This is a genomic window from Streptomyces sp. CB02414 (genome assembly GCF_001905385.1).
Classification (GTDB): domain Bacteria; phylum Actinomycetota; class Actinomycetes; order Streptomycetales; family Streptomycetaceae; genus Streptomyces.
The window spans coordinates 340,768-395,675 of record NZ_LIPF01000005.1; the positions used below are offsets into that span (position 1 = coordinate 340,768).

A 54,908-nucleotide genomic window follows, 5' to 3' on the forward strand; every position below is an offset into this window, starting at 1 on the left:
GTCGCGGTCGACGTGGTGCTGGGCGAGGTCGCCCACCGGCGGAGGCGCCGGACCGGCGAGGGGAGCGCGGCGGTGAAGGGCTGAGCGGACGGGCGAAGCGGTGAGTACGGCACCGTACTCACCGCTTCCCCTCCCCGTTCACCGCGGCGCGGTCGCTCAGAGTCCCGCGAAGTCGCCGGACAGGGCGGCGGCGATCCGCAGGTGCGTGTCGGCCTCCTCCTGCCGCCCCTGCCGTTCGAGCGTGCGTCCCAGCATCAGCCGGGCGTACTGCTCGACGGGGTCCCGCTCGACGAGGATCCTCAGCTCGGCCTCCGCGCGCCGCAGTTGGGCCGAGTGGTAGTAGGCGCGGGCCAGCAGCAGCCGCGGTCCGCTCTGCTCGGGCACCTCCTCGACCAGCCCGCCGAGGACCCGCGCCGCGGCGGCGTAGTCCTTGGCGTCGAAGAACATGCCCGCGCGCTCCCAGCGCTCCGCCGGCGTTCCGTGGTCGTAGTACGTCGTGTCCACTCGTGACCTCCTTCGGACTGCTGCAACCGAAACCAGTGGTTGAACATTCCACCACGCGCGGGGCGGGCTCGCCGGGCGGTCTGCTTCCGATTGCAGTATGCGAGGGCATGTCCCGGTGGATCACCGGGCAGGGGAGAGGTTGTTCAGCGCCGAACACCTCAGGAGGGAGCGTCCGTGGCCACAGGCGGAAAGGGTGCCACTGCCGTGCCGGAGGGCGCCGACGGCACTCCGTTGCACCGGGCCCTCGGTCCCAAGCTGCTGATCCTCTTCGTGGTCGGCGACATCCTCGGTACCGGCATCTACGCCACCACCGGCCAGGTCGCGGGCAAGGTCGGCGGGGCGCTGTGGCTGCCCTTCGTCATCGGTTTCGTCGTGGCGATCCTGACGGCGGCCTCGTACGTCGAGCTCGTCGGCAAGTACCCGAAAGCGGCCGGGGCCGCGCTGTACACCCAGAAGGCGTTCCAGGTTCCCTTCCTCACCTTCATCGTCGCCTTCATGGTCATGTGCTCCGGCCTCTCCTCGGCGAGCGCGGCGGCCCGCGCCTTCAGCGGCGACTACCTCGGCGAGTTCACGGACTTCTTCCCGCCCACCCTCGTCGCGATCCTGTTCATCCTCGCCCTGGCGGCCCTGAACCTGCGGGGCGTGTCCGAGTCGGTGAAGACCAACGTGGTCCTCACTCTGGTCGAGCTGACCGGCCTGTTCGTCATCCTCGCCGTCGGTGCCTGGGCGGTCCTCAGCGGGGAGGGCGAGCCGAGCCGGCTCGGCGAGTTCCAGGCGGGCGGCACCGGCTACGCACTGCTCACCAGCGTGCTGGGGGCCACGGCCCTGGGCTTCTTCGCCTTCGTCGGCTTCGAGGACTCCGTCAACATGGCCGAGGAGACCAAGGACCCCGCGCGCACCTTCCCGCGGGCCATCTTCACCGGCGTCGCCGTCACCGGGACCATCTACGTCCTGGTCGCCCTGGTGTCCTCGCTCCTCGTCGACTACCGCGTCCTGGAGGACTCCAGCGGCCCGCTGCTGGAGGTCGTCAAGGCCGGCGGCCTGGACTTCCCGCCGAAGCTCTTCGCGCTGATCGCCCTGTTCGCGGTCACCAACTCGGCGCTGATCAACATCATGATGGCCTCCCGGCTCTGCTACGGCATGGCGAACGAACGCATCCTGCCCCGTGCCCTGGGCCGAGTCCTCCCCAGGCGCCGCACCCCCGTCGTCGGCATCGTCTTCGTCTCCCTGCTCGCCATCGGCCTGGTCTCCACCGGGGAGATCGCGGGCCTCGGCGACACCACGGCCTTCCTGCTCCTGTGCGTCTTCGCCGTCGTCAACATCGCCGTCCTGGTGCTGCGCCGCGACCGCGTCGCGCACGAGCACTTCCGTACGCCGACCGTCCTGCCGGTGCTGGGCGCGATCACCTCCCTGATCCTGGCCAGCCCGCTGTCCGACCGCCCCACGCACGTCTACGTGCGGGCCGGCGTGCTGCTGGCGATCGGGATCGGACTGTGGGTGCTGAACAAGGCGGTGATGAAGGCACGCCGCGAGACCTGAGCAGGCGGCTCGCCCACGGCCGCGCCGCCGGCCGGCCGTACGGAGGCCTTGCTGATGCGCCGCAGCCCCTCGTACGGCCGGAACGGCGGGGCACGGTGCCGGACGTACGTGCCTCGCCGTGTCCTGCGCCCGCGTCGGTATACGCGGTTACTCCCGTCGCGGGACGCCCGGGCGGCCGTCGCCCGGCACCGTGGGCGGTGTGAAACTCAGCCGTCCCGCACGCCGGGTCTCTCTCGTCGTCCACGTCGTCGCCTCCGCCGGCTGGCTCGGGCTCTCGCTCGGACTGCTGGCGCTCGGACTCACCGCCGCCACCACCGCGTCCCCGGCGGCCGTGGAGGCCGGTGTCCGCGCCATGAAGCTCTTCGCCGACTGGCTCCTGCTGCCGCTCGCGTTCCTCACCCTCGTCAGCGGTGTGGTGCTGGCCCTGGGGACTCCCTGGGGGCTGGCCCGGCACCGGTGGGTGTTCACGAAGTTCTGGCTCACGCTGGCCACGACGACCGCCACCGTCTTCGCGCTGCGCCCCGGGGTGAACGCGGCCGTGACCGAGGTCGCCTCGGGCGGGACGCTCCCCGACGCGGGCGACGTGCTGTTCGGGCCGGTCGTTTCGCTGTCCGCCTACGTCTTCATGACGGTGATCTCGCTCCTCAAGCCCTGGGGCCTCACCCGGCGCGGCCGCAGGCTGCGCGCGGCGGCCACACCCGTCGGCCGGCAGGCTGCGACGCCGTCGGCCCGTTCGTAGCATGAGGCCATGACCGGCCAAGTCCCCGACGTCATGCGCGCGGCGTACATCGACTCCGTCGGCCCGGCAGGCCACATCCGTCACGGGGAGCTGCCCGTGCCGGCGGTCGGTCCCACGGACGTGCTCGTGCGGGTCGGGGCCGTCGCCGTCAACCCTGTAGACACCTTCGTACGCTCCGGCGCGTACGCTACGCCGCTGCCCTTCCCCTTCGTCGTGGGCCGGGACCTGGTGGGCGAGGTCGCCCTGGCGGGCCCCGGCGCCGCCGGCTTCACCCCCGGGCAGCGCGTCTGGTGCAACAGCCTCGGGCACGGGGGCCGGCAGGGCTCCTGCGCCCAGTACGCGACGGTCGCCGCCGAACGGCTCTACGCCGCCCCGCCGGACATCGCCGACGAGGATCTCGTGGCGGCGGCGCACCCGGTGGCGTCGGCCTGGCTGGCGCTGTTCCGGCACGCCCGGCTCGGGGCGGGGGAGACCGTGTACGTGGGCGGCGGCGCCGGGAACGTCGGTGGTGCCGCCGTGGCACTGGCGGCGCGGGCCGGGGCCCGCGTGGTCGCCACCGCGCGGGCCGAGGACGCCGAGGCGGTACGGGTCCTGGGCGCCGCCGAAGTCCTCGACCACCGCGCCCCCGACCTCGGCGAGCAGGTGCGCCGGGCCGCCCCCGACGGCTACGACGTGCACCTGGACACCTCCGGGCACGCCGTGCTCGCCGACTCCGTGGAGGCGCTGGCACACGGCGGGCGCCTGGTCGCGATGGTCGGACTGGGCGGCGGGGCCACCGAACTGCCGGTGGGGCGGCTCTACACCAGGGACGCGAGCATCGTGGGCTTCGCCATCAGCAACGCAACGACCTCCGACCTCGCCGACGCGGCGGACGGCGTGCTCCGCCTCCTGCGGGACACCCCCTGGCGCCCCCGCGTCGCCGACCGGCTGCCGCTGTCGATGACGGCGGAGGCCCACCGCCGGCTGGAGGCCGGCGAGGTGCGCGGCCGGCTGCTCCTCACGCCTTCGTGACGGAGCTCACGGCTGCGGCCGGACGGTGAGCATCTGCTGGGCGTGGCCCACGGGGCCGTCCAGATCGTGCAGCACCGTGCTGGTGACGCCCTGGCCGGTGGGGCCGAAGACCACGGTGGTGTCGAGGCCCGTCCAGCGACCGCGCGGCGCGCGGTGCAGGTGCAGGGTCAGGTCGACGTTCGGGAACATCCACTCCGCGGGCGACTGCCGCACCGCTATCCCGTTGGCCGTGTCGACCAGTGCCACGTAGGACGCCAGCGGGCTCGCCGTCTCGCCGGCGACCAGGTCGGTGCCGGTGGAGACCCAGGCGGTGGTGCGGCCCAGGCGGGGCGGGGCGAGCGGGCGTACGTCCAGGGAGGCGATGTAGCCGCCGGGCCACTGGGCGGCCATGGGCCAGGGCGCGAGGTCGTGCGGCGGGGTGAGCGGGTCCGCGGCACCCGCGGCGACCGCTTCCGTGTCCACGTCGGCGAGCAGCCAGGCCCTGGCCCGCGTCACCGAGCGGCCCGCGATGAACACGGTGGCCTCGACCAGCTCGATGGTGCGGCCGGGCCGGACGGTCTCCACCCGTATCTCGCACTCGTCCAGCGCCGGCCGGCCGAGGATGTCGAAGCTGATCCGGCTCAGCGACATGGCCGCACCGGCACGTCCGGCCAGATGGCGGTCGACGGCGTGGACGATCAGACCCCCGAGCGGGCTGAAGTGCTGCTCGTCCGCGCTCCACGCGCCGCCGGCGTGCGGGGTGGGCTTGTAGCGGTGCTCGTCGATGCGCTCGTAATAGCTGTCCGGGGTGGCTGTGCTGGTGTTCAACGGGCTGCTCCTGGAACGGCGGCGATGACGGGCGAGGCGGTGGACGGCGGCACCGGGGCCAGGATAGTTCGGCCGTGAACAACGGTTCCGCCGCCCCCGTGGCGCCCGCCCCGTCCGAGTGGTGCGACCCGCGCACGGGGCCCACGCTGTGGAGGAGCCGGAAGAAGCGCGCACGGCGAGCACCCGGCACCGCGAGCGAAGGAGCACCGAGATGGCGAAGAACCGCGACGACGGCGACGGCCTCGAGAAGGGCGACAAGGTCGCCTGGAGCACCCACGGCACGGAGACCGAGGGCAAGGTGGAGAAGAAGATCACCGAGCGGACCGAGGCCGCGGGCCGCACCGTCGACGCCTCCTCCGACGACCCGCAGTACCAGGTCCGCAGCGACAAGTCGGGCAAGCCGGCGGTGCACAAGCCGTCGGCGCTCAAGAAGAAGAAGTGAGGCGCCGTGGACGCCGATGAGCGGAAGAAGACCTGGGACGAGTTCCGCGAGCTGGTGAACATGACACCGGCCGACCTGGAGAAGTGGCTGGCCTCCGACCGGTCGCGGGAGGCCGGTCAGCACAAGGACGGCGGAGAGTCCACCGGGCACGCCTCCGGACGCCGCATCGTGGACATCCTGCGGACCAAGAAGGGCGACCTCTCGGACGACGACCACCAGCACATGCGCAAGGTCGTCGGCTACATCCGCCGCCACCTCGCCCAGCGCCCCTCGGGCGACGTCGAGGACACCCGCTGGCGGTACTCGCTCATGAACTGGGGCCACGACCCGCTGGCCTGACCGGAACACCTCCCGGGCGGTCCGCACGGTGACCTCTCGGCCCTTCTATACGCTGATCGCGTGGCGACAGCGAACCAGCGCGGACAGCACGCGAGCGAGCGGGGGACCGGCACCGGGCCCGAGGCCGGCGACCTCCAGGCCCTGGCCGTGCAGTTGCGGCGGATGAACGGCGAGATCAACCGCCTCGTGCAGAGCTTCGCCGGCACTCACGGTCTGCACGCCACCGACGTCCAGGCGCTCGCGGCGATCCTCGACGCGCGCGAGCCCATGACGCCGGGGCGGCTGCGCGAGCACCTGGGCCTCACCTCCGGCGCGGTGACGGCGTGCGTGGACCGCCTGGAGCGCGCGGGGCACGTCCGCCGGGTACGGGAGAGCGCCGACCGCAGGGTCGTCCACCTGCACTACGTGCCCGACGCACGCGCCGCGGCCCGCACCTACTTCCGTCCGCTGGCCGACGCGGCGGCCGCCACCCGCGCGCGCTTCGACGACGCCGAACTGGCGGTCGTGCTCCGCTTCCTGGCGGCGCTGAACGAGGAACTGGGTCTGGTGCGGTCGGAGGACCGCTGATTTCCCGGCGCGTGGCGCATCCGCCGGACGGGCCCGGGCAGTAGTAGGCATGTCACGACACGGACTGCGACCCTCAATTAGTTCAATCATTGAGATTGTTTATGATCGAGCTACTGTGACCGAGACCTGATACCAGGAGACCTGAACCCGATGGCCAACCCCTCCCGACGGGCCCGCTGGCTCGTCCCCCTCGTCCTGCTCCTGGTCTGGCTCGGCATCGGCGGCACGCTCGGCCCGTACGCCGGGAAGCTCGGCGAGGTCGCCACCAACGACCAGGCCGCCTTCCTGCCCCGCAGCGCCGAGTCGACGCAGGTCATCGATGCGCAGAAGGCCTTCCAGCAGGACGAGACCCTCCCGGTGATCGTCGTGTGGACGGCGGACGACGGGGGCTCCGCCGCGGGGCACCGGGACGAGGCCACGCGCGCGGTCGCGGGCCTGGAGGGCGAGCCCGGCGTCGTCGGCCCCGCCTCCCCGGCCGTGCCCTCGCGCGACGGCGAGGCCCTGCAGGCCGTCGTCCAGGTCGAACCCGGCCTCGGCGACCGCCTGCCCGACGTCCTGGAGCGCATCGACGAGGCCGCCGGTCAGGTGTCCGGCACCCGGGCACAGCTCGCCGGACCGGCCGCCTCCCAGGCCGACCTCTCCGACGCGTTCTCGGGCATCGACGGACTGCTGCTCGGCGTCGCCCTGGTCACGGTGCTGGTGATTCTGCTGCTCGTCTACCGCAGCGTCCTGCTGCCCCTGGTGATCATCATCAGTGCCGTGTTCGCGCTGGGCCTGGCCTGCGCCGTCGTCTACGCCCTCGCCGACCGCGACGTCGTCCGTGTCGACGGGCAGGTCCAGGGCATCCTCTCCATCCTGGTCATCGGCGCCGCGACCGACTACGCCCTCCTGCTCACCGCCCGCTTCCGCGAGGAACTGCCCCGCCACCCGGACCGCTTCGCCGCCGCCCTCGCCGCACTGCGCGCCTCCTGGGGAGCCGTCGTGGCCAGCGCGGCCACCGTCGCCCTCGGGCTGCTGGCCCTGCTGCTCAGCGACCTGACCAACAACCGCGCGCTCGGACCGGTCGGCGCCATCGGCATCGTCTGCGCGGTCCTGAGCACGCTCACCTTCCTGCCCGCCGTCCTGGTCCTGCTCGGCCGGGCCGCCTACTGGCCGGCCAAGCCCGTGCGGGCCGGCGACCCGGAGGCCGGCCACCGCCTGTGGCACCGCGTCGCCGAACGGGTCGACCGCACCCCGCGCCGCATCTGGGCGATCTCCCTGGCCGCGCTGGTCGCCTGCGCCGCCTTCGCGCCGACCCTGACCGCCAAGGGCGTGCCGCTGGACGAGATCTTCGTCAACGACGCCCCCTCGGTCGCCGCCCAGCAGACCCTGGCCCGGCACTTCCCGGGCGGCTCCGGCAACCCGGCGGTGATCATCGCGGACGCCGACCGGCTCGACCCCGTCCTCGACGCGGCCCGCGACACCGAGGGCGTGGCGTCCGCCGACGCGGTGACCACCTCCGGCCGTCCCTCGGGCGGCGAGCCGGAGGTGGTCGACGGGCGGGTGCGGATCGACGCGACGCTGCAGGCGCCGGCCGACAGCGACGCGGCCAAGGACACGGTGGCCCGGCTCAGGACGGCCGTCCACGACGTGCCCGGCGCGGACGCGCTGGTCGGCGGCTACACCGCCCAGCAGTACGACACCCAGCGCACCGCCGAGCACGACCGCACGCTGATCGTGCCCGTCGTCCTCGCCATCATCCTGGTCATCCTGATCGTCCTGCTGCGGTCCCTGCTGATGCCGCTGCTGCTGGTGGCGACGGTGGCCCTCAACTTCGTGGCCACCCTGGGCGTCTCCGCGCTCGTCTTCACCCACGTGTTCGGCTTCAGCGGCACGGACGCCTCCGTCCCGCTGTACGGGTTCGTGTTCCTGGTCGCCCTGGGAGTGGACTACAACATCTTCCTCATGTCCCGGGTCCGGCAGGAGTCGCTGGAGCACGGCGTGCGGGAGGGCATCCTGCGCGGGCTGACCGCCACCGGGGGCGTCATCACCTCGGCCGGTGTCGTGCTCGCCGCCACCTTCGCGGCCCTCGGGGTGATCCCGCTGGCGTTCCTGGTGCAGATCGCCTTCATCGTGGCCTTCGGCGTGCTCCTGGACACGCTCGTGGTGCGCTCGCTGCTGGTCCCGGCGCTCGCCCGTGACCTCGGCGCCGTCGCGTGGTGGCCCAGCCGCCTCGGCCGCCGCACACCGGCCCGGACCGAGTGACGGACTCCGCGTCGGGTCAGGCCTCCGCGGCCCGCGCGAGGGGGCGCACGGTGCCGAGGTAGCGCCGTACGGCGATCTCGACGACGACCCGCTCCGGGTTCGCCCGGGGCGGGCGGTAGCGGTCCGCGTACCGGGTCTCGGCGTCGCGGACCGCCTCGGCGTCGTACCGCACGGTCGCCACGCCCTCGAGGGTGGACCAGCGCCTGCCGTCCACCTGGCTCACGGCCACGACGGGGGACTCCGCCCGCTCGACGTTGCGCACCTTCGCGGTGCCCCGGCTCGTGATGATCCGTGCGGTGCGGGTGGCGTGGTCGTAGGTCACCCCGACCGGGACCAGGTGCGGGGTGCCGTCGGCGCGCCGCGTCGACAGGAAGCACACCCGGCGCTCCTGCCAGAAGGCCACGAACCCGGCGTCCTCGTCGGGCAGTTCCCCGGTGTCCATTCACTCTCCTCGCCCGAGTCGCGCGCCGCTGTCACGCGCTGCGTCCACCTCGGACACGTCCCCACCCTACGACGCACGCGGACGTCAGGCGGCGTGCCGGCCCGGTGGGCGGCCCTCCCCGGCCTCTTCCGGGCGCCGGGCCGAAGAGGCCTCGTCCCTGCCGCCCGGGAGGAGCCGCAGGTGGCGGCGCCGGGCGTGCCGGGGCGGCTCCGGATCGCCGAAGAGCCGGTCCTCCAGGCACGTCATGGCGAACAACAGCAGCCCCAGACCGGGCAGCAGCAGGACGGCAACGGTGACCACGCCGCAGGTCCCCCCTCCGCTGTGGACGATTCCGTTCCGGGTGCCCGGGCAGGCGCCCGTGATGGGCCGGTGGCGCGTGAGGATGGTGCAACGGTCGGACATAAAGGGCACGTGGGGAAAAGGTGATGAGTGCGCCGGGCGTCATGTTCGGGGTGTCCGTGGGTAGGGGGGCCCGACGGCGAACACAATCCCCGAGAACGGAGCACCTCAGCCGATGTCGCACACCGCACCACCCACCGGACCGGGTACGGACGCGCAGTTGGCGGCCTCGTGGTCGGACTGGATCGGCGACCACACCGAGGCACTGATCGGGATCCCGCTGCGCATCGCGCTCATCGTCGTGGTCCTGCTGGTGCTGCGCGCGGTGGCCAAGCGGGCCATCACCCGGGTCGTCCAGCGCGTGCTGGAACCGTCGCCCGGCGAGACCGAGAGCAGCCGGCCCCGGCGCACGAACCGTGGGGCCGCGGTACTGCACCGCGACCGCTCCCGGGCACGGCAGCGCCGCGAACAGCGCGCCCGCACCATCGGCTCCGTCCTCAGCAGCGCCGTGACCATCGTGCTCTTCATGGTCGGCGTGGCCATGGTGCTCGAACAGGTCGGCATCGCCCTGGGACCGTTGCTGGCCAGCGCCGGCGTGGTGGGTCTCGCGATCGGCTTCGGCGCGCAGAGTCTGGTCGCGGACTACCTGTCCGGCCTGCTCATCATGATCGAGGACCAGTACGGCGTCGGCGACTCGGTCGACCTCGGGGAGGCCGTCGGCGAGGTGGAGCACGTCGGTCTGCGGCTGACGCACGTCCGCGACCTCAACGGCGGCCTGTGGCACATCCGCAACGGCGAGATCCTGCGCGTCCGCAACGACAGCCAGGAATGGGCGCGTGCCGTCCTGGACGTCGCCGTGGCCTACGACGCCGACCTCGACACGGTCCACCGCGTCCTGGAGGACACCGGCCGAGCCCTGCGCCAGGACCCGGACTTCGCGGACGTGCTGCTCGAGGACCCGGCGGTGTGGGGCGTGCAGTCCCTGGACGCCGACGGTGTCCTCGTGCGGCTCGCGGTCAAGACCGTGCCGCTCCAGCAGTGGGGCGTCACCCGCGAGCTGCGCCGCCGGGTGAAGGACGCCCTGGACGAGGCGGGCATCGACATCCCCTTCCCGCAGCGGACGGTGTGGATGCGCACGGACGCCGGGAAGCCCGGGGTCGACGCGATGTCGCGCTGACGCCGGGCGCGGCTTGCCGGAACGGCAAAGATCGTTGTCGTTCCGGCTTCGGCGGGTGCAGCCTGCACGCAGGACGCGAGACCGTCTCGCGCCCGGCCGGGCAGCCGGCCCGTCCGCCCAGGAGGCATCATGACCGACACACCCGCGACGGCTCCCGCCGCGGAGTTCTGGGAAGCCCGCTACCGCGACACCGACCGCGTCTGGAGCGGCCGCCCCAACGACCTGCTGGTCCGCGAGGCGGGCGACCTCGCCCCCGGTACGGCGCTGGACCTGGGCTGCGGCGAGGGCGCGGACGCCGTGTGGCTGGCCTCGCGCGGCTGGCGGGTCACCGGCGTGGACATCTCCGGCACCGCACTCGAACGCGCCGCCGGACACGCCGCGGACGCCGGGGTCGGCGACCGCGTCGCCTGGGAACGCCACGAGCTGGGCAAGTCGTTCCCCGAGGGCTCCTTCGACCTGGTGAGCGCCCACTACCTGCAGTCCCCGGTCGAGCTCGACCAGCAGACGGTCCTGCGCGCCGCCGCGCGGACCGTGGCGCGCGGCGGCACCCTGCTGCTCGTCCTGCACGCCGGCTGGCCCTCCTGGCAGACCGAACCGCCGTTCGACGCCGTCTTCCCCACCCTGGACGGAGTCCTCGCCGAACTGGCCCTGCCGGACGACGAGTGGGCCGTCGAGACCAAGGAGACCGTCCGCCGGCCGAGCACGTCCCCCGAGGGCGTCGAGGGCTTCCGCGAGGACCACGTATGGCGCCTGCGCCGGGCATGACCCCCGGGCGCGCCTTGGCTTGCGTCCCCGTGACCTGCCCGGCGCCCGAGGGCGACCTCATGACGCTGCACGCCAGGGACGGGCGGGACCGCCCTGCGAGCGCGCGTGCGTGCGGGTCGGCCGGGCGTGAGACGTGCTCGCGCCCCGATGCCTCTTCGCGAGCCGGCCGGGTGTGAGTCCTGCTCGCGTCCCGACGCCGCTCTCCGCGGCCGCCCGCGCCCCACGGCAACCTCGTGGTGCTGGGCACCACGGCGTCGGGACACGCGTCGTCCGGTCGCCCGCCCAGGCTGCCCCCGAGGCCGTCGGACACGGCGTCGGGACGCCGGGTCAGCGCTCCCTGGCCGCCGCCGCGTGATGGGCCTCCCAGGCCTCGGCGCGCAGTCCGGGCCGGAGCAGGACGTCCGCCGCGGTGCAGGCCAGGGCGGCGGCCGCGGCGACGGTCACCTCCCGGGCCCGCTCCGAAGCGGCGGCCTCGGCGAACTCGGGGGTGTGGTCGGAGCCCTCCTCGCCCATGATCGCCACGAACGGGTGGACGGCCGGCACCCGCACACTCACGTTGCCGATGTCCGACGACCCCAGGTACACGCCCGGCACAGGCGGCGTCAGCGTGATGCCCGACCCGGACAGATGCGCCGCGAACCGGTCGGACAGCACCCCGCTGTCCCGGAAGTGGTCGTAGCGGACCGTGGCGCGCTCCACCTCGGCGCGCGTGCCCGTGGCCCGGGCCACGCCCTCGGCGCACTCGCCCAGCTGCCCGGTCAGCTCGTCCAGCGCCCGCGAGGTGGCCGCCCGCAGCCCGAACAGCCCCTGGGCGTACTCCGGCACGATGTTGGTGGCCGTTCCTCCGTGCGTGACGATGCCCTGCACGTGCGAGGCCTCCGGCAGCCGCCGGCCGACCGCGCCCAGCACGTTGAACAGCTCCACCAGGGCCGCCAGCGCGTCGACGCCCTCGGTCGGATTGCCCGTCGGGTGCGCGGCCCGCCCGTGGAAGGCCACCCGGTACTGCACCTGCGCGGTCAGCGGCGCCCGCCGCCAGTCGTACACCCCGGGGTGGAACATCAGCGCCGCGTCCACCTCGTCGAACACCCCGGCGTCCACTTCGAGGGCCTTCCCGCCCCCGCCCTCCTCCGCGGGCGTGCCCACGGCCATGACGCATCCGGCCGAGCCGCCCAGCACCGCGTGGAGAGCCAGCGCCGCCCCCAGACCCGCCGCCGCGATCAGATTGTGGCCGCAGGCGTGGCCGAGGCCCGGCAGAGCGTCGTACTCCAGCGGCAGCGCCACCGCGGGACGGCCCCGGCCCGAGCGCGCCGCGAACGCGGTCGGCATCCCCGCGACGCCCCGCTCCACCGCGAAACCGGCGCGTTCCAGCTCGCCGGAGAGCAGGGCCGCCGCCCGGTGCTCGGCGAAGGCGTACTCGGGGTCGGCGTGCAGCCGCAGCGCGACGTCCCACAGCGCCCCCGCCCGGCCGGCCACCTCCTGGCGGATGTCGTCGTGGACGTCGTCCGGCGTGCGGGTCACGCGGCCTCCTCGGGTCGGATGCTCCGAATGCGTGCCGTTCCCGGGTTCCACCGCCCGGGTGCGGCGACACCCGCCCGGTTTCGGCGCCGGGGCGGGTGCAATACGTTCCATGCGCCGCGCGGCCGTAGACCACGGAACCGGACGGCGCGTCCCGAACCGACGTGGGAGGAACGATGGATCACTCGCGGGTGCCCGTACTGGAAGCGCTGCAGGACTTCCGCCGCCGGGGGGACATCGCCTACGGCCCGCCGGGACACAAGCAGGGCCGCGGGGTCGACCCGCGGGTCGCGGAGATCGTCGGCATGGACGTCTTCCGCTCCGACGTGCTCTCCCTCAACGGGCTGGACGACCGCCGCCAGTCCCAGGGGGTGGTGAGCCGGGCGCAGGAACTCATGGCCGACGCCGTCGGCGCCGACCAGGCCTTCTTCTCCACCTGCGGCAGCTCCCTGTCGGTCAAGACCGCGATGCTGGCCGTGGCCGGCCCCGGCGAGAAGCTGCTGATCTCGCGCAACGCGCACAAGGCCGTGGTCGCGGCCGTCGTCGTCAACGGCGTCGAACCCATCTGGGTGCACCCGAAGTTCGACGCCGAACGGCACCTCGCCCACCCGCCCGAGCCGGACGACGTACGCCGCAAACTGGCGGAACACCCGGACGCCAAGGGCATGTTGCTCATCACGCCCACCGACTGGGGGACGTGCGCCGACATCGCGGGCGTGGCCCGGGTCTGCCACGAGTTCGACATCCCCCTCATCGTGGACGAGGCCTGGGGCGCCCACCTGCCGTTCCACCCCGGCCTGCCCGCCTGGGGGATGGACACCGAGGCCGACCTGGTGGTGACCAGCGTCCACAAGATGGGCGGCGCCATCGAGCAGAGCTCCGTCTTCCACCTCCAGTACGACCGGGTCTCGCCCGAGGTGCTCAAACAGCGCGAGGACCTGCTGGGCACCACCAGCGCCTCCACCCTGGTGTTCGCCACGCTCGACGGCTGGCGCCGGCAGATGGTCGAACAGGGCCGCGAACTGCTCGGAACCGCGCTCGGCCGGGCGGAACGCGTCCGCGCGGCGGTCGCCGCCATGCCGGGGCTGCGCCCCATGGGACAGGAGGTCGTCGACGCCGGGCTCGCCGCCGCCTACGACCCGCTCAAGATCGTGATCGACGTACGGGAACTGGGCGTCAGCGGCATGCAGGCGACCGAATGGGTGCGCGACCACTGCCACGTCGACCTCGGCGGCTCCGACACCTGCCGCATCAGCGCCTCGATCACCCACGCCGACGACGACCGGACGGAGGAGGTGCTGCTGGACGCCCTGCGCGCGCTCGTCGACGGGGCCGGGTCCATCGAACGCAGGCCGCCGGTGCGGCTGCCCGAGCCCTCCGCGCTGGAACTGGAACAGGCCATGCTGCCGCGCGCGGCGTTCTTCGCCCCGGTGGAGCACGTGCCCGCCGAACGGGCCGCCGGGCGCGTCTCCGCGGAGATGATCAGCCCCTATCCACCGGGTGTGCCCGTGGTCGCCCCCGGCGAGGTCATCACCGACGAGGTCCTGGACTACCTGCGCAGCGGCGCGGACCACGGCGTGCTCATCCCGGACGCGGCCGATCCGTCGGTGCGGACCCTGCGGGTGGTGCGCACCCCGCACTGAGCGGGAGAGAGACAGTACCGTCCGACAGCTGTCCGATTTGTTGAAGAAGTTATCTCCTGAGTTTTTTGAGAAGAGAGGCATGCTTTGTGACTTCCCGGACACCTGTGGTGTGAAGGCCTTTGGCTACCAGAGGGAGATGGTGAAATGCCTTCCAAGGACAAGGTGCTCGAGGAAGTCCGCACCGAGAACATCGACATCGAAGCAGCACTCGACCCCACCGAGCCCGACGGAGTCTTCCGCGACAGCCGCGAGTGCGCCGCGCTCGCCCTGCAGTCCGGAGGCACCACCCTGCTGCTTTCGCCGCCGACCCCGCGCCCCAAGAAGGGTTGACGGACCGACGGGAGCAGTGAGATGGAGCAGTCGAGCACGTCAGCCCTTCTCCAGGGAACGGTGCTGGACCTCGCTTCCGACGTGGTCTCCGCTCTTCGGAGCGGAGACCACGTACGAGCGGGGGGCACCCTCGTGGCAGGCGGACCGGGCGACGGCGTCGCACGCGCGGCGGTACGCGTCCTGGGCGCGGACCTGCTGCTGCCCACCACCCTGCTGAGACTTGAGCCCGGACCCGGCCAACTCGCCTTGTTCCAGGAGGCCGTGGCGGCCCATCAGCCGCGCCCCGACGCGGCCCCGGCCGTCGCGTGGAGCCACTGGGCGATGACCCGGGCCCTGCACCGGCTGGGACAGACCCCGAACGGCCCGCTCGCCGGCGAGGCGGGTGCCGAACCCGACGCCGGCTGGCTCGACGGCGCCGGCTGGCAGTACCTGACCCATCAACTCGCCGTCCTCGCCCCGCTCGCCCTGCCCGGCGAGGAAAACGCGGTCATGCGCGCCGCACGCCGCCGCCCGGTGGACGTCGCCCGCGGCTTCGTACGGGCGGTACGCCGCCGCGACTGGCAGCAGGCGGCCGGAGCCGGACGCTGGCTCACCCTTCTGGACGGGGTGCCCGTCACCCTCGGCCTCGACGCCGGCCTCGACTTCGTACGGCTCATGGGCGGCGGCGACCCACGGGTGGCCCTCCAGCTGGAGGCGGCGCGGCTGATGCCGGCCGGAGTGCTCCTGTGAACGCCCGGCGGGTGGAGGAGGCCGCCCTGGACTGGGTGCGGGCCCACCGCGACCGCTTCGCGCTCGGCGAGGACGCGCTCGCGGCGGACGGCCAGGTCAACCGCACCTGGAAGCCACTGGGCGAACTGGCCCAGGTGTGCGCGTCCGTGTCCGCCCGCACCCCGGCCTCGGACCCGCTGCACGCGCCGGTGGCCGAGCTGCTGGACTTCGCCTGGCAACAGACCCGCGAGGGCGAGATGTTCCCGCTGATGCAGTCGCTGGAACCCTTCGCCACCTACCCGCTGGAGGTCTACGCGGCCTTCGCCTCGGCCGGCTACCGCCACCCCGGCTACGAGGCGTCCGCCGCCGTGGTGGCCCGCACCCGGGGCTGGCGGCTGACCGAGCAGTACCCCACCCGGCGGCTCGGCGTCATCGAGGCCGAACGGCGCAGCGGCCTGCGCCCGCACGGCGGGGTGCCGCAGGCGCTGGACCGCACCTGGCTGGGCGGCCTGCCCGAGCCGTGGACCTTCGAACGCGCGGCCGGATATGCCCTGACCCACGTCGTCTTCCACCTCACCGAGTGGGGCCGCACCCCGCAGGGCGTGCCACCCGACCTGGCGGACTACCTGCGGCACTGGCTGCCGCCCTGGCTGGACACCTGCCTCGACGCCCGCATGTACGACCTGAGCTGCGAGCTGCTGGCGGTGGCGGCGAGCCTCCCGGACCCGCCGGAGCCGGCCGTCCTGGAGGACGCCTGGCACCGCGTCACCGCGGCCCAGCACGCCTGCGGCGCAGTCCCCGAGGAGGGCGCCCTCCAGGACGCCGCCCCACCGGGGCGGGACGATCCCTACGCCTTCACCGACTGCTACCACTCCACCCTGATGGCGCTGTTCGCCGCGGCCCTCACCACGGCACCGGTGCGCGACGCGGACCACGCCGGACAAGGAGTGCCCGGATGACGGACACCCGACTGATCCACCGTGTCGGAGCGGGCGCCCTGGAGTGGCTCTGGGCCCACCGCGACGGCTTCCGTCTGGAGCCGGACGTGGACCCCGAGATCGGCTTCCTGGAGCGCTTCAAGCCGATCGGGGAACTCGCCCTGATCTGCAAGGTGCTCTTCCGCGAGGGCGTCGCCGGCTCACGGCAGGCCCAGCTGGCCCGCCAACTGCTCGACCACGTCTGGCGGGACACGCTGGACGGCGGCCGCATGCTGGTGCGCGGGCAGCGCGTCGAACCGTTCTCACCCGTGCCCTTCGAGGTGTACCTGCCGTTCAAGGAGCTGGGCTACAGCCAGCCCGAGATCGAGCGGGCCACCGTGCTCAACCACCGCCTGGACAGCTGGACCCGGTTCCCGGTGACCCCGACCCGGCGCCTGGGCCTGTCCGCCTTCCAGCGCCGCTTCGGCCTGCCGGCCCGGCCGCCCGAGGCCGACCTGGTGGGCACCACCTGGCTGGCCGGCACCCCCGAACCGTGGACGGTCGAGGGCCACACCGCCTACGACATCACCCACACCGTCTTCCACCTCACCGACTGGGGCGAGCGGTCCGACGGCCTGCCGGAGACCGTCGCCGACTACCTCGCCACCTGGCTGCCGGTCTGGATCGACGACTGGCTGGACCTGGAGCGCTGGGACCTGCTCGGCGAACTCCTCGTCGTGGACGCCTGCCTGCCCCGGCCCACCCTGGACGAACCCGCCTGGCAGGCCTTCGCCGCCGCGCAGCAGCCCGACGGCGCGATGCCCGCCGTACGGACGATGCCCGAGGGCGACCCCGACACGGTGTTCGACATGGTCTACCACCCGACGCTGGTCGCCGCCTACGCCTCCGTACTGGCCACCTCCCGCGCCCTCAGCGAGCTGGCGCACAGCACCTCATGACGGCCCGCCGCGCGCCCTGGCCGGGCGACCCCCATGACGAGGCCGAGCCCGTCCCGCCCCCGGCCGTAACCCACGGGCCGCCCGACGAGACGGCCCTGCGCGACCGGCTGGCCGAGGCCGTCGACGCCTCCGACGCGCCCGACGCCGTCTTCGCCGTCTCCCGGCACGGCCGGCGCGCCCTCCACAGCGGCGGCACCGCCACACCGCCCGACGTCCCCCGCCAGGACCTGCGCTACGAGATCGGCTCGGCCTCCAAGACCCTCACCGGACTGCTGCTGACCCTGCTGATACGGCGTGGCGTGCTCACCGGAGCCGAACCGGCCGCCACTTGCCTGGACCCCGCCCACCCGGTGGGCCCGCACCCCGTCGCCCTCGCCCACCTCATCACCCACACCTCGGGACTCCCGGCCCTGCCCGCCGACTTCGTCCCCCGCGCCCTGCCCGCCTGGCGCACCAACCCCTACGCCCGCTACCCGGCCGAACGGCTGACCGGCGCCTTCCTGCGCCACGGCCCGCGCCACCGCCCCGGAACCCGCTGGCACTACTCCAACTACGGCGTCTCCGTCCTCGGCCACGCACTCGCCGCGACCACCGGCAGAACCTGGGAGGACCTGCTCACCGGTCAGGTCCTGCGCCCCCTCGGCATGAGCGGCACCGCCCTGCGCGCGGAGGACGGCAAGACCGACGCAACCGGCCACCGCAGGGACGGCCGGACCCCGGTCCCGGCCTTCGACGCGGGCGGCTTCCAGGCGGCGGGCGCCGTCCGGTCCACCCCGCACGACCTGCTCACCTTCCTCGAGGCCCACCTCGACCCGGCCCGCTCACCGGTGGCCGGCGCGCTGCGGGCGGTACGCGTGCCGGTGCTCCGCCGCGGGCTCGGACACCGGCACGTGCACACGGTGGCGTGGTTCCGCCACCCCACCGACGGCGGGCCGATGTACTTCCACAGCGGCGCCACCCTCGGCCAGCAGGCGTTCCTCGGCTTCCGGCCCGACACCGGCACGGCCCTGGCCGCGGTCTGCACCCGCCGCTTCCGCGCCCGGGACCCGTTCATCGCCACCGCCTACGCGCTCCTCGCCGGACCATGACGAGGGCGCGGGGCCGCCGCCTCGCACGGCGGCCCCGCGCCCGAGCCGCAGGACGGCTCACCCTCCGTCAGACCCGCTGCCACAGGGCCGGCGTCGCCTCGGGCGACCAGACGCCCTGCGCCTGGTGGTTCTGCAGGCACCGGTAGCGCAGCCCCGCGTGGGACACCGTGGCCCCGACCTCGTAGACCCGGCCCGCCGCCCACGCGTCCGCCGCCGCGTTGTCCTGCGGCGCGGGCGTGCCCGCCTCGGCGGAGGTGGTCTTCAGGGTGAGGCCGAAGTCGCTGAGCAGCGGATTGATCGGCTGGTAGAAGGTGGTCCCGCCGTTCGTGCAGTCCCCGGAGCCGCCGGACGTGGTGCCCTGTGCCTGGGTTCCCGCGACGAAGGGGCCGCCGGAGTCGCCGGGTTCGGCGCACACCGTGGTCTGGGTCAGCCCGTCGACGGTGCCCTGCGGGTAGGTGACGCTCGTGTCGTGCTGCTGGACCGTGCCGCAGTGCCATCCCGTGGTGGAACCGGACCGGCAGACGGACGCGCCCACGAGCGCCTCCACCGAGCCGTCGATCTGCACCTTCTGGCCGCCCTCGCCGTTGATGTCCGGGGTGGCGGTCCAGTCGGCGTTCACGCCCACCCAGGCCATGTCCTTGCCCGGGAAGGTGGACGCCTCGAAGGTGCCCTGGTCGGTCTCGTCGAAGCCGGTGGTCGTCGCGCCCGGCTGGCCGCAGTGGCCGGCCGTGGCGAAGCCCTGCTGCTGGTCCTTGGTGACGGAGAAGCCGATGGAGCAGCGGGCCTGGCCGTCGATGTAGTAGGCGTCGCCGCCGACGAGGTCCTTGAACACCCGGGGCCGGTCGGCCGAGACCCGGACGCCGACGTCCTGGCCCGCGACCCCGGCGGCCTCGGTGAAGTCCGTCGCGGCCGACTCGCTGGTGGCCTGCACCACGACCCGGTTGGTCCTGACGTCGACGAACCAGACCGGCGTCTCGTACGTCCCGGTGCGCGCGGCGGCGGCGTCCAGCTTCTCCTTGACCGAGCGGAGCTCCGCCAGTCCCTTCTCGACGACCGCCGCCTCGGCGCCCTGCGCCTCGATGGCGGCCGTGTCCGCGGCGTCGGTGGTGGCGACGGTCAGTTCGGCGGAGGTCGCGCCGCTCACCCAGGCCCCGGCGAAGCGGTCGCCCAGCGTGTTGCGCAGCATGCCCGCGCGGGTGCCCGCCTCCGCCTCGTTGACCAGCCTGGCCGACGCCTGGGCCGGCGTCAGCCCCAGGTCCCTCTGCATGGCGCGCAGCACCTGCGCCGGGGGTTTGTCCGCGCCGGGCGGCGGGGCGGCCGACGCGGCGGCGGGGACTGCGGTCAGGACCAGGGCGCCGAGCGCGGTGAGGGCGGCGCGGCGGCTGCGCGCGGCATGTCTGCCGACCATGCGATGTGCCTCCTTCGAGGGCTGTGCGAGACAGCGGGTGTCGGTGGGTGACCACGGTTCGTGGTGCGGGTCCGGCGAAGTCACAGTCCTTGCCGGTGGGATCCGCGGCCATGCCCGCACCGGGCGTCTTTCGCGCGATGGGGGACGCGGCGGGTGCCAAGTGCAGTACGCGGGCGGGCGTCAGGCGGGGGTCAGCCCCGGGTTGCCGGCCTCGGTGACGAAGGACGCGGCCGTGGTGACGGGAGCACCGGGCGTGCTGATGGCGGAGACCGTCCGGAAGTCGAGGCGGGTGGCCTGGCGGCCGAGTTCGGCGCGGACGTACCCGCGCTTGCCGTTGTAGAACTTCATGTGCGGGTTGGCCCGCATGTACAGGTCCCAGTTGGCGGGCTGCTCCACACCGTCCCGGCCGCTGGCGACCGAGGTGCAGGTGACCTCCGTGCCGACGGTGGCCGACGCCGGGTCGTCGAAGTCGTCCTTGACGTCGAGGGCGTACCCCACGTGCACGTCACCGGTGAGGATCAGCCAGTTCTCGATCCCGGCGGCCTTCGCCCCGGCGACCACCCGGTCGCGGGAGGCGCGGTAGCCGTCCCAGGCGTCCATGGAGAGCGCGGCGTCGGCGGTCACGTCGAACTTGCGCTGGGAGAAGCAGACCTGCTGGGGCATCACGTTCCACAGCGCCGTCGAGTTCTGCCAGCCGTCCAGCAGCCACTGCTCCTGCGCCGCGCCGGTGATGGTGCGCGCCGGGTCGTCCGACTCCGGTCCGGGGGCGTGCGGCCGGTCGTCGTAGGCCTGGTCGGAGCGGTACTGCCGGGTGTCGAGGATGTCGAACTGGGCGAGCGTGCCCCAGTGCAGCCTGCGGTACAGCTGGGCGTCGGGGCCCTGGGGCAGCTGGGCGGCGCGCAGCGGCTGGTTCTCCCAGTACGCGCGGTAGGCGGCGGCCCGCCGCAGCAGGAACTCCTCCGGAGGGATGCCGTTCTCGGGGATGTCGTCGGCGTAGTTGTTCTCGGTCTCGTGGTCGTCCCAGGCGACCACGAAGGGGTGCGCGGCATGGGCGGCCTTGAGGTCCTCGTCGCTCTTGTACAGGGAGTAGCGCAGCCGGTAGTCCGCGAGGGTCATGGTCTCGCGGTTGAAGACGTCGGGCAGCACGACGTCGGTGTAGCGGCGCTCGCCGCCCGACGGGTTCACCGCGTACTCGTACAGGTAGTCGCCGAGGTGGAAGACCACGTCGACGTCGTCCTGGGCCAGGTGCCGCAGCACGGTGTAGTAGCCGTCCATGTACGCCTGGCAGGCGACGGCACCCAGCCTCAGCGTGGCGGTGGCGCTGTCCGCCGGCGGCGCGGTGCGGGTGCGGCCCGCGGGGCTGATCCAGGCACCGGCCCGGAAGCGGTAGTAGTACACGGTGCCCGGCGTCAGGCCCTTCACGTCGACGTGCACGCTGTGGTTGTACTCGGCGTGCGCGTCGGCGGTGCCACGGAACAGGACGGCCGCGAAGTACTCGTCGAGGGCCACCTCCCACTCGACCGTGACCCGCTCCGTGCCCATGCCGCCGTCCTCCAGGAACGGCTCGGGCGCGAGCCGGGTCCACAGCAGCACCGAGTCCGGCAGCGGATCACCGGAGGCGACGCCGAGCGTGAACGGGTCCTTGGGGATCCGGGCGGCGCGCTGGGGTGCGGCCACCGCGCCGCGGGCCGGGATGTTGGTGGAGAAGGCGAGCGCGGCGGCGGCCGCGGTGACGGTGAGGAAACGCCGGCGGGCCAGGTGGCGCGCGGCGGTGCCCAGCACGGCGTCGTGCGGGGAGAAGGCGTGCTCGGCCGGTCGGCGGTGACGGCCCGTGGGCGCCATCTGGTGTCCTCTCGTACGGGGCGGGCGTCCTGCCCGGGATGCGCGGACCCCGCATGCTAAGCAGACAAAACGCCCGAAACCGGAAGGGCTTGCGGAGTGATCACACAGGAGGGCGTACGCGCGTGTGGACGCCCGGCCCCGGGGGCACCCGGAAGCGGGTGGCAAGGGGCACGGGAGAGGAAGGCGGTGGGCGGAGCGGATGGCCAGGACCAGGCGCTACGAGGTGGCGGCCTCCGGCCGCTGGTGGGACGAGGAGGACAACCGCCGGCTGCCTGCCGGCGAGGTGCACGCGTGGGAGCAGGGCACGAACCAGACGGTGTGCGGGCTGTCCCTGCACCGCTCGCGGCTGTCCCGGTTCCCGGGCGTCGGCTGGAGCGACGTCCTGCCCGAGTCCGGCGGCGCGGCCGACGCCGTCCGCCGGGTCTGCCCGCGCTGTGCGGCGGCGGCCGGTCGCCGGGCAGCGGGCGACCGGCCGGGCTGGCGGCGGGTGAACCCGCGCCCCTGAGACCCGGGGCGCGGGCCGGAGGTCAGGACGGCAGCGGCGAGCGGCTGACCCGGATCTTGGACTGGCCGTGCGGCCGCTTCTCCCAGTCCTCCATGAACCGCGCGTGCAGGTTGTGCTGGGCCGCCAGCGTGAGCAGCGTGTCGGTGCGGTAGTAGAAGTCCTCGCGCAGCACCTGGTGTTCCGTGCCCTCGGTGCGGTCGAAGGTGAAGTCGAAGAAACCCGTGCCGGTCAGGACGCGGCCGACGTGCCGGAGGCACTCGTCGATGACGCTGAGCGGCGAGTGCGAGAAGACGCTGTGCGCGTGGACGACGTCGAAGTGGTCGTCCGGCAGGAACTCCAGCTTCAGGTCGCCGGTGATGGTCAGGTGGGGCAGCTTGGCCTGGAGACCGTGCTCGGTCAGCGTCTGCTTCGCGGCGATCAGTATGTCCGGCGAGATGTCGATGCCGTAGTAGTGCCCGGTGTCGAGGTGGTCGATGAAGTGCCGGCCGCCGCGCAGGTTGCCGCAGCCGATGTCGAGCATGCGGTGCTCCGGGCGCAGTCCGTGCTCGATCAGGTAGTCGAACTGCATCTGTCCCAGCGCCAGCCAGCGGTCGTGGGTCCGGCTGCCGACCGCCGCCTCGGGGCTGCGGCGGGCGTCGGAGGCCATCACCGCCCGGTAGTAGCCGACGTGGTCCGGGTGCTTGAGCCGCAGCCACGCGTCCCGCCCGGCCCGGCGCACGTACGGGCCCACACGGTCGGGGTGGCGCAGCGCGTAGCCGACCTTGTGGGTGAGCGCGGCGCGGTTGCTGCGCAGTTTCTTCGGGGACTTGGCGTCCTTGGGCATGACGGTTCGACCTCCGGGTGAGGGGTTGGGGGACGGTGCGGGAGGTGCCGCAGAGGGTGTCAGATCCGGCGGCGCAGCAACAGGACCGTGACGAGGGCGAGTGCGAGCGCGAGGCCGCCGAGGAGCGCCGTGTCGGTCCACTGGAACGCCCAGTAGTCGCCTGCGGGGTTCGCCTCGTAGAAGCGTGCGACGTAGCCGTGCTGCGTCATGCACTCCTTCAGCTCGCGCCCGGACGGGTAGGGGCAGTTCAGGACGTCCTCCCGGCGGCCGGACGCCGTGATCAGGCCGTAGTGCCCGGTGGACCACTTCTCGCCCATGGGCGGCTTGGGCCGCCACCCGTCGCTGACGTAGGTGTGCGGCGGGACCAGGAGCCGGGCCCGGTGGGTCCACTGCACCAGTGCCGTCACCGCGGCCGTGACCAGCAGCGTCCACGCCATGGCGGACAGCACCCGGCGGGTCAGCAGCCCGGCGAGGGTGCCCACGGCCAGGCCGCACAGCGCGGCGGCGACGGTGGCGGGACCGGAACCGGTGAGCGCGGTCGCCTCGTACCAGAAGACGCCGTAGCTGTGGTTGGCGGCGGGCTCCCACCACCAGCGGAACAGCAGGGCCAGCGATCCGGAGAGCGCCACGGTGGCCACCGCGGCGAGGGCGAGGCGGGAGGCGAACCACTGGGCCCGGCTCACGCCCTGCGCCAGCACCATCCGGTGGGTGCCCAGCTCCCGGTCGCGGCCCAGCAGCGGTGCGCCCCAGAACATGCCGATCAGCGTGGGCAGGGCGATGTTGAGCGCGCCGAGCAGCTTGAGCGGTTCGACGTCCAGGAACTGCGGCAGCCCGTCACCGGGCCGGCTGCAGAACAGCGGGCCGGGATCGCAGTGGTCGAACAGCCCGCTGTGCAGGTTGTCCAGCATGCCCGAGCGGAAGTACGCGGCGAGCGCGGCGACGACGACCAGGACGGCCGCGCCGCAGCCGACCAGCACCCGCTGCTGGCGCCAGGCCAGCCACAGCGTGCCCTTCACGCCGCCTCCTCGCTGCTCTCGGCGCCGGAGCGCAGGTGACCGAGGAGGATCTCCTCCAGGCCGGGCCGCTCGACGTGCCAGTCGCCGCCGAGCGGGCCCCGGGGGCGTATCAGCGCGGTCAGCTGCCGTCCGTGCGTGCGTTGCCGCACCACTTCGTGGCGCCGCAGTCCGGGTGCCTCGTCGGCGTGTCCGGTGACCAGGGCGTGGCCCTCGCGGAGCGCGTCGGTGTCCTCGTCCAGCGCGACCCGGCCGGCCCGCAGCAGCAGTACCCGGTCGCAGGTCTGCTCCAGGTCGGGCAGGACGTGCGAGGACAGCACGATGCTCACCTCGCGCTCGGCCGCCTCGGCCATCAGGATCGCCATGATCTCCTCGCGCACCACCGGGTCGAGGTCGGCGAGGGGCTCGTCCAGGAGCAGCAGCTCAGGCCGCTTGCCGAGGGCCAGGGCGAGCGCCACCCGGGTGCGCCGGCCCGGTGACAGCTCGCCCACGCGGGCCGTGAGGGGGATGCCGCCCTCGCCCACGACCCGCTCGGCGACCGTCCGGTCCCAGACGGCGTTCAGCTTGCCGCCCATGCGCAGGGTGTCGGCCACCGTGAAGCGCGGGTAGAGCGGCTTGTCCTGGGTGAGCAGGGCGACCCGGGTGCGGGCCGGGGCGGAATCCGGCGCGGCACCCAGGGCCCGGATCTCTCCGTGGGTGGGCCGCAGCAGGCCGCCGGCCAGGTGCAGCAGGGTGCTCTTGCCCGCGCCGTTGCGGCCCACCAGCGCGGTGATCCGGCCGCGGGGCACCGTGAATCCGCAGTCCCGCAGGGCCCAGTCGCCGCGTGCCCGGTAGCGGAACCCGAGGTCCGTGGCGTGCAGCGCGGCGGGCTCGTCCGGCCCGGTCATGCGTCCTCCTGTCTCCGTCCCCGGTCACCCGGGTCCTGCTCGTGCCGCTCGCGCGGTTCGTTCTCGTGCGGTCCGTGCCCGTGTCGCCCGGGCCCGTCCGGCTCGTGCGCGTCCAGCGCCGCCGTGACCAGGGCGAGCACGTCGTCCCGCTCCAGCCCGGCCGACCGGGCCCGTGCGACCCACTCGGCGAGGTCCGTGCGCAGCGGCGAGTCGTCCTCCGCGCCGGGCCGCGCCAGCGACCGCGTCACGAAAGTGCCGAGCCCGCGCCGCGACCGCACCAGACCGGCCTGCTCCAGGTCGCGATAGGCCCGGAACACGGTGTTGGGGTTGATGGCGGTGGCGGCGACGACCTCCTTGGCCGTCGGGAGCTTGTCCCCGACCCGCAGCACGCCCATCCGGAGCGCCTGCTCGGTCTGCCGCACGATCTGTACGTAGGCGGGCACGCCGCCGCGTCGATCGATCCGGTACTCGACCACGTCACCTTCCATGCTTTCATTAATTCATTAGTAGAAGCATGATCAGATGGTCCGCGGATGTCAACTTCCCCGGATGGCGGCGCCGAGTCGACAGGCGGACGATGGGGTGGTGGGGACTGGGAAAGGAGGAGCGTCATGCTGGAGGCGAAGACGCTCGACAAGCCGGACGAGCGGCGCGATTTCCCCCGGGGGCACATCGAGGCCGTGCACATGGAAGGACTCGACTTCGCCGTCGCCACCTTCGAACCGGGCTGGCGCTGGTCGGAGTCCGTGGGGCCCATCGCGGGCACCGACAGCTGCATGATCCATCACAACTGCTACGTGGTGGGAGGCCGGATGCACGTCCGCATGGACGACGGCACCGAGAGCGAGGTGGGCCCCGGCGACGTGTTCGTCTGCTCGCCCGGCCACGACGCCTGGGTCGTGGGCGACGCGCAGTGCGTCGTGTACGACTTCGCGGGCGGCATGGCGAAGGAGTACGCCAAGGCCGACTAGGAGCGCGCACGCGAGGAGGGGGTGACCGCCGAGACGGTCACCCCCTCCTCGATGTGCCGCTCAGGCGGCTAGGGTCACCGCCCCGACCGCCGGCGTACGCAGCACCCGCCGGGCCGTCCCCAGGCTCGTCCCGAGCGTCACCGCCGCCGACACCGACACCATCGTCAGCCAGACGCCGGGGAACTGCTCCGGCAGCACCGCGTCGGTCCGCACGACCGTGAACGGCACGATCCCGGCCAACGCCGCCACCGTGCCGAAGAACGCCCCGGTCAGCGTCAGGATCAGGCTCTCGACGCCGACCACGCCCAGCACCTGGCCCGGGGTAGCCCCCGTGAGCCGCTGCTGCCCGAACTCCCGGGAGCGGTACGTCGTCGCCGCGTACAGCGAATTGACCAGCATCACGCAGACGAACACCGCGATGATGCCGACCACCGTGAGGTTGAGGGTCTCCAGGTTCTTGGCGTCGACCGACTTGACCAGCCCGGAGGCCTTCACGGCGTCGCTCTCCACCGCCTGCACGGTGACCGTCGCCGTCGACACCGCCGTGAACAGGATCAGCGACACCAGGATCCCGGCGAGGTGATCCGCCCGCTCCCGCAGGTTGCGCACGGCCAGCCAGCGGCTCGCGCCGCTCAGCGGCAACCGGTCGAGCACGCCCTTCAGCAGCCGCGGCGACAGCAGCGCGAAGCCCACCGACAGCAGGATCGCCCCGTAGGCCGGCGGCGCCATCAGCGCCTCGTCCGTCGCGGAGAACAGGAAGGTGGCACCGGCGCCGACGGCACCGGTGGCCAGCGCGGCGTACGCCAGGAACCGCTTGGCACCGGCCCGCTCCCGACCGCGCCGCGTCACCCGCCGCACCGCCCAGAACGCGGCGCCCGCCGACGCGAGCAGCGTGATGTCCACGCCGCTCAGCAGCGCGACCGGCCCGAAGGAGTACTCGACGGCTTCCGCCACCTGCCCGCTGTCCTGGAACATCTCCAGCAGCGCCCGCCCGCCGAGCATCGCCGGTCCGACGGCCAGCGCCGAGCCCACCAGGGCCACGGCCACCGCCTCACCGACCACCATCCGCTTGATCTGCGCCGGGGTAGCCCCCGAGCAGCGCAGCAGCTCCAGTTCGGCGGTGCGCTGCCGCACGTTGACCGTCAGGGTCGAGGCCACCGCGAAGAACACCAGCAGCGTCCCGTACCCACCGACGACCCCGGCCGCCGTGCCCAGCGTCTCCGAGCTGACCGGATCCACCCCGCCCTGCCCGGCCGTGTCGTGCATCGAGTTGAACATCATGATGACCGCCGCGCCGAGGAAGGCGGACAGCAGCGTCGCGAGGAACCGTCCGGGGCGTCGCCGGATCGACCGCAGGGCCAGTACGAACACCGCTCACACCCCCGCCGGCACGTCGTCGCCCAGGTGCGCCAGCCGCTCCGCGACCGCGTCCGGCGTCGGGTGGTCCATCCGCCCCGCGAGCCGTCCGTCGGCGAGGAAGACGACCGAGTCGGCGTACGAGGCGGCGACCGGGTCGTGGGTCACCATCACCACGGTCCGGTCGCGCACCCGCACCGCCTCCTGCAACAGCAGCATCACCTGTCGCGCGCTGCGCGTGTCCAGCGCGCCCGTCGGCTCGTCCGCGAAGATCACCCGGGGCTCGGTCACCAGCGCGCGGGCGATCGCCACCCGCTGCCGCTGCCCCCCGGAGAGCTGGTCGGGGCGGTGCCCGAGCCGGTCCCCGAGACCGACCGCGGCCAGGACCTCCCGCGCCCGCTTCCGGTCGACGCGGCGCCCGGCCAGCTTCAGCGGCAGCACCGTGTTCTGCGCGACGGTGAGCGTCTCCAGCAGGTTGTACTGCTGGAACACGAACCCGACCCGGCCGCGCCGGAACCTGGTCAGCTCCGCCTCGGTGCCGCCCGTCAGCTCGGTGCCGTCCACCCACACGATGCCGCTGTCCGGCCGGTCGAGCCCCGCCGCACACTGAAGCAACGTGGACTTGCCCGAACCCGACGGGCCCATCACCGCGGTGAACGTGCCACGCCCCAGGCTCAGCGTCACCCCGTCCAGCGCGGTCACCGCGTTCTCGGCGGTGCCGTAGGTCCTGGTGACCTTGACGAGGCGGAGCGCCTCGGGGGCGGGGCCCGGGTCGTGGTTGCCTCGTGCGCCGGTGCGGAACATCGTCATCACCTTCCGTGCGGCACGCCCTGTGCGGTGCCTCGCCGACGACGCTACGGAGCGCGGACCCGCGGCACACTGGGCGCAGAGCCCGTATCGGCAGGTGTACTCAGTGACACCTTCACCCCTCCACCAGCACCACCTCCAGCGTGCGCGGACCGTGCACCCCCTCGACCCGGTCCAGTTCGATGTCACTGGTCGCCGACGGACCGGAGATCCAGGTCAACGGGCGCGCGGGGTCGAGGCGTCCGAGGGCCTGGGGCACCGACGACACCACCTGCTCCGGCACCCGTACGACGCAGACGTGGTGGTCGGGGACGAGGGTGATGCGGCGGCGGCCCTGGTCGGGGGAGCCGTCCAGGACGATGGTGCCGGTCTCGGCGACGGCGACCGCGCAGCCCGTGACCACGCTGTCGACCCGGTCGAGGTCCTGCGGCGTGTTCGCCGCGCGGTCGTGGACGCGGGCCGCGTCGACCGCCTTGAGCCAGTACGGGGGCAGCTCCGGCGGAACCACGACGCTCTGCGAGCCGTGCGCCGCCAGGAGCCGCATCAGCAGCTCGGGCAACCGCTCGGCCGTGCAGCGGTGCACGATCGCCCGGTAGTCCGCCAGGTTCTCGGCGAGCAGCTCCACCGTCTCGGCGGTGCTCCGCCGTCCGTGCTCGCGCAGATAGTCCCGCACGATCGGAGCCTCGTCGGCCGGCACGTCCGCGAGGGCGCGCCGTACCCGGCCCAGAATCCGTTCCCTGCCGCTCACTTCGCCCCGTCCTTCCCACCGCGCGTGCGCTGCCACCAGTCGCGGAACGGTTCCGCGGGCACCCGGGGGAGATCGCGGGTGCCGCTCCAGGCCCGGCCCGGTCCGGGAAGCGTCCGCGGGTGCAGCCGCCTGGTCCGGGACGCCAGCCGCTGCCCGGTCCGGAGCGCGCCCGGGTGCGTGAACGCCCACTGCGCCGCCCGCATCGCGGCACGCTCGGCCGCGTGCCCCTTGGCCGGTTTGAGGACGACCCGGTTGCCCCGCCGGACGGCCGGACCGCCCTGCACCACCCGCTCCCGCAGGTGCACCAGCACCTCGGGGATGTCGATGGCGACCGGGCACACCTCGTAGCAGGCGCCGCACAGCGAGGACGCGTACGGCAGCGAGGCGTCGATCTCGCTGCCCGTGCCCCGCAGTTGCGGGCTGAGGATGGCGCCGATCGGGCCGGGATAAACCGAGCCGTAGGCGTGGCCGCCCGCCCGCTCGTACACCGGGCAGACGTTCAGGCAGGCGGAGCAGCGGATGCAGCGCAGCGCCTGGCGGCCGACCTCGTCGGCGAGGGTGTCGGTGCGGCCGTTGTCCAGCAGGACCAGGTGGAAGGTGCTGGGGCCGTCCTCGTCGGTGGTGCCGGTCCACATGGACGTGTACGGGTTCATGCGCTCGGCGGTGGAGGAGCGGGGGAGGGTCTGGAGGAAGACCTCCAGGTCCTGCCAGCTCGGCACGATCTTCTCGATGCCGACGACCGAGATCAGCGTCTCGGGCAGGGTGAGGCACATCCGTCCGTTGCCCTCGGACTCCACGACGACGAGCGTGCCGGTCTCCGCGACGACGAAGTTCGCGCCGGAGACACCGACTCTGGCCCGCAGGAACTTCTCCCGCAGGTGAAGCCGTGCCGCCTCCGCGAGTTCGGCGGGCGTGTCCGTCAGGCCCTCCGGTGCCGGGCGCCCCCACTCGCTCATCTCGGAGCGGAAGATGTCCCGGATCTCCCCGCGGTTGCGGTGGATCGCCGGAACCAGGATGTGCGACGGCCGGTCCTTGCCCAACTGCACGATCAGCTCGGCGAGATCCGTCTCGTAGGCGTGGATGCCCACCGCCTCCAGGGCCTCGTTGAGACCGATCTCCTGCGTCGCCATCGACTTGACCTTGACCACCTCCCGCTCGCCGGTCTCCTCGACCAGCCGGGCGACGATCGCGTTGGCCTCGTCCGCGTCGGCGGCCCAGTGCACGGTCCCGCCGGCCGCCGTGACCGCCTCCTCCACCTGCACCAGGTACCGGTCGAGGTGGCGCAGGGTGTGGTCCTTGATGCGCCGGCCGGCCTCGCGCAACTGCGCCCAGTCGTCCAGCTCCGCGACCGCGCGGGCCCGCTTCTCCCGGATGGTGCGGGTGGCGTGGCGCAGGTTGCCGCGCAGGGTGGTGTCGCGCACCGCCGTGCGCGCGGCCTCCGGGAAGGCCGGCATCCCCAGATACGTGCCGCTCATACGGCCACCGCCTCCTCGGTGCTCGCCAGGATCTCCGCGATGTGCACCGGCCGCATGTCCGTGCGCAGCCGCGTCATCGTGCCGCCGATGTGCATCAGGCAGGAGTTGTCGGCCGCGCACAGTACCTCCGCGCCCGTCGACTCGGCGTTGCGCACCTTGTCCGCGCCCATCGCCGCCGACACGTCCGCGTTCTTCACGGCGAAGGTGCCGCCGAAGCCGCAGCACTCCTCCGCGCCCGGCAACTCGACCAGCTCCAGCCCCTCCACCGCCTCCAGCAGCCGCCTCGGCCGGTCACCGAGTCCGAGGCCCCGCAGCCCGTGGCAGGTCGGGTGGTAGGTGACCGTGTGCGGGTAGTACGCCCCCACATCCGTCACCCCCAGCACGTCCACCAGGAACTCCGTCAGCTCGTACGTCTTCGGCACCACCGGCGCCAGCGTCGCCGCGAGGCCGTCCCCGCGCCCCTCCGCGCGCGCCCGCTCACCCATGCGCGGATACAGCTCCCGCACCATCGCCCCGCACGAGCCCGACGGCGTCACCACCGCGTCGTACTCCTCGAAGACCTCGGCGAAGTGCCGGGCCAGCGGCTCCGCCTCGTGCCGGTAACCGGTGTTGTAGTGCGCCTGGCCGCAGCAGGTCTGGCCCACCGGGAAGTCGACCTCGACACCCAGTCTGGTCAGCAGCTTGACGACGGCACGGCCGGTGTCCGGATAGAGCGTGTCGTTGACGCAGGTCAGGAACAGGGCGACACGCATCGCGGCTCCTCGTGATCGATGAAACGTGACCGATGGAACATGACCCGTGGAACGTGATCGACGGAACTTGTTGATCATCGGATGAATCGCAGGGTAGTCGGCACGGCGGGGCCGGGGGAGACCCCGTTCACCGGTCGGCGAGTCGGGCCTCGGCCGCCCGCCAGCGCGCGGTGCCGCCCCGGGGCTCGTACCGGGTCAGCGACTGGGTGCGCACCAGTAGCCGGCGCATGTCCGCGAGGTCGCCGACCAGCCCGTGGGTGCGGGCCTGCACCAGGACGTTGCCGAGCGCGGCGGCCTCGGTCGGCCCCGCCACCACGGGCAGCCCGCAGGCGTCGGCGGTCAGCTGGCACAGCAGCGCGTTGCGGGTGCCGCCGCCGACGACGTGCACGACGTCCACCGGATGCCCCGCGAGCCGCTGGGCGTCCTCGACGGCCCCGCGGTGGGCCAGCGCCAGCGAGTCGAGGATGCAGCGGGTCACCTCGGCGGGCGTCTCGGGCACCGGCTGCCCCGAGGCGCGGCACGCTTCGGCGATCCGCTCCGGCATCCGCCCCGGCGCGAGGAAAGAGGCGTCACCCGCGTCCACCACCGACCGCAGCGCCGGCACTCGCGCCGCCGCGAGCAGCAGCTCACCCAGATCCGGCTCGCCCCAGGCCCGTACGCACTCCTGGAGCAGCCACAGCCCCATGATGTTGCGCAGGTAACGGACCGTGCCGTCGAGCCCCAGTTCGTTGGTGAAGTTGGCGGCGCGGCTCTCCTCCGTCAGCACCGGCGCGGTCAGCTCCAGACCGGCCAGCGACCAGGTCCCGGTGCAGATGTACGCGAACCGCTCGCCCGAGGCCGGCACGGCGGCCACCGCGGACGCGGTGTCGTGCGAACCGACCGCCGTCACCGGCACAGGACCGGCCAGCCCCGTCTCCTCCAGCACCCGGGGCGTCAGCACACCCGCCGGATCGCCCGGTTGACGCAGCGGCGCGAAGAGCGCCAGGTCGATCCCGAGCCGGCCGGCGACGTCCTGCGACCAGTCACGGGTGCGGGGGTCGATCAGCTGGGTGGTGGACGCGTTGGTCAGCTCCGTGCCCTGCTCGCCGGTCAGCCAGTACGTCAGCAGGTCCGGGATCAGCAGCAGCCGCCGGGCCTGCGCGAACTGGGCGGTGTCCCGCGCGGCGACGAGCTGGTACAGGGTGTTGAAGGGCGCGTACTGCAACCCGGTCGCCGCGTACAGCTCCCCGGCGGGCAGCGTGGCCCACACCTTCTCCGCAACGCCCTCGGTGCGGGCGTCGCGGTAGTGCACCGGGTTGCCGAGCAGTGCCCCGTCGACGTCCAGCAGGCCGTGGTCGACGGCCCAGCTGTCCACGCCCACCGAGTCCACCGGTCCGGCCGCCCGCAGCCCGTCCAGCACACCGGCGTACAGCGCCAGGACGTCCCAGCGCAGCCCCTCCGGCGTACGGACCGGCCGGTTGGGGAAGCGGTGCGCCTCGGCCAGCTCCAGCCGGTCGGGGTCCACGCGGCCGGCCATGACGCGCCCGCTGGACGCGCCGAGGTCGACCGCGGCGTACGACCTGAGGCGCGTGCCGCCGCTCATCGCAGGAACGCGGCGGCGACGCCGGCGTCGACCGGGACGTGCAGGCCGGTGGTGTGGGTCAGGTCGCCGCCGGTCAGCGCGAACACGGCGTTGGCGACGTGCTCGGGCAGCACCTCCCGCTTCAACAGCGTCCGCTGCGCGTAGAACTCGCCCAGCTTCTCCTCCGGCACCCCGTACACGGCCGCCCGCTGGGCACCCCAGCCGCCCGCGAAGATGCCCGAACCACGCACCACACCGTCCGGGTTGACCCCGTTCACCCGGATGCCGTGCTCGCCCAGCTCGGCGGCGAGGAGGCGCACCTGGTGGGCCTGGTCGGCCTTGGTCGCGGAGTAGGCGATGTTGTTGGGGCCCGCGAAGACGGCGTTCTTGGAGGCGATGTAGACGATGTCGCCGCCCATCTCCTGCGCCGTCATGACCCGGGCCGCCTCGCGCGAGACCAGGAAGGAACCGCGGGCCATGATGTCGTGCTGGAGGTCCCAGTCCTCGGCGGAGGTCTCCAGCAGCGGCTTGGAGACGGAGACGCCCGCGTTGTTGACCACCAGGTCGACCCCGCCGAAGGCGAGCACGGCCGCCCGGAAGGTCTCGGCGATCCGCTCCTCGTCCGTCACGTCCACGGTCACGGCGACCGCCCTGTCCGGTCCGCCCAGTTCCTCGGCGACCGCCGCGGCGTTCTCGCCGTTCAAGTCGGCGACGACCACGCAGGCGCCCTCGGCGACGAGCCGCCGCGCGATCGCCTTCCCGATCCCGCTGCCCGCGCCGGTCACCAGCGCCACCCGGGTCGCCAGCGGCCTGGGCCTCGGCATCCGCTGGAGCTTGGCCTCCTCCAGCGCCCAGTACTCGATGCGGAACTTCTCCGACTCCTCGATCGGCGCGTACGCCGACACCGCCTCCGCCCCGCGCATCACGTTGACCGCGTTGACGTAGAACTCGCCGGCCACCCGGGCGGTCTGCTTGTCCTTGCCGAAGCTGAACATGCCGACACCCGGCACCAGCACGACCGCCGGATCGGCGCCGCGCATCGCGGGGGAGCCGGGCTCGGCGTGCCGCCGGTAGTAGGCGGCGTACTCCTCGCGGTAGGCGGCGTGCAGTTCCCTGAGCCGGGCGACGGTCTCGTCCAGCGGCGCGGTCGGCGGCAGGTCGAGCACCAGCGGCCGCACCTTGGTGCGCAGGAAGTGGTCGGGGCAGGAGGTGCCGAGCGCGGCGAGCCGCGGGTGCTCGGCACGGGCGAGGAAGTCCAGCACCACGTCCGCGTCGGTGAAGTGCCCCACCTGCGGCCGGTCCCGGGAGGCCAGGCCGCGGACGTACGGCGCCAGGGCCGCCGCCCGCTCCCGCCGCTCGGCCTCGGGCAGCGCCTCGTACCCGTCGACCACCGCGCCGAACGGCTCGGCCTTCCCGCGCTCGGCGAGGAAGGCCTCGGCGGTGCGGATGATGTGCAGCGAGTTGCGCTCGCACTCCTCGGAGTTGTCGCCCCAGGCGGTGATGCCGTGCCCGCCGAGCACACACCCGATCGCCCGCGGGTTGGCCTCCTTCACGGCCGCGATGTCCAGCCCCAGCTGGAAACCGGGCCGCCGCCACGGCACCCACACCACGGTGTCGCCGAAGCACTCGGCGGTCAGCTTCTCGCCGTCCGCCGCGCAGGCCAGCGCGATCCCGGAGTCGGGGTGGAGGTGGTCCACGTGCGCGGCCTCCACCAGCCCGTGCATCGCCGTGTCGATGGAGGGCGCGGCGCCGCCCTTGCCGTGCAGGCAGTAGTCGAAGGCGGCGACCATCTCGTCCTCGCGCCCGACGCCCGGGTAGACGTCCTTGAGCGCCCGCATCCGGTCCAGCCGCAGCACGGCCAGCCCCGCCTCGCTGAGCGTCCCGAGATCACCGCCGGACCCCTTGACCCACATCAGTTCCACATCACCTCCGGTGACGGGATCGGTGGCGGTTCCTTTGGCGGAGGCGTTCCCGCCGGCGTAGTTGGTGTTCCGGGGGTCGGAACCGAGCCGGTGGGAGCGGGCGAGGAGGGCGTCGGCCGAGGGGTGGCTAGCCATGTCTGACAGTCCTTTCGAACGAAGGGCGGGGGAGTGCGCCCCATCAGGGGCGCGGGGAACTGCGCGACCAGCCACAACCGGCCCGCAGCCGCGGAACAACACAAACCCGGCAGACGCCTACGCCCCCCACCCCGCCTGCCGCCCACCCACCCGCTCGGCGACGACCGTCTCCGCCCACCCGCACTCGCGATACGCGGCCATGGGATCCGGGGCGAGCCCCATCTCCTCCCGCACCTCACGAAGAAGCGGACGCACGTCCGAGTCGTACGCGTCCATCACCACCGCGTTGGCGCCCAGCACATCCCCCGAAGCCTGCGCAGCAGCCAGCGCGTCCGCGTCGACCAGCAACGCCTTGGCCGTAGCCTCCTGAACGTTCATCACCGACCGGATGATCGCCGGAACCTTCGCCTCGATGTTGTGGCACTGATCCAGCATGAACGCCACGTCGGAGGTGAACCCGCCCCCGCGCACCACCTCGTACATGATCCGGAACAGCTGGAACGGATCGGCCGCCCCCACCATCAGGTCGTCGTCCGCGTAGAAGCGCGAGTTGAAGTCGAACCCGCCGAGCTTTCCCTCCCGCAGCAGCGTCGCCACGATGAACTCGATGTTCGTGCCCGGCGCGTGGTGCCCGGTGTCGACGACGACCTGCGCCTTCTCGCCCAGCCGGAGGCAGTGCGCATAGGCCGTGCCCCAGTCCGGCACGTCCGTCGTGTAGAACGCCGGCTCGAAGAGCTTGTACTCCAGCAGCATCCGCTGCCCCTCGCCCAGCCGCTCGTACACCTCGGCCAGCCCCTCGGCCAGCCGGTCCTGCCGGGAGCGCACGTCGTCCTGCCCGGGATAGTTCGTACCGTCGGCGAACCACAGCTTCAGGTCCCGGGACCCGGTGGCGTCCATGATGTCGACGCACTCCAGCAGGTGGCCGACGGCCTTCTTGCGCACCGCCGCGTCGGGGTGGCAGACGCTGCCGAGCCGGTAGTCGTCGTCCTGGAAGGTGTTGGAGTTGATCGCGCCGATCCGCAGGCCCCGCGCCCTCGCGTGCTCGGCCAGCGCCGAGTAGTCCTCGACCTTGTCCCACGGGATGTGCAGGGCGACGGTCGGGGCCACGCCCGTGAACTCGTGCACCTTCGCCGCGTCGTCCAGTTTCTCGAACGGGTCGCGCGGCACGCCCGCCTGGGCGAACACCTTGAACCGGGTGCCGGAGTTCCCGTACGCCCACGACGGCGTCTCGACAGCCTGGGTCCTGAGCGCGGCCTTCACCGCGGCGAGCTCGGTCACTTCGGCGCTCCTGTGACATCGGGTCGCGGCCGGTCCCGTGACCGACTCTGCGCACGACCATGTGTGAAACGATTCAGAACGTGAAGCTATGAGTCGCCCGAAGGGGTGTCAACCCTTCTGCTCACACCCGCTTTCCGTGATAAGGGCGTGACCTTCGGCTGTCGAAAGATTTTCGATCCGGACCCATTGACGCGACATGCCCTGCCTGCCTAACGTCCCGGCAACCTAGTTGAAACCTTTCACGACGCCGTGAGGGCCGTCCCGCCCGGCGTCGTCGAGGAGCCCCCATGACCCACCCGTCCGACATGGGTACGGCCCCGGTTCTGGCGCTCAGGGACGTCTCCAAGTCCTTCGGCGCGGTCCGCGCCCTGCGGGACGTCTCCCTGGAACTGTTCCCCGGCGAGGTGCACGCCCTGGCCGGTGAGAACGGCGCCGGCAAGTCGACCCTCATCAAGACGGTCGCCGGAGTGCACCGGCCGGACGCCGGCCAGGTGCTGCTCGACGGCGAGCCGGTCGTCTTCCACGGCCCCGGCGACGCCCGCGACGTCGGCATCGCCGTGATCTACCAGGAGCCGACCCTCTTCCCCGACCTGTCGATCGCCGAGAACATCTTCATGGGCCGGCAGCCCCGGCGCGCCCTCGGCCGTATCGACCACCGGGCGACCCGGGACGCCACCGCCGGGCTCATGCGACGCCTCGGCGTCGGACTCGACCCCGACCGCCCCGCGCGCGGCCTGTCCATCGCGGACCAGCAGATCGTGGAGATCGCCAAGGCGCTCTCCTTCGACGCCCGCGTACTGATCATGGACGAGCCGACCGCCGCGCTCACCGGCAGCGAGGTCGCCCGGCTCTTCGGCGTCGTGCGCACCCTGCGCGAGCAGGGCGCCGCCGTGCTCTTCATCTCCCACCGGCTGGAGGAGATCTTCCGGATCTGCGTGCGCGTCACCACCCTGCGGGACGGCGCCCGGGTCGCCACCGAGCCGCTGGCCGGCATGACCGAGGACGACCTGGTCCGCCGCATGGTCGGCCGCGACCTCGACGAGCTCTACCCCAAGCAGGAGGTCAGCCCCGGCGAGGTCGCCCTCAGCGTGCGCCGCCTGACCCGGGAGGGTGTCTTCACCGACGTCTCCTTCGAGGTGCGGCGCGGCGAGATCGTCGGCCTCGCCGGACTGGTCGGCGCCGGGCGCACCGAGGTCGCCCGCGCCGTGTTCGGCGTGGACCGCTGGGACGCCGGCGAGGTCACCGTCGACGGCAGGCCCCTGGCCAACGGCGCCCCGTCCACCGCGATGGCGGCGGGCCTCGCCCTGGTCCCGGAGGACCGGCGCGCCCAGGGGCTGGTGATGGACATGTCCATCGAGCGCAACATCGGCCTCACCGGGCTGCGCACGACCGTGCGGGCCGGGCTGATGGACCGGGGCGCCGAGCGCAGCCGCTCGCTCGACTGGGCGGTCAGGCTCCAGGTCAAGTACGCCCGCGTCGCCGACGCCGTGGCCACGCTCTCCGGAGGCAACCAGCAGAAGGTCGTCCTCGCCAAGTGGCTGGCCACCGGTCCCAAGGTGCTGATCGTCGACGAGCCGACCCGCGGCATCGATGTCGGCACCAAGGCCGAGGTGCACCGGCTGCTGGGCGGACTCGCCGCCGACGGCGTGGCCGTCCTGATGATCTCATCCGACCTGCCCGAGGTCCTCGGCATGGCCGACCGCGTCCTGGTGATGCACGAGGGCCGGCTGACCGCGGAGATCGCCCGCACCGACGCGACCGAGGAGACCGTGATGGCCGCAGCCACGGGGAGGACCGCCGCATGACGGTCACCGCACCCGGCCAGGCTCCCCGCACCGATGTGCCCGCGGCCGGCGCCACCCGGCTCGTCGACCGCGTCTTCAGGATGCGCGAACTCGCCATCCTCCTCGTCTTCCTGGTGATGATCGCCGTCACCCAGGCCGGCAACAGCGCGTTCCTGTCCGAGCAGGGCATCAAGGACCTGCTGCTGAACGCGACCATCCTGGTCCTGGTCGCCACCGGCCAGTCCCTGGTCGTCATCACCCGCAACGTCGACCTGTCCGTCGGCTCCACCCTCGGCATCAGCGCCTTCGCCGCCGGCACCCACCTCCAGGGCGGCGGCAGCTCCGCCGTGGCCGTGCTCCTCGCGGTGCTCATGGGCGTCGGCTTCGGCCTGCTCAACGGGCTGCTGGTCAGCCTCGGCCAGGTCCCCGCCCTGGTTGTCACCCTCGGCACCCTCTACATCATCCGCGGCATCGACTCCATCTGGGTCGGCTCCCGCCAGATCACCGCGGCCGACCTGCCCGCCGGCTTCGTCGACTTCGGCTCCGGTGGAATCTCCGCCGTGCCGTGGCCGGCCCTCATCGCCCTCGCGGTGCTCGTCGCCACCGCGTACTACCTGAAGCACTTCGGCAGCGGACGCGAGCTGTACGCGCTCGGCTCCAACCCGGAGGCCGCCCGGCTGGCCGGCATCCCGGTCCGCAAGCGCGTCCTCACCGCCTACACCTTCTGCGGCGCTCTCGCCGGACTCGCCGGCGCCCTCTACCTGGCCCGGTTCGGCAACGTCGACTCCGGCACCGGCAACGGCTACGAACTGACCGTCGTCAGCGCCGTCGTGGTCGGCGGCGTCGTCTTCACCGGCGGCTCCGGCAGCGTCTACGGCGCCGCCCTCGGCGCGCTCCTGCTCACCTCGGTCAACAGCGTGCTGCCCGCCCTCGGCGTCAGCTCCGTGTGGGTGCTGGCCATCAACGGCATCCTGCTCATCCTCGCCATCGCCGTCGACCGGATCGTCGCGCTCCGCGTGGCCGACGCCCTGAAGAAGAGGAACGCCCGCCATGGCTGACCGCTCCCTGACGCGCGCCGTCCGCTGGGACACGGTGGTGGGCGCCCTCCTCCTCGTCGTCCTGCTGCTCTCCTTCGGCTTCGTCGACGGCTTCGGCAACGCCCTCAACCTGTCCTTCCTCATCGGCAACACCCTGCCCATCGCGCTCATCGCCCTGCCGATGACGCTGCTCGTCGTCTCCGGCGAGATCGACCTGTCGGTCGCCTCCACCGCGGGCCTGTCCGGAGCGGTGATGGGCGCCCTGTGGAACCAGGGCATGGCCATCGAGGCGATCATCCCGGTCTGCCTGCTCCTCGGCGTCGTCTGCGGCCTGGTCAACGGGCTGCTGGTCACCCGGCTCGGCCTGCCCTCCCTCGCCGTCACCATCGGCACCCTGGCGGCCTACCGCGGCATCGCGCAGATCGTGCTCGGCTCGGACGCGGTGACCGACTTCCCCTCCCAGTACCTGGACTTCGCGGCCGGACGCATCGACGGCACCTTCGTCCCGTACGCCTTCCTCCCCTTCCTCGTACTGCTCGTCATCGCAGTGGTCGCCCTGCACGCCATGCCGTTCGGACGGTCGCTCTTCGCCATCGGCGCCAGTGAGGAGGCGGCCCGGTTCGCCGGCATCCGGGTCAGGCGGCAGAAGCTGATCCTTTTCACCCTCACCGGCCTGATGTCCGCCCTCACCGGCGTCTTCTGGGCCCTGCACTACGCCAGCGCCCGCTACGACAACGCCACCGGCCTCGAACTCTCCGTCGTCGCCGCCGTACTGCTGGGCGGCATCGACTTCGACGGCGGCAAGGGGACGCTCGGCGGCGCCATCGCCGGGGTGTTCCTGCTCGGGGCCCTGCAGAACGTGATGAGCCTGAAGGACGTCTCCGCACAGTCGCAGATCGTCGTCACCGGCGTCCTGCTCGTGCTCTCCGTGCTCGGCCCACGGGTCGCACGGCAGATCTCCGCCGCGCGGGCCGGACGCAGAGCGGCGACGACGCCCGTGCGGAAGACACCCGCGCCCACCCCGTAGCCCCACCCCCGTAAGGAACCCGACCATGCGCAAGCAGTCCCTGAGCCGCACCTGCGCGGCCCTCGCCGCCGTCACCTCCCTCGCCCTGGCCGCCACCGCCTGCGGCGGCACCACCAAGGAGGACGTCGAGAACGAAGACGCCTCCGCCGCCACCGCCGGCAAGGCCGACCCGGACGCCCCCACGAAGAAGGGCCTGACCGTCGGCTTCCTGCCCAAGCAGGTCAACAACCCGTACTTCACCGTCGCCGACAAGGGCGGCGAGAAGGCCCTGAAGGAACTGGGCTCCGGCTACAAGGAGGTCGGCCCCTCCAGCGGCACCGACACCGCCGGCCAGGTCTCCTACGTCAACACGCTCACCCAGCAGCAGGTCGACGCCATGGCCGTCTCCGCACAGGACCCGGGCGCCCTGTGCACCGCCCTCAAGCAGGCCATGAAGAACGGCATCAAGGTCGTCACCTACGACTCCGACACCAATCCGGAGTGCCGCAACGCCTTCGTCTCCCAGGCGTCCGCCGAGGACCTCGGCCGCACCCAGGTGCGGTTGCTCGCCGAGCAGATCGGCAACAAGGGCGAGATCGCGATCCTCTCCGCCGCGCAGACCGCGACGAACCAGAACGCCTGGATCGAGATCATGAAGGACGAGCTGAAGGACCCGAAGTACAAGGACGTCGAGCTGGTCGAGGTCGCCTACGGCGACGACGACGCCCAGAAGTCCTTCCAGCAGACCCAGGGCCTGCTCCAGGAGTACCCCGACCTGAAGGGGATCATCTCCCCGACCACCGTCGGCATCAAGGCCGCCGCCCAGTACCTGTCCGGCTCCAAGTACAAGGGCAAGGTCAAGCTGACCGGCCTCGGCACCCCCAACGACATGCGCAAGTACGTCAAGAACGGCACCGTCGAGGCGTTCGAGCTCTGGGACCCGGCGAGGCTCGGCGAACTCGCCGCGCGCACCGCCGTCGCCCTGGTCTCCGGGCAGATCACCGGCAAGGAGGGGGAGACCTTCCAGGCCGGTGCGATGGGCGAGTACACCATCGGTGCGGACGGCGTGATCAACCTCGGCGAGCCGACCGTGTTCAACGCCGGGAACATCGACCAGTACGACTTCTGACCCGCACCTTCTTCCGACCACACGTTGCGACCCGAGGGCGGTACTTCATGCGGCGCGTCTGTTTCCTGCTCAAGGTCCGACAGGACCGCGTCGCGGAGTACCGCGAACGCCACGCCGCGGTGTGGCCCGAGATGTGCGAGGCACTGAGGGCCACCGGCTGGCACAACTACTCGCTCTTCCTGCGCGACGACGGCCTGCTCGTCGGCTACCTGGAGACCGAGGACTTCGCCGCCGCCCGGGCCGGCATGGAGGCCACCGAGGTCAACGCCCGCTGGCAGGCCGAGATGGGCCCGCTCTTCGAGTCCCTCGACGGGGCCCGTCCCGACGAGGCGATGAAACCGCTCACCGAGGTGTTCCACCTCGCCTGACGCCCGGCTTCGGCCAGGAGCCGCCCGTCCGGACGGCGGAGGTCTTCCGAGGACGGCGCGGGTAATGTGAAGGTCATCCGGCCGCCCGCGTCCCTGGGTGCGTTTCCCCCGGCCCGACCCTGGAGGTCCCTGCTCGATGGCCCATTCGGTGGGTATCAAGGACGTCGCCCGCGCCGCCGGAGTATCCGTGGGCACGGTCTCCAACGTCATCAACCGCCCCGACACCGTCGCGACCGAGACCCGCGCGCGCGTGCTGTCCGCGATCGACCGGCTCGGCTACGTCCGCAGCGAGTCCGCCCGCCAGCTGCGGGCGGGCCGCAGCCGGATCATGGGGCTGCTCGTCCTGGACATGGGCAACCCGTTCTTCGTCGACGTAGCGCGCGGCGCCGAGCGGGCCGCCCGCGACGCCGGGCTCGGCGTGATGGTCTGCAACAGCGCCCAGAACCCGGGGGAGGAGGCCGAGTACCTCTCGCTCTTCGCGGAGCAGCGGGTGCGGGGCGTCCTGCTCACCCCGGCCGACGCCACCGGCCGCAACATCGAGGGCTTCCGGCGCCACAACATCCCCTTCGTGCTGGTCGACCGGGTCGCCGAGGGCACCACCGAGTGCTCGGTCTCCGTGGACGACGTCGCGGGCGGCGCGCTCGCGGTGCGTCACCTGGTGGACGCCGGCCACCGCTCCGTGGCGTACGTCAGCGGACCGCCCGGCCTCAACCAGGTCCGCGACCGGCGCACCGGCGCCCTGGCCGCCCTCGCCGAGGCCGGCCTCGGGCCCGGCGCCCTGCGCGAGCTTCCCACCGAACGCCTCGACGTCGCCGCCGGCCGGGACGCCGGCGCCCGCCTGCTCGGCCTCGCCGACCGGCCCACCGCCGTCTTCTGCGCCAACGACCTGCTCGCCCTCGGCGTCCTCCAGGCCCTGTACGCCGCGGGCGTCGGCGTCCCCGACGACCTGGCGATCGTCGGCTACGACGACATCGAGTTCGCCGCCGCCGCGGCCGTCCCGCTCACCTCCGTGCGCCAGCCCGCCGTGACCATGGGCGCCATGGCCGCCGAACTGCTCCTGGAGGAGACGGAGCTGGCGGGTACGGACCGCACCCACGCGCACCGCCGTGTGGTGCTCCAGCCGGAACTGGTCGTGCGGCGCTCCAGTCTCGCCGCCCGCTGACCGTCGCCACTGACCGTCCGTTCAGCACGAATGCCGGTCCCGGGGGTCGGGCCCCGCAAGGACGTGTGCTGAACTGGGACACGGCCGAAAGATCCGTTCGTACGGTCCGACCGTGCGATCCGTCCGTCCCGGGAGCCCCCGTTGAGCGTCAGCTACCGCCAGCCCGGCGTCGTCCTCACCGACCGCCGATTCACCGTGCCCCTCGACCACGCCGACCCCGGCGGGGAGACGATCGAGCTGTACGCCCGCGAGGCCGTGGCGAGCGACAAGGCGCACCGGGCCGACCTGCCGTGGCTGGTGTACCTCCAGGGCGGTCCCGGCTTCGGGGCGAACCGTTTCATCGGCCGTCCCGCCTGGCTCGGCCGCGCCCTGAAGGAGTACCGCGTCCTCCTCCTCGACCAGCGCGGCACCGGCGCCTCCACCCCGGCCAACCGCCAGACGCTCCCGCTGCGCGGCGGCCCCGCCGAGCAGGCCGACTACCTCACCCACTTCCGCGCCGACGCCATCGTCCGCGACTGCGAGACCATCCGCCCGCAGATCACCGGCGGCGCCCCCTGGACCGTCCTCGGCCAGAGCTTCGGCGGCTTCTGCACCGTCGCCTACCTGTCGCTCGCCCCCGAGGGCCTGAGCACCGCCCTGATCACCGGCGGCCTGCCCTCCCTCGACGCCCACGCCGACGACGTCTACCGGGCCGCCTACCCCCGCATCGAGCGCAAGGTCGCCGCGCACTACGCCCGCTACCCCCAGGACGTCGAGCGGGCCCGCCGCATCGCCGACCACCTGCTCACCCACGAGGTCGTGCTGCCGAACGGCTACCGGCTCACCGTGGAGGCCTTCCAGTCCCTCGGCATCCTCCTCGGCGGCAGCGAGGGCAGCCACCGCCTGCACTTCCTCCTGGAGGACGCCTTCGTCCGCACCCCGCGCGGACACGAGCTGTCCGACGCCTTCCAGGAGGAGGCGCAGTCCCTGCTCTCGTACGCGGGCCACCCGCTGTACGCCCTCGTCCACGAGGCCATCTACGGCCAGGACGCGCGCCCCACGAACTGGTCGGCCGAGCGCGTCCGCGCCGAGTTCCCGCGGTTCGACGCCGCCAAGGCCCTCGCGGGCGACGAACCGCTGCTGTTCACCGGCGAGTCGGTCCACCCCTGGATGTTCGACTGCGACCCGGCGCTGCGCCCGCTGCGCGAGACCGCGGAACTGCTCGCCGCCCGCACCGACTGGACCCCGCTCTACGACCCCGCCCGCCTCGCCGCCAACGAGGTGCCGGCCGCCGCGGCCGTCTACCACGACGACATGTACGTCGACACCGCCCACGCGCTGACCACCGCCCGCGCGATCCGCGGCCTGCGCACCTGGGTCACCGACGAGTTCGAGCACGACGGGGTCCGGGCCGGCGGTCCCCGCGTCCTGGACCGGCTGCTCGCCCTCGCCCGCGACGAGGCCTGAACGGCGACGCGTTCGAATTCCGGGTGGGATGCCGGCGGCACGGGTTAGTGTGCGGGCATGACGGAGCCGACGAGCACGCGACTGGAGCCCATGCCCGGCGACTGGCGGCGCGCCCTGGCCGTCGTCGCCCACCCGGACGACCTGGAGTACGGCTGCTCGGCGGCGATCGCGGCCTGGACCGACGAGGGCCGCGAGGTCGCCTACGTCCTCGCGACCCGGGGCGAGGCGGGCATCGACACCCTGGCGCCCGCCGAGTGCGGCCCGCTGCGGGAGCGCGAGCAGCGGGCGAGCGCGGCCGTCGTCGGGGTGAGCGAGGTGGAGTTCCTCGGTCACCGGGACGGCGTGATCGAGTACGGCACCGCGCTGCGGCGGGACATCGCCGCGGCCATCCGCCGGCACCGTCCCGAGCTGGTCATCACCCTCAACCACCGCGACACCTGGGGCGGCGTCGCCTGGAACACTCCGGACCACGTGGCCGTCGGGCGCGCCACCCTCGACGCGGCGGGCGACGCGGGCAACCGGTGGATCTTCCCGGAGCTGACCGAGCGGGGGCTCGAACCCTGGGACGGCGTGCGCTGGGTCGCGGTCGCCGGTTCCTCCTCGCCCACGCACGCCGTGGACGCCACCCCGGGACTGGAGCGCGCGGTCCGTTCCCTCCTGGAACACCGCACCTACATCGAGGCGCTGACCGACGAGGACCCGGAGACGTACGTGCGCGGCTTCCTGGTCGGTTTCGCCCAGTCCGCGGGGGAGCGGTTCGGCGGCAAGCCCGCGGTGACCTTCGAAGTCTTCGGCCGGTAGCGCATGACGGGGGAGTACGTGGCGGGGGAGCAGGGGGACCGGCGGCTGGCGGAGCGGTTCGAGGAGCACCGCGGGCAGCTGAAGGCGGTGGCCTACCGCATGCTCGGCTCACTGAGCGAGGCGGAGGACGCCGTCCAGGAGGCCTGGCTGCGGCTCGACCGCGCCGGCGCCGACGGCATCGGGAACCTCGGCGCCTGGCTGACCACGGTGACCGGCCGGGTCTGCCTGGACCTGCTGCGCTCACGCACCGCGCGGCGCGAGGAGCCGATGACCGAGGGCTTCGACACCTTCGTCCCCGATCCCGTGCTGCGGGCGCTGCCGCAGGGCGATCCGGAGGAGGCCGCCCTGCACACCGACTCGGTCGGGGTGGCCCTGCTGGTCGTGCTGGAGGCCCTGGAACCCGCCGAGCGGCTGGCGTTCGTGCTGCACGACATGTTCGCCGTGCCCTTCGACGACATCGCGCCGATCCTGGAGCGCAGCCCGGCCGCCACCCGGCAGCTGGCCAGCCGGGCCCGCCGCCGGGTCCGGGACGCCACCCCGGTGGCCGACCCCGACCTCGGCAGGCAGCGCCGGGCGGTCGAGGCGTTCCTGGCCGCGAGCCGCGCCGGGGACTTCGAGGCGCTGCTGTCCGTCCTCCACCCGGACGTGGTGCTGCGGGCCGACGCCGGAGCACTGGCCTCGGGTGTCGCGGCGTCGAAGGTGCTGCGCGGGGCCCGGACGGTCGCCACCGGGGCGTTCCACTTCCGGCACCTCGCCGGGTTCGCCCGCCTCGCCCTGGTCAACGGCGCGGTCGGCACCGTCGCCGTGGTCGAGGGACGCCCACGGTCGGTCACCTACGTCACCGTCGCCGACGGCCTGATCACCGGCATGTACATCCTGGCCGACCCGGACCGGCTGGCCGGCCTGGACGTGTCCGGCCTGCAGACCTGACCGGACTGGACCGGGGCGGGGGTCGAAGTCCATCGGCCCGTATGCTCGACGTCATGCGAGAACACACGGCTGACCAGGCGGAACTGCGCGGCGACTGCGAGCGGTGCTTCGGTCTGTGCTGCGTGGCGCTGCCCTTCTCCCGGTCTGCCGACTTCGCGGTCGACAAGGAGGCCGGCAAGCCCTGCGCCAACCTCCGGGACGACCACCGCTGCGGCATCCACGCACGGCTGCGGCAGAGCGGCTTCTCCGGCTGCACGGTCTATGACTGCTTCGGCGCCGGGCAGCGCGTCTCGCAGGTCACCTTCGGCGGCCGGGACTGGCGCGGCGGACCGCCGGAGCACAGCCGCCGTATGTTCGACGTGTTCCCGGTCGTCCGCCAGCTGCACGAGCTGCTCTGGTACCTGACCGAGGCGCTGGCCCTGCCCGCGGTCCGCCCGGTCCACGCCGACCTGCGCCGGGTCCTGGCGGACACCGAGCGGCTCGCCGAGGGGACGCCCGAGGAGCTGGCCGCCCTGGACGTGGCCGCGCACCGGCAGCGGGTCAACGTGCTCCTGCTGCGCAGCAGCGAACTGGCGCGGGCCGGCACGCGCGGCCGGAAGAAGAACCGCCGGGGTGCCGACCTGATGGGCGCCCGTCTCAAGGGCGCCGACCTCAGCGGCGCCGACCTGCGCGGCGCCTATCTCATCGCCGCCGACCTCACCGGCGCGGACCTGCGGGGCGCCGATCTGATCGGCGCGGACCTGCGCGACGCGGACCTGACGGACGCCGACCTCACGGGCGCCTTCTTCCTGACCCAGCCGCAGCTCACCGCGGCCCGGGGCAGCGCCGGCACCAGGCTGCCGGACTCAGTCACCCACCCCGCGCACTGGACAGCGGGAAGCTGACGCGGCGTCCTCGGGAGCGGACGTGCCCTCCGGTGCCGCGGCGGGCCCACCGGGCGCGGACCGCCGCTCCAGGCGGAGCCGCAGTCCCTCCGGCATCAGCGTCAGCCGCTCGGTCACCCGCAGCCGGTAGCCCGGCTCCGGCCGCAGCTCGTAGCGGCGCAGCAGCAGACCGAGGACCAGCGTCGCCTCGTGCAGCGCGAACTGCCGCCCGATGCAGGCCCGCGCGCCCGTGCCGAACGGCTTGTAGGTGTGGGGGGCACGCGCCCGTACGGCCTTGGCGTCGAAGCGGTCGGGATCGAACCGTTCGGCGTCCGGCCCCCACACCTCGGGGTCGCGGTGCAGCATGCCGGTCAGCACCAGCGCCCAGGCCCCGCGCCGCATCGGGTGGGTGCCGTCCAGCACCGTGTCCCGGCGGGCCTCCCGCGCGAAGGCGGGCGCGGTGGGCCACAGCCGCAGCGACTCGTCCAGCACCCGGCGCACGTAGCGCAGCTTGGCCACCTGCTCGTAGCCGGGCGCCCCGGTGTCGCCCCAGACCCGGTCGACCTCGGCGCGGGCCCGGGCCGCCACCTCGGGGTGCCGGGCGAGGTAGTGCAGGGCGAAGGAGAGCGCGCCCGAGGTCGTCTCGTGCCCGGCGACCAGGAAGGTGATGACCTGGCGGCGGACGTTCTGCGCCGACAGCCGCTCGCCCGTCTGAGGGTGGGCCGTCTCCAGCATCCGGTCGAGCAGGTCGCCCGTGCCGCTCCCGCCGGCGGTCCGGCGGGCGCGTATCAGGTCGTCGACCGTGCGGTTGAGGTAGGCGATGTCGGCGCTGTTGCGGCGGCTCGCGGCGCGCAGCAGCCACGGGGCCAGCGGCGCGGGCACCGTGTTCAGGCGCTGCGCGTAGCTGAGCGTGCCGACCATCGCGCTCACGAAGGGATGCGGGCGGGAGCGCTCGAAGGAACCGAAGTCGTGCCCGAACCCGGTGCGCGCGATCGTCTCCAGCGTCAGTTTGGTCATGTCCCCCGGCACGTCCACCGGCCGGCCCTCCGCCAGGGCCCGGTCCCAGTGCCCGGTGAGCCGCGCGGCCACGTCCAGCATCATCACGTGGTAGCCCGCCATGGCCTCCCGGCTGAACCCGGGGGCCAGCACGTCGTGCGCGAGCTGCCAGTTGGACTCGTGGTTGAACGCCGTGAACAGTCCGTCCCCGGCGACGGGCCGCAGGTTGGCCACGCCCAGGCCCACGTGCTTGGCGAAGCGCGTCTCGTCCGCCAGGTCGGCGGCGAGCGCGGCACCCCACACGAACACGAACTCCTTGCCGAAGGCCCGCCGCCGGAAGATCGGCCCCAGCCGCCGGGCGTACCGCAGCGAGTCCTGCATCGGGGTGCTCCGGCTCGCCCCGACCACGTCCCCGAGCAACGGGAGCCGGTAGGGCGGGCGCGGGATGCGGTGCAGCTCGGGCCAGCCCAGCTCGGCGCTGCGGAATCCCCTCGGAAGTCCGTCCGGTGCCAGTCGTTCCGTCGTCCGAGCCATGACGCAATCTCCCTTGACGCAGCGGCGTGTTGCACGTGCCGGGCAAGCGTGTTGTACATGGATTCAATAACGTGGCTCAGTCTCGACCCGTTGTTGAACCGGCGTCAAGTAAGGTGCGGGGCATGGCCGCGAACCAGGGCGAGCGCACCCGCCGCAGGCTCAGTACCGGGGAGCGCCGGGAGCAGTTGCTCTCGGTGGGCGCGCGGCTGTTCTCGGAGAGCCCCTACGACGACGTGTGGATCGAGCGGGTCGCCGAGATCGCCGGGGTCTCGCGCGGGCTGCTGTACCACTACTTCCCGAACAAGCGGGACTTCTTCGCGGCGGTCGTCGAGCGCGAGAGCGGGCGGATGCTGCGGATGACGGCCGCCGTTCCCGGTGTGCCGGTGCGGGAACAGCTCGCGGCGGGCCTCGACGCGTACCTGGAGTACGTCCGGGCCCACGCGCACGGCTACCGAGCCTTCCACCGCGCCGACGCGACCGGGGACCAGGCGGTGCGCAGGGTCTACCGGCAGGCACTGGCCGCGCAGGAGCGGCAGATCCTCGCCGCCCTGGCCGCCGACCCGGAGTTCGGGCCGGCCTTCGGGGAACGGGCCGAGGTGCGGCTGGCGGTGCGGGGCTGGCTGGCGTTCACCACCGCCGTCTGCCTGGAGTGGCTGCGGGACCCGGGGCCGGCCCCGGAGCAGGTGCGTGACCTGTGTGCACGGGCCCTGCTGGGCGCCATCGCGCCGTGAACACCGCGTTGCCCGCGTCCTGGTTGGCGCGCGCCTCGATCTCCGATAGGTTAGGTGAGCCTTACCTAATGAGGTGCTGGCTCACGTGACGACTGAATTGACGACGGAGGTTGGGGATGGGCGACAGCCACACCTGGACGGCCGCGCCTGCCGCTGCGGAACGGGCCCGCTCCGTGCTCGCCGCCGCCTGGTCCTGTGCGGTGACCGCGGAGGGCGGACGCGAGGAGTTCGTCGGCGCGCACGGTCTCGCCGACGACGGCCGGGTGACGCTGCACGTGCCCGAGGACAGTGCACTGCTCGCGGCGGCGATCTGCGCGCCCCGCGGAGAGCCGTCCGCCGTGCTGGAGTTCGCCGACGTGGCGCCCGTCCCAGTCCGGGGCCGGATCAGGGCACGGCTCTGGCTGGCCGGCTGGTTCGCCCTTCAGGACGGCCACTTGGCGTTCACGCCCACGCGCGTGGTGCTGCGGCAGCCGTCCGGTGCCGTGGTCGTCGACCTCGACGAGTTCGCCGCCGCCGCGCCCGACCCGCTGGCCCTGGCCGAGGCCCGGCTGCTGACCCATCTCGCCGACTGCCACGGTGACGCGGTGGAGCGGCTGACCCGGCTCGTCGACGTGGACAGCCTGCACGGCGCGGTCCGGGTGCGGCCCCTCGCCGTCGACCGGCACGGACTGACGCTGCGCATCGAACGCGTCCGCGCCCACGGCGACGTACGGCTGCCCTTCCACGCGCCCGCCGACGACGTCGCCCAGCTCACGGAGCGGATGCACGTACTGCTGTCCCAGGCGAGCGCCGCCTCCTGCCCCCGGCCCCTGCAACGGCAGCGCACCGACGGCGACGGCTGAGACGAACGGCCGTCGTCGGGTGTTCTCAAGTCGTCGGGTGTTCTCAAGAGGAACGCCGCCCGGCGGCGCCGCGCCTCCGCTTCCGGAGCCGGGACCGCGCCCGGTCGCGCAGCCCGGTCAGCCGCGGCATGCGTTCGCGCTGCTCGCGGGTGTGCCGGTCCAGCTCCTCCAGGAGCCGGCGCGAACGGTGCTCGGTGTCCATCTCGTCGATGATGCGGTTGACCTCGGTCAGCACCGCGCCCTGCAACTGCCACTGCCCCTGGTCGCGCCGGACCTCCTCCAGGAGCAGCCCGGCCAGTCTGTCGCGGGTGACCGCCGCCTGCCGCAGCTGGGCGGAGAGCCGTTCCTCGGCGGACTCGGCGTCATCGCTGACGCTGGTGGTGACCAGCACCGCGAAGCTGACCACCGCGTCGGCGATCTCGGACAGCAGCTGCTCGATGGCGGCGCCCGTCTCGGGCGGGAACAGCGGCTCGGGTTCCCGTTCCTTGGCGAGGTCGGTGAAGGTGCGGGCCAGGACTCGCATCACCACCGTGCAGATCTCCAGCGTGTCCAGGCCGGAACGCAGCACCACCCGGTGGAGCAGCCCCTCGCGTACGCGGGGGTTGAGCCGCAGACTGTCCTCGGCCTGCCGCAGGTCCTCGTCCACCTCGCCGATGTCGTGGTCGAGACGGCGGGCCTCGTGCAGCCGGGCCGCCGCCTCGTGGTACGCCGTGCTGCCCGCGGCCTCCTCACCCATCCGCAGCATCAGCTGCCGCACCCGCCGGGCCAGCCCCTCGATCGACTCGCCCGCCTGCTCCACCCACACCGGGGGCGCGAGCACAAGGTTGAAGGCCAGGCCGACGATCGCCCCGATCAGCGTCTCCACCACCCGCGCCCACGCCAGGCTCCCGTGCGAGGTCACCCCCAGCACCAGCATCGCGCTGATCGCCACCTCGGCCACGAACTCGTGCGCCCGTACCAGGTGGCCGACGCCCAGCGCCGCCACGATCACCAGGGCCAGACTCCACCAGCTCAGTCCGACCAGCTGGCTGAAGAGAATGGCGACCAGGACGCCGGCCACCACGGCGTTCACCCGGCGGAAGCTCATCTTGAGCGTGGCGTACAGGGTGACCTGGACGACCAGCAGCGCGGTGAGCGGCGCGGTGAGCGGCGCCGCCGACTTGTCCGGGGTCAGGCGGACCGCGATCACATAGGCGATCGACGCGGCCGCCGCCGAGCGCAGCGCCTGCACGACCATGGGGTCCCTGAGCCACTTCACCCGCCGCAGGGCCGCCGCGGCCCTCTTGCGTACATCGCGCATCCTCGGGCTGTTCCCTTCCCCAGGCGCCTCGAACGTATCCGGACAGGACGGTAACCGGACAAAGGGGGCGAACAGGGGTCTCACGCGCCGGGCGCCGCCACGCGTCCGTGATCGTCAGGCGATCACCTTGGCGAGGAAGGCGGACAGGTTGCCCATGGTCCGGGCGACCTGTTCCTCCAGGGTCAGGCTCTCCTCGAAGCGGGTGCCGCCCTCCGGCGCCTTCCGGCCCCGCAGATACAGGGAGCAGGCGAGGTCGGTGCACATGTACAGGCCGACCGAGTTGCCCTCTCGTCCCGCCGGGCCCGCCTTGCGTGCCGTCATCAGCGACACCCCGCCCCGCGGATGGGTCGTCAGGCACAGCGCGCACAGGCTGCGCTGGAAGAAGCCGCTCCGGCCCGGCTGGAAGCGCAGGGCGACGCCGGTGAGGCGCCCGTCGTGTTCGCCGACCAGATAGCTGCGGTCGGGTGCTCCCGGGTCGCGCCAGCCCAGGAAGTCGAGGTGGTCCCAGGGGCGCTCGCCGAGATCGCGGGGGACCGTCAGGCGCTTGGCCTCGCCCTTGGAGCAGTTGATGAAGGAGTCGCGGATGTCCCGCTCGGTGAGGGGTTTCATGGATCTTCCCGTGCTTTCGGCGTTCTGGAGCAGTGGAAACCTAGGAGCCCTAGGTTTACGCCTAGCGTAGATAGCCGTGAGCGGGGCGTGCCAGTGATTTTGCAGCGGGCGCCGCGCGCCGGCGTTTCACGGACCGGGGCGGTGGTACCCGTCGGCGTTCGGACGGCCGGAACGGCCGGCGACCCGAAGGACAGCGGAAAGGGAGTGCGCAGTGGCCGACCACCGCCTCGAAGGACCGGGGGAGAACGGCGATCCCGTCCCGCGGGACATGCCGGACCAGCAGGCCGGGACCGGCGACGATCCGTGGGAGGCCGCCGCGCCCACCCGCGAGCAGAGGGAGCAGGGCCAGCGCCCCGAGGGCGACGAGGACGCCGACGACGACGCGACCGGCGACGGCGCCGACGTCCCCGACACGGACGAGGCCGGGACGGGCCGTCAGGGTGCCCCGCACTCGGGCGCCGTGCACCCGGAGCACCCGGTGCCCGACGAGTCCTCCGGCTGAGGACCCGCCGGGCATTGGTCCGGGGGCGCTGTGTCAGCCGACCTTGCGCCCCCGCAACGGCTCCGTGGCCGCTCCCGCGCCCTCCTGGAAGCCCCGCAGGAACTCCTCCAGCACCTCGGTGGCCGTGTGCTCCGGACGCCAGCCCAGCTCGGCCCGCGCCCGCGTGCAGTCCATCAACGGCAGCCGCAGCACCGCGTCGAACAGGTGCGGGGAGGCCGGCAGCAGATGCAGCCCCCACGCCGCCGCGATCGCCGAGCGGGCCGCGGTGCGCGGCAGCCGCACCGGGCGTACGCCGATCATCTCGCCCAGCAGTTCCGCGTCGACCGGAGGCTCGGCCGCGAGGTTGAAGGGACCCCGGGCGTCTTCGGAGCGCACCGCGAGCCGGTAGGCGTTCGCCGCGTCGTCGGTGTGCAGGGCCTGCACCCGCAGGCCGGGGACGTCCGGCAGGAAGGGCAGGAGCTCAGGCCGGGCCAGCGGACCGGGCAGGTACTTGCCGCCGAAGATCCGGCGCTGCTCGCTGGCCGACTCCCGCTTGAAGAGGAACGCCGGCCGCATCCGTACCACCCGGATCCCCGGGTGATCACGCTCGAAGGTGTCCAGAGCCCGTTCCAGATAGGCCTTCTCCCGGCAGTACGCGGCGTCGGGCCAGCCGTGCGTCGGCCACGACTCGTCCACCGCGCGGTCCTTCGGCCCCGGTGAATAGGCGCCCACCGAGGAGGCGTGCACCAGCGCCGGCACCCCGGCCGCGGCCACCGCCTCGAAGACCCGGATGGAGCCGAGCACGTTGGTGCGCCAGGTCGTCGCCGGGTCGTGCGTCGGCTGGAAGGCCCAGGCCAGATGCACCACGGCGTCGGCGCCGGCGAAGTGTCCGGTCAGGTCCGCCCGGTCCGAGGCCAGGTCCACCGCGGCCCACTCCGTCCTCGGGGGTGACCACTCGGGAATCCGCCGGGCCAGACCCAGTACGGAGGCCACCTCCGGATCCTCCGACAGCAGCCGTACGACGCTGGTGCCCACGTTGCCGGTGGCCCCCGTGACCACGATCCTGGTGCCCGTTGCGCTGCTCACCTTGCGCTCCTCTCGGCGACTCGCCCCTGCGGACGTCACCGGGTACCCGCCTCTTCGGCCGGGCACGCAAGAAGAAGCCCCGACCGCGACGGGGGAATCACGGTCGGGGCGGTCCGAGGTGGATACGGATGGCGGTCGCCTCTCGGCGAAAGGCTCCACAGGGCTTCAGCCGAACGATCGTCCCTGTGGGCGATAGGTGAGGCCCGGGGACACTGTCCCATCCGTACCCACGCCCTCTTCAACGGAGCGGGGCCTGCCGGTGTTCCACCGTCTGTCACGTTTTGAGGTGATGTGCATCACCGTGACTGGGGCGCGGGGACGATCTCGGCCCACAGGTTCTCGGCCTGCAGCAGCAGCGTGCCGAGCACCGCCGTCCGTGCCGCTCCCTGCCCGGCGTGTTCCTGCAGGCCCTCCTGCAGCCGCCGGTGCAGCTCCTCCATCGTCTCCTCCGTCGCCTCCCGCGGGCGCGGATCGGCGGCCTCGCCCAGCATCCGGTCGGCCTCCGCATGGCAGGAGTCGCCGATCAGTCCGAGCAGGCGGGCGTACAGGTCCAGCACCGGGCCCTCGGGCGGGGCCGGTGTCCGGTTCTCGTCGGCGGCCACGGCCAGCGTCCGGGTCAGTGCCGTGATGTTCCCGGTGACCCGGCTCCAGCGCTGGTCCTCCTCCTCGGGCGGTACCGCGGTCGGCGGGCGGTGCAGGGCGCGCAGCGGGCGGGAGGTCAGGCGCAGGCTCTCCCGGCTCCATGACCGGGCCGACTCCAGCGCCTCCAGCCGCCGCTGCAGCCGCGCGGCCTCGCTCGACCAGCCGGCCGCGCTCTGCGCGTCCCACTCGGACTCCCGCAGGTCGTCGGCCACGGTGTGCAGGACGTCGCCCGCCTCCCGGGCCAGCCCGGCGAGGTTCTCCCGTACGTCGCGCAGGTGGATCGGCGGCAGGACGAACGCGTTGACCGCGACGCCGATCACCGCGCCGAGCGCCGCCTGGCCCACCCGGTGCCCGACCGCCGACGCGGAGACCGCCGTGCCGGAGGCCAGCACGAACACCGCGGTGGTGGCCGTGTAGACGCCCTGTCCGCCGAAGCGGGACCAGTTCGAGATCAGCATCAGCACCGGCAGGGACAGCGCCAGTGCCCCCGTGGTGTCGTCCATGACGGCCTGCGCCCCCGACGCCACCAGGGCCCCGGCGCAGATCGCCGCGAACTGCTGACCGGCCTGCCGCACCGAGCTGTAGACGGTGGCCTGCACGAGGACCAGCGCCACCCAGGGGGCCATCAGCGCCATCGGATCGCCCAGCCAGACGCCGGCCACGGCCCAGGCGATCAGCGCGGCGCCGGCGGCCTTCAGGGACTGCACGACCAGGTCGCGTTCCCGGCCGGGCCCCTGCCAGGCGGCCCGGACCGCCCGCCCGACGGCACAGGCCTCCCACCACACCGCGGCCAGCGGCCGCCGCCCCCGGAACATTTCGCGGACGGTACGTGTCACACCGGTCATGCGGCGCCGGTCATCCGCTCGACCGGACGGCGCGTCCCGGGGCGGGGTACAGCACGGTGGCTCATGCGAACGGGCTCTCCTTCAGCGAGGCCAGCAGGTCGGCCGGGCCGGCGTAGACCGCGTCGGCGCCCGCCTCCTCCAGGTCGGCGCGGGGCAGCCCGCCGCACAGCACGCCCACGCAGCGCACCCCGGCCCTGCTGCCCGCGCGCATGTCCCAGACGGTGTCGCCGACGAACACGGCCCGCTCCGCCGGTACCCCGGCCAGTTCCAGGGCGTGCTCCACCGGCTCGGGCGCCGGCTTCCCGGCCGCCACGTCGTCCGCACTGGCGGTGGCGGCGATGGCGTCGTCCGCGTCGATCGCCCGCCGCAGGGCGCCCAGCTCCGCGCCGCCCGCCGACGTGGCGAGGACCACCTTCCAGCCGGCGTGGGCCAGGCGCCGCAGCAGCTCCCCGGCGTCCGGCAGCGCCGGCAGGCGGTCGAAGTACTGCCCGTACAGCGCCTTGTGGGCGGCGCTCAGCTGCGCGTCCTGGTCCGTGTCCCGGTCCTCGCCCAGCAGATGTCCGATCAGGTCGGTGGAGGCGAGCCCCACGGCCCGGTGGACCGCGTGCATCGGCACCCGGTGGCCCGCCTGCCGGAACGCCTCCCACCAGGTCGTCACATGCAGGTGATTGGTGTCGACGAGGGTCCCGTCGACGTCGAACACGGCTGCCCGTTCCATGCACCGTTCCCTTCCTGGTCCGTGGCTCGGCCGGCGGGTA

The 54,908-nt window shown here is 73.2% G+C and carries 56 protein-coding genes (1 of these 56 running past the window's edge); 31 read left to right on the forward strand and 25 right to left on the reverse strand.

The features are described 5' to 3' along the window. Positions 1 to 84 carry the 3' end of a PepSY-associated TM helix domain-containing protein gene (locus tag AMK11_RS18590; RefSeq protein WP_073728515.1) on the forward strand. Its footprint begins 1,338 nt before the window's first position, so only the last 84 of its 1,422 coding nucleotides appear in the window; its start codon lies beyond the left edge, outside the window; the stop codon is at positions 82 to 84. A gap of 72 nt (positions 85 to 156) precedes the next feature. On the opposite strand, the gene AMK11_RS18595 is transcribed toward AMK11_RS18590, so the two are convergent. Beyond that, positions 157 to 504 carry a tetratricopeptide repeat protein gene (locus AMK11_RS18595; protein ID WP_073728516.1) on the reverse strand — a complete coding sequence of 116 codons (348 nt, stop codon included), beginning with the start codon at positions 502 to 504 and terminating at the stop codon, positions 157 to 159. A gap of 174 nt (positions 505 to 678) precedes the next feature. On the opposite strand from AMK11_RS18595, the gene AMK11_RS18600 reads away from it, so the two are divergent. The 3 genes from AMK11_RS18600 to AMK11_RS18610 all read left to right on the forward strand — a co-directional run bounded on the left by AMK11_RS18600 (position 679) and on the right by AMK11_RS18610 (position 3,793). Then, a complete protein-coding gene (locus AMK11_RS18600) occupies positions 679 to 2,043 on the forward strand; it encodes an APC family permease (protein ID WP_073728517.1) in 1,365 nt (454 codons plus the stop codon). Positions 2,044 to 2,242: 199 nt separating this feature from the next. After that, positions 2,243 to 2,782, forward strand: a complete 540-nt coding sequence (locus tag AMK11_RS18605; RefSeq protein ID WP_079187526.1) for a DUF2269 domain-containing protein — start codon at positions 2,243 to 2,245, stop codon at positions 2,780 to 2,782. A 9-nt stretch (positions 2,783 to 2,791) separates the two neighbouring features. After that, positions 2,792 to 3,793, forward strand: coding sequence for an NADPH:quinone reductase (locus tag AMK11_RS18610; protein WP_079187527.1), 1,002 nt, complete (start codon positions 2,792 to 2,794; stop codon positions 3,791 to 3,793). A 6-nt stretch (positions 3,794 to 3,799) separates the two neighbouring features. Here AMK11_RS18610 and AMK11_RS18615 read toward each other — a convergent pair whose 3' ends face one another. Continuing rightward, entirely contained in the window at positions 3,800 to 4,600 is an 801-nt protein-coding gene (locus AMK11_RS18615) for a thioesterase family protein (protein WP_073728519.1), read from the reverse strand. A gap of 211 nt (positions 4,601 to 4,811) precedes the next feature. Between AMK11_RS18615 and AMK11_RS18620 the strand changes: the two genes are divergently transcribed. The 4 genes from AMK11_RS18620 (at position 4,812) to AMK11_RS18635 (ending at position 8,192) form a co-directional block, all read left to right on the forward strand. Then, complete coding sequence (locus AMK11_RS18620) at positions 4,812 to 5,042, forward strand: DUF2945 domain-containing protein (RefSeq protein WP_073728520.1); 231 nt, start codon at positions 4,812 to 4,814, stop codon at positions 5,040 to 5,042. A 6-nt stretch (positions 5,043 to 5,048) separates the two neighbouring features. Beyond that, positions 5,049 to 5,381, forward strand: a complete 333-nt coding sequence (locus AMK11_RS18625) for a DUF3140 domain-containing protein (RefSeq protein WP_073728521.1) — start codon at positions 5,049 to 5,051, stop codon at positions 5,379 to 5,381. 60 nt (positions 5,382 to 5,441) lie between these two features. After that, on the forward strand, positions 5,442 to 5,948 hold the full coding sequence (locus tag AMK11_RS18630) for a MarR family winged helix-turn-helix transcriptional regulator (protein ID WP_073728522.1): 507 nt from the start codon (positions 5,442 to 5,444) through the stop codon (positions 5,946 to 5,948). A gap of 150 nt (positions 5,949 to 6,098) precedes the next feature. Further along, positions 6,099 to 8,192, forward strand: coding sequence for an MMPL family transporter (locus AMK11_RS18635; RefSeq protein WP_073728523.1), 2,094 nt, complete (start codon positions 6,099 to 6,101; stop codon positions 8,190 to 8,192). A gap of 16 nt (positions 8,193 to 8,208) precedes the next feature. Here the strand turns inward: AMK11_RS18635 and AMK11_RS18640 are convergent, their stop codons facing one another. Both AMK11_RS18640 and AMK11_RS38170 read right to left on the reverse strand, forming a co-directional pair. Further along, positions 8,209 to 8,634 carry a TIGR03618 family F420-dependent PPOX class oxidoreductase gene (locus tag AMK11_RS18640; protein ID WP_073728524.1) on the reverse strand — a complete coding sequence of 142 codons (426 nt, stop codon included), beginning with the start codon at positions 8,632 to 8,634 and terminating at the stop codon, positions 8,209 to 8,211. Positions 8,635 to 8,718: 84 nt separating this feature from the next. Further along, positions 8,719 to 8,934 (reverse strand): hypothetical protein, encoded by a 216-nt coding sequence (locus AMK11_RS38170; protein ID WP_073729042.1) that lies wholly within the window; start codon positions 8,932 to 8,934, stop codon positions 8,719 to 8,721. A gap of 214 nt (positions 8,935 to 9,148) precedes the next feature. Between AMK11_RS38170 and AMK11_RS18650 the strand changes: the two genes are divergently transcribed. Next, entirely contained in the window at positions 9,149 to 10,150 is a 1,002-nt protein-coding gene (locus tag AMK11_RS18650) for a mechanosensitive ion channel family protein (protein ID WP_073728525.1), read from the forward strand. A gap of 129 nt (positions 10,151 to 10,279) precedes the next feature. Continuing rightward, on the forward strand, positions 10,280 to 10,915 hold the full coding sequence (locus AMK11_RS18655; protein WP_073728526.1) for a class I SAM-dependent methyltransferase: 636 nt from the start codon (positions 10,280 to 10,282) through the stop codon (positions 10,913 to 10,915). A 327-nt stretch (positions 10,916 to 11,242) separates the two neighbouring features. On the opposite strand, the gene AMK11_RS18660 is transcribed toward AMK11_RS18655, so the two are convergent. Continuing rightward, on the reverse strand, positions 11,243 to 12,433 hold the full coding sequence (locus tag AMK11_RS18660) for an amidohydrolase (RefSeq protein WP_073728527.1): 1,191 nt from the start codon (positions 12,431 to 12,433) through the stop codon (positions 11,243 to 11,245). A 173-nt stretch (positions 12,434 to 12,606) separates the two neighbouring features. Here AMK11_RS18660 and AMK11_RS18665 point away from each other — a divergent pair, with 173 nt between their 5' ends. The 6 genes from AMK11_RS18665 to AMK11_RS18690 all read left to right on the forward strand — a co-directional run bounded on the left by AMK11_RS18665 (position 12,607) and on the right by AMK11_RS18690 (position 18,075). After that, positions 12,607 to 14,073 carry an aminotransferase class I/II-fold pyridoxal phosphate-dependent enzyme gene (locus AMK11_RS18665; protein ID WP_073728528.1) on the forward strand — a complete coding sequence of 489 codons (1,467 nt, stop codon included), beginning with the start codon at positions 12,607 to 12,609 and terminating at the stop codon, positions 14,071 to 14,073. Positions 14,074 to 14,217: 144 nt separating this feature from the next. Next, positions 14,218 to 14,403, forward strand: coding sequence for a hypothetical protein (locus tag AMK11_RS18670; protein WP_073728529.1), 186 nt, complete (start codon positions 14,218 to 14,220; stop codon positions 14,401 to 14,403). 21 nt (positions 14,404 to 14,424) lie between these two features. Next, positions 14,425 to 15,132, forward strand: a complete 708-nt coding sequence (locus tag AMK11_RS18675) for a hypothetical protein (RefSeq protein ID WP_073728530.1) — start codon at positions 14,425 to 14,427, stop codon at positions 15,130 to 15,132. Then, complete coding sequence (locus AMK11_RS18680; protein ID WP_073728531.1) at positions 15,129 to 16,070, forward strand: DUF6895 family protein; 942 nt, start codon at positions 15,129 to 15,131, stop codon at positions 16,068 to 16,070. The genes AMK11_RS18675 and AMK11_RS18680 overlap by 4 nt, the downstream gene beginning before the upstream one ends. Beyond that, positions 16,067 to 16,987 (forward strand): DUF6895 family protein, encoded by a 921-nt coding sequence (locus AMK11_RS18685; protein WP_073728532.1) that lies wholly within the window; start codon positions 16,067 to 16,069, stop codon positions 16,985 to 16,987. Before AMK11_RS18680 ends, AMK11_RS18685 begins: the two co-directional genes overlap by 4 nt. Continuing rightward, positions 16,984 to 18,075, forward strand: a complete 1,092-nt coding sequence (locus AMK11_RS18690; RefSeq protein ID WP_073728533.1) for a serine hydrolase domain-containing protein — start codon at positions 16,984 to 16,986, stop codon at positions 18,073 to 18,075. Before AMK11_RS18685 ends, AMK11_RS18690 begins: the two co-directional genes overlap by 4 nt. Positions 18,076 to 18,142: 67 nt before the next feature. Here the strand turns inward: AMK11_RS18690 and AMK11_RS18695 are convergent, their stop codons facing one another. Both AMK11_RS18695 and AMK11_RS18700 read right to left on the reverse strand, forming a co-directional pair. After that, positions 18,143 to 19,483, reverse strand: a complete 1,341-nt coding sequence (locus AMK11_RS18695) for an alpha-lytic protease prodomain-containing protein (RefSeq protein WP_073728534.1) — start codon at positions 19,481 to 19,483, stop codon at positions 18,143 to 18,145. A gap of 180 nt (positions 19,484 to 19,663) precedes the next feature. Next, entirely contained in the window at positions 19,664 to 21,325 is a 1,662-nt protein-coding gene (locus tag AMK11_RS18700; protein ID WP_073728535.1) for an alkaline phosphatase D family protein, read from the reverse strand. 199 nt (positions 21,326 to 21,524) lie between these two features. On the opposite strand from AMK11_RS18700, the gene AMK11_RS18705 reads away from it, so the two are divergent. Further along, positions 21,525 to 21,830 (forward strand): hypothetical protein, encoded by a 306-nt coding sequence (locus tag AMK11_RS18705; protein WP_073728536.1) that lies wholly within the window; start codon positions 21,525 to 21,527, stop codon positions 21,828 to 21,830. Positions 21,831 to 21,852: 22 nt separating this feature from the next. Here the strand turns inward: AMK11_RS18705 and AMK11_RS18710 are convergent, their stop codons facing one another. The 4 genes from AMK11_RS18710 to AMK11_RS18725 are packed head-to-tail and all read right to left on the reverse strand — an operon-like array spanning position 21,853 to position 25,041. Continuing rightward, a complete protein-coding gene (locus AMK11_RS18710; RefSeq protein WP_073728537.1) occupies positions 21,853 to 22,653 on the reverse strand; it encodes a class I SAM-dependent methyltransferase in 801 nt (266 codons plus the stop codon). Positions 22,654 to 22,712: 59 nt separating this feature from the next. Continuing rightward, entirely contained in the window at positions 22,713 to 23,669 is a 957-nt protein-coding gene (locus tag AMK11_RS18715) for a transporter (RefSeq protein WP_073728538.1), read from the reverse strand. Next, on the reverse strand, positions 23,666 to 24,553 hold the full coding sequence (locus AMK11_RS18720; RefSeq protein WP_073728539.1) for an ATP-binding cassette domain-containing protein: 888 nt from the start codon (positions 24,551 to 24,553) through the stop codon (positions 23,666 to 23,668). The genes AMK11_RS18715 and AMK11_RS18720 overlap by 4 nt, the downstream gene beginning before the upstream one ends. Further along, entirely contained in the window at positions 24,550 to 25,041 is a 492-nt protein-coding gene (locus AMK11_RS18725; protein WP_073728540.1) for a GntR family transcriptional regulator, read from the reverse strand. Before AMK11_RS18725 ends, AMK11_RS18720 begins: the two co-directional genes overlap by 4 nt. 123 nt (positions 25,042 to 25,164) lie before the next feature. Between AMK11_RS18725 and AMK11_RS18730 the strand changes: the two genes are divergently transcribed. After that, entirely contained in the window at positions 25,165 to 25,524 is a 360-nt protein-coding gene (locus tag AMK11_RS18730) for a cupin domain-containing protein (protein WP_073728541.1), read from the forward strand. A gap of 60 nt (positions 25,525 to 25,584) precedes the next feature. On the opposite strand, the gene AMK11_RS18735 is transcribed toward AMK11_RS18730, so the two are convergent. The 8 genes from AMK11_RS18735 to rhaI all read right to left on the reverse strand — a co-directional run bounded on the left by AMK11_RS18735 (position 25,585) and on the right by rhaI (position 35,558). Next, the gene (locus tag AMK11_RS18735; protein ID WP_073728542.1) at positions 25,585 to 26,895 is read right to left on the reverse strand and encodes an ABC transporter permease; all 1,311 of its coding nucleotides are present in this window, start codon (positions 26,893 to 26,895) and stop codon (positions 25,585 to 25,587) included. A gap of 3 nt (positions 26,896 to 26,898) precedes the next feature. After that, the gene (locus AMK11_RS18740) at positions 26,899 to 27,684 is read right to left on the reverse strand and encodes an ABC transporter ATP-binding protein (protein WP_198941399.1); all 786 of its coding nucleotides are present in this window, start codon (positions 27,682 to 27,684) and stop codon (positions 26,899 to 26,901) included. A 118-nt stretch (positions 27,685 to 27,802) separates the two neighbouring features. Continuing rightward, on the reverse strand, positions 27,803 to 28,435 hold the full coding sequence (locus AMK11_RS18745) for a LutC/YkgG family protein (RefSeq protein WP_073728546.1): 633 nt from the start codon (positions 28,433 to 28,435) through the stop codon (positions 27,803 to 27,805). Then, the gene (locus tag AMK11_RS18750; protein WP_073728548.1) at positions 28,432 to 29,910 is read right to left on the reverse strand and encodes a LutB/LldF family L-lactate oxidation iron-sulfur protein; all 1,479 of its coding nucleotides are present in this window, start codon (positions 29,908 to 29,910) and stop codon (positions 28,432 to 28,434) included. Before AMK11_RS18750 ends, AMK11_RS18745 begins: the two co-directional genes overlap by 4 nt. Next, entirely contained in the window at positions 29,907 to 30,662 is a 756-nt protein-coding gene (locus tag AMK11_RS18755; protein ID WP_073728550.1) for a (Fe-S)-binding protein, read from the reverse strand. The genes AMK11_RS18750 and AMK11_RS18755 overlap by 4 nt, the downstream gene beginning before the upstream one ends. Before the next feature lie 127 nt (positions 30,663 to 30,789). After that, positions 30,790 to 32,244, reverse strand: a complete 1,455-nt coding sequence (locus AMK11_RS18760; RefSeq protein ID WP_073728552.1) for a rhamnulokinase — start codon at positions 32,242 to 32,244, stop codon at positions 30,790 to 30,792. Beyond that, positions 32,241 to 34,280 carry a bifunctional rhamnulose-1-phosphate aldolase/short-chain dehydrogenase gene (locus tag AMK11_RS18765; protein WP_073728554.1) on the reverse strand — a complete coding sequence of 680 codons (2,040 nt, stop codon included), beginning with the start codon at positions 34,278 to 34,280 and terminating at the stop codon, positions 32,241 to 32,243. The genes AMK11_RS18760 and AMK11_RS18765 overlap by 4 nt, the downstream gene beginning before the upstream one ends. A gap of 117 nt (positions 34,281 to 34,397) precedes the next feature. After that, positions 34,398 to 35,558 carry an L-rhamnose isomerase gene (rhaI, locus tag AMK11_RS18770; protein WP_073728556.1) on the reverse strand — a complete coding sequence of 387 codons (1,161 nt, stop codon included), beginning with the start codon at positions 35,556 to 35,558 and terminating at the stop codon, positions 34,398 to 34,400. A gap of 287 nt (positions 35,559 to 35,845) precedes the next feature. Between rhaI and AMK11_RS18775 the strand changes: the two genes are divergently transcribed. The 10 genes from AMK11_RS18775 (at position 35,846) to AMK11_RS18820 (ending at position 46,105) form a co-directional block, all read left to right on the forward strand. Beyond that, positions 35,846 to 37,363 (forward strand): sugar ABC transporter ATP-binding protein, encoded by a 1,518-nt coding sequence (locus AMK11_RS18775; protein ID WP_073728558.1) that lies wholly within the window; start codon positions 35,846 to 35,848, stop codon positions 37,361 to 37,363. Further along, positions 37,360 to 38,400 (forward strand): ABC transporter permease, encoded by a 1,041-nt coding sequence (locus tag AMK11_RS18780; protein ID WP_073728560.1) that lies wholly within the window; start codon positions 37,360 to 37,362, stop codon positions 38,398 to 38,400. Before AMK11_RS18775 ends, AMK11_RS18780 begins: the two co-directional genes overlap by 4 nt. Further along, on the forward strand, positions 38,393 to 39,406 hold the full coding sequence (locus tag AMK11_RS18785; protein WP_073728562.1) for an ABC transporter permease: 1,014 nt from the start codon (positions 38,393 to 38,395) through the stop codon (positions 39,404 to 39,406). The genes AMK11_RS18780 and AMK11_RS18785 overlap by 8 nt, the downstream gene beginning before the upstream one ends. A 25-nt stretch (positions 39,407 to 39,431) precedes the next feature. Further along, positions 39,432 to 40,514 (forward strand): rhamnose ABC transporter substrate-binding protein, encoded by a 1,083-nt coding sequence (gene rhaS / locus AMK11_RS18790; RefSeq protein ID WP_073728564.1) that lies wholly within the window; start codon positions 39,432 to 39,434, stop codon positions 40,512 to 40,514. Between the two features lie 47 nt (positions 40,515 to 40,561). Then, positions 40,562 to 40,882 (forward strand): L-rhamnose mutarotase, encoded by a 321-nt coding sequence (locus tag AMK11_RS18795; protein WP_073728566.1) that lies wholly within the window; start codon positions 40,562 to 40,564, stop codon positions 40,880 to 40,882. Between the two features lie 136 nt (positions 40,883 to 41,018). Beyond that, a complete protein-coding gene (locus tag AMK11_RS18800; RefSeq protein WP_073728568.1) occupies positions 41,019 to 42,044 on the forward strand; it encodes a LacI family DNA-binding transcriptional regulator in 1,026 nt (341 codons plus the stop codon). A 141-nt stretch (positions 42,045 to 42,185) separates the two neighbouring features. Continuing rightward, positions 42,186 to 43,490, forward strand: coding sequence for an alpha/beta fold hydrolase (locus AMK11_RS18805; RefSeq protein WP_073728570.1), 1,305 nt, complete (start codon positions 42,186 to 42,188; stop codon positions 43,488 to 43,490). Between the two features lie 57 nt (positions 43,491 to 43,547). Then, complete coding sequence (locus AMK11_RS18810) at positions 43,548 to 44,291, forward strand: PIG-L deacetylase family protein (RefSeq protein ID WP_073728572.1); 744 nt, start codon at positions 43,548 to 43,550, stop codon at positions 44,289 to 44,291. 3 nt (positions 44,292 to 44,294) lie between these two features. Beyond that, on the forward strand, positions 44,295 to 45,221 hold the full coding sequence (locus tag AMK11_RS18815; protein ID WP_073728574.1) for a sigma-70 family RNA polymerase sigma factor: 927 nt from the start codon (positions 44,295 to 44,297) through the stop codon (positions 45,219 to 45,221). A gap of 53 nt (positions 45,222 to 45,274) precedes the next feature. Further along, complete coding sequence (locus tag AMK11_RS18820; protein ID WP_079187559.1) at positions 45,275 to 46,105, forward strand: pentapeptide repeat-containing protein; 831 nt, start codon at positions 45,275 to 45,277, stop codon at positions 46,103 to 46,105. Here AMK11_RS18820 and AMK11_RS18825 read toward each other — a convergent pair. Continuing rightward, positions 46,067 to 47,614 carry a cytochrome P450 gene (locus tag AMK11_RS18825; protein WP_073728578.1) on the reverse strand — a complete coding sequence of 516 codons (1,548 nt, stop codon included), beginning with the start codon at positions 47,612 to 47,614 and terminating at the stop codon, positions 46,067 to 46,069. The two genes, AMK11_RS18820 and AMK11_RS18825, sit on opposite strands and share 39 nt — an antisense overlap. Positions 47,615 to 47,736: 122 nt before the next feature. Between AMK11_RS18825 and AMK11_RS18830 the strand changes: the two genes are divergently transcribed. Next, positions 47,737 to 48,345 (forward strand): TetR/AcrR family transcriptional regulator, encoded by a 609-nt coding sequence (locus tag AMK11_RS18830; RefSeq protein WP_073728580.1) that lies wholly within the window; start codon positions 47,737 to 47,739, stop codon positions 48,343 to 48,345. Between the two features lie 116 nt (positions 48,346 to 48,461). After that, positions 48,462 to 49,187 carry a DUF2470 domain-containing protein gene (locus tag AMK11_RS18835; protein WP_073728604.1) on the forward strand — a complete coding sequence of 242 codons (726 nt, stop codon included), beginning with the start codon at positions 48,462 to 48,464 and terminating at the stop codon, positions 49,185 to 49,187. 43 nt (positions 49,188 to 49,230) lie between these two features. Here the strand turns inward: AMK11_RS18835 and AMK11_RS18840 are convergent, their stop codons facing one another. Further along, positions 49,231 to 50,487 (reverse strand): FUSC family protein, encoded by a 1,257-nt coding sequence (locus AMK11_RS18840; protein WP_073728606.1) that lies wholly within the window; start codon positions 50,485 to 50,487, stop codon positions 49,231 to 49,233. A gap of 114 nt (positions 50,488 to 50,601) precedes the next feature. Then, positions 50,602 to 51,096: an FBP domain-containing protein gene (locus AMK11_RS18845; RefSeq protein WP_073728608.1), complete on the reverse strand. Its 495-nt coding sequence runs from the start codon at positions 51,094 to 51,096 to the stop codon at positions 50,602 to 50,604. A 211-nt stretch (positions 51,097 to 51,307) separates the two neighbouring features. On the opposite strand from AMK11_RS18845, the gene AMK11_RS18850 reads away from it, so the two are divergent. Further along, positions 51,308 to 51,598, forward strand: coding sequence for a hypothetical protein (locus tag AMK11_RS18850; protein WP_073728610.1), 291 nt, complete (start codon positions 51,308 to 51,310; stop codon positions 51,596 to 51,598). 33 nt (positions 51,599 to 51,631) lie between these two features. Here AMK11_RS18850 and AMK11_RS18855 read toward each other — a convergent pair whose 3' ends face one another. The 3 genes from AMK11_RS18855 to AMK11_RS18865 all read right to left on the reverse strand — a co-directional run bounded on the left by AMK11_RS18855 (position 51,632) and on the right by AMK11_RS18865 (position 54,868). Continuing rightward, positions 51,632 to 52,663, reverse strand: a complete 1,032-nt coding sequence (locus tag AMK11_RS18855) for an SDR family oxidoreductase (protein ID WP_073728612.1) — start codon at positions 52,661 to 52,663, stop codon at positions 51,632 to 51,634. 296 nt (positions 52,664 to 52,959) lie between these two features. After that, positions 52,960 to 54,150 (reverse strand): FUSC family protein, encoded by a 1,191-nt coding sequence (locus AMK11_RS18860; protein ID WP_073728614.1) that lies wholly within the window; start codon positions 54,148 to 54,150, stop codon positions 52,960 to 52,962. 61 nt (positions 54,151 to 54,211) lie between these two features. Next, on the reverse strand, positions 54,212 to 54,868 hold the full coding sequence (locus AMK11_RS18865; protein WP_073728616.1) for an HAD family hydrolase: 657 nt from the start codon (positions 54,866 to 54,868) through the stop codon (positions 54,212 to 54,214). Positions 54,869 to 54,908 lie beyond the last annotated feature (40 nt).

Excerpts from the sequence above, each read along its gene's own strand:
- AMK11_RS18740 (WP_198941399.1), bottom strand. The coding sequence starts at position 27,684 with ATGTTCCGCACCGGCGCACGAGGCAACCACGACCCGGGCCCCGCCCCC.
- AMK11_RS18775 (WP_073728558.1), top strand. The coding sequence starts at position 35,846 with ATGACCCACCCGTCCGACATGGGTACGGCCCCGGTTCTGGCGCTCAGG.
- AMK11_RS18710 (WP_073728537.1), bottom strand. The coding sequence starts at position 22,653 with ATGCCCAAGGACGCCAAGTCCCCGAAGAAACTGCGCAGCAACCGCGCC.
- AMK11_RS18865 (WP_073728616.1), bottom strand. The coding sequence starts at position 54,868 with ATGGAACGGGCAGCCGTGTTCGACGTCGACGGGACCCTCGTCGACACC.
- AMK11_RS18820 (WP_079187559.1), top strand. The coding sequence starts at position 45,275 with ATGCGAGAACACACGGCTGACCAGGCGGAACTGCGCGGCGACTGCGAG.
- AMK11_RS18750 (WP_073728548.1), bottom strand. The coding sequence starts at position 29,910 with ATGAGCGGCACGTATCTGGGGATGCCGGCCTTCCCGGAGGCCGCGCGC.
- AMK11_RS18720 (WP_073728539.1), bottom strand. The coding sequence starts at position 24,553 with ATGACCGGGCCGGACGAGCCCGCCGCGCTGCACGCCACGGACCTCGGG.
- AMK11_RS18755 (WP_073728550.1), bottom strand. The coding sequence starts at position 30,662 with ATGCGTGTCGCCCTGTTCCTGACCTGCGTCAACGACACGCTCTATCCG.
- AMK11_RS18835 (WP_073728604.1), top strand. The coding sequence starts at position 48,462 with ATGGGCGACAGCCACACCTGGACGGCCGCGCCTGCCGCTGCGGAACGG.
- AMK11_RS18655 (WP_073728526.1), top strand. The coding sequence starts at position 10,280 with ATGACCGACACACCCGCGACGGCTCCCGCCGCGGAGTTCTGGGAAGCC.
- AMK11_RS18795 (WP_073728566.1), top strand. The coding sequence starts at position 40,562 with ATGCGGCGCGTCTGTTTCCTGCTCAAGGTCCGACAGGACCGCGTCGCG.
- AMK11_RS18640 (WP_073728524.1), bottom strand. The coding sequence starts at position 8,634 with ATGGACACCGGGGAACTGCCCGACGAGGACGCCGGGTTCGTGGCCTTC.
- AMK11_RS18700 (WP_073728535.1), bottom strand. The coding sequence starts at position 21,325 with ATGGCGCCCACGGGCCGTCACCGCCGACCGGCCGAGCACGCCTTCTCC.
- AMK11_RS18670 (WP_073728529.1), top strand. The coding sequence starts at position 14,218 with ATGCCTTCCAAGGACAAGGTGCTCGAGGAAGTCCGCACCGAGAACATC.
- AMK11_RS18800 (WP_073728568.1), top strand. The coding sequence starts at position 41,019 with ATGGCCCATTCGGTGGGTATCAAGGACGTCGCCCGCGCCGCCGGAGTA.
- AMK11_RS18685 (WP_073728532.1), top strand. The coding sequence starts at position 16,067 with ATGACGGACACCCGACTGATCCACCGTGTCGGAGCGGGCGCCCTGGAG.
- AMK11_RS18610 (WP_079187527.1), top strand. The coding sequence starts at position 2,792 with ATGACCGGCCAAGTCCCCGACGTCATGCGCGCGGCGTACATCGACTCC.
- AMK11_RS18650 (WP_073728525.1), top strand. The coding sequence starts at position 9,149 with ATGTCGCACACCGCACCACCCACCGGACCGGGTACGGACGCGCAGTTG.
- AMK11_RS18695 (WP_073728534.1), bottom strand. The coding sequence starts at position 19,483 with ATGGTCGGCAGACATGCCGCGCGCAGCCGCCGCGCCGCCCTCACCGCG.
- AMK11_RS18815 (WP_073728574.1), top strand. The coding sequence starts at position 44,295 with ATGACGGGGGAGTACGTGGCGGGGGAGCAGGGGGACCGGCGGCTGGCG.
- AMK11_RS18825 (WP_073728578.1), bottom strand. The coding sequence starts at position 47,614 with ATGGCTCGGACGACGGAACGACTGGCACCGGACGGACTTCCGAGGGGA.
- AMK11_RS18810 (WP_073728572.1), top strand. The coding sequence starts at position 43,548 with ATGACGGAGCCGACGAGCACGCGACTGGAGCCCATGCCCGGCGACTGG.
- AMK11_RS18725 (WP_073728540.1), bottom strand. The coding sequence starts at position 25,041 with ATGGAAGGTGACGTGGTCGAGTACCGGATCGATCGACGCGGCGGCGTG.
- rhaS (WP_073728564.1), top strand. The coding sequence starts at position 39,432 with ATGCGCAAGCAGTCCCTGAGCCGCACCTGCGCGGCCCTCGCCGCCGTC.
- AMK11_RS18635 (WP_073728523.1), top strand. The coding sequence starts at position 6,099 with ATGGCCAACCCCTCCCGACGGGCCCGCTGGCTCGTCCCCCTCGTCCTG.
- AMK11_RS18760 (WP_073728552.1), bottom strand. The coding sequence starts at position 32,244 with ATGAGCGGCGGCACGCGCCTCAGGTCGTACGCCGCGGTCGACCTCGGC.
- AMK11_RS18620 (WP_073728520.1), top strand. The coding sequence starts at position 4,812 with ATGGCGAAGAACCGCGACGACGGCGACGGCCTCGAGAAGGGCGACAAG.
- AMK11_RS18675 (WP_073728530.1), top strand. The coding sequence starts at position 14,425 with ATGGAGCAGTCGAGCACGTCAGCCCTTCTCCAGGGAACGGTGCTGGAC.
- AMK11_RS18665 (WP_073728528.1), top strand. The coding sequence starts at position 12,607 with ATGGATCACTCGCGGGTGCCCGTACTGGAAGCGCTGCAGGACTTCCGC.
- AMK11_RS18830 (WP_073728580.1), top strand. The coding sequence starts at position 47,737 with ATGGCCGCGAACCAGGGCGAGCGCACCCGCCGCAGGCTCAGTACCGGG.
- AMK11_RS18765 (WP_073728554.1), bottom strand. The coding sequence starts at position 34,280 with ATGGCTAGCCACCCCTCGGCCGACGCCCTCCTCGCCCGCTCCCACCGG.
- AMK11_RS18845 (WP_073728608.1), bottom strand. The coding sequence starts at position 51,096 with ATGAAACCCCTCACCGAGCGGGACATCCGCGACTCCTTCATCAACTGC.
- AMK11_RS18840 (WP_073728606.1), bottom strand. The coding sequence starts at position 50,487 with ATGCGCGATGTACGCAAGAGGGCCGCGGCGGCCCTGCGGCGGGTGAAG.
- AMK11_RS18860 (WP_073728614.1), bottom strand. The coding sequence starts at position 54,150 with ATGACCGGTGTGACACGTACCGTCCGCGAAATGTTCCGGGGGCGGCGG.
- AMK11_RS18690 (WP_073728533.1), top strand. The coding sequence starts at position 16,984 with ATGACGGCCCGCCGCGCGCCCTGGCCGGGCGACCCCCATGACGAGGCC.
- AMK11_RS18730 (WP_073728541.1), top strand. The coding sequence starts at position 25,165 with ATGCTGGAGGCGAAGACGCTCGACAAGCCGGACGAGCGGCGCGATTTC.
- AMK11_RS18785 (WP_073728562.1), top strand. The coding sequence starts at position 38,393 with ATGGCTGACCGCTCCCTGACGCGCGCCGTCCGCTGGGACACGGTGGTG.
- AMK11_RS18780 (WP_073728560.1), top strand. The coding sequence starts at position 37,360 with ATGACGGTCACCGCACCCGGCCAGGCTCCCCGCACCGATGTGCCCGCG.
- AMK11_RS18705 (WP_073728536.1), top strand. The coding sequence starts at position 21,525 with ATGGCCAGGACCAGGCGCTACGAGGTGGCGGCCTCCGGCCGCTGGTGG.